Raw genomic sequence first — 55479 nt, 5'->3', positions numbered from 1 at the left:
CCATTCGGCGCGGGCGGCGGGGTTGGCGGCGAGGTGCTGCTGCAGCTTCGCCTCGGCGTTGGGCACCATGGTGCGGATTTTCCAGCAGCGGAAGACCTTGCCGTTCTTGCCGATGCGGCGGTGGCCGAAGAAGCCCGGTCCGCCATCCATGCGGACCAGAGCCCAGAGCAGCGCGATGACCGGGGCGAGCAGCGGCAGCATGGCGAGGGCGAGGAGGAGGTCGCAGACCGGTTTCACGACGCTGCGATAGGGGCCCTGGGCCTTCTCGCGGTAGGCGCGGCGCTGGCTGCTGAAAATGCCAGAGTCGTCGCTGTAATATCCTGCATCAAACATCGATCAATCCCTCGAAACTCTTTACCCCTTGGCAGTCAAAGCGGATCCGATGCGCTGCAAACATATTTCGCGCAATTCGGATCGATATGTAACTTTGAGCCACATCCCCGGTCACGAATTAGTCATATTTTTGCTTGTTGATCGAGCGTTAACTAGGAGTCAACTGAAACATTAATGTTATATCCGAATGCACATCAATTCCGAGAATTCGGATAGGCGATTTCTCGCTATAGGCGTCCTGTCTGCTGGAATTGGGTGCGCAGAGGTTGACCTAGGGTTGGGTGCCGGGCGGGGAAGGAAGGCTCTGCGGCGATAGCCGCAGAGCGCTGTGCCGATGTCTCGCAGAGGGGCGCGCTCAGGGCGCGACTACGGGAATGTCGGCATCCGAAAGCGCGCCATGCAGCCGGGCGAAGGTCTCGGCGGCTTCCATGGCCTCGCGCTTGCCCTGGCTGAGGAGCTGATCGAGCGGCTCGGCGAGGTCGATGGCGGAGTCCACTTCGGGATCGCTGCCGCGGCGGTAGGCGCCGATGCGGATCAGTTCCTCCATGTCGGCATAGCGCGCGGCGGCGCGGCGGGCGGCCTTGTAGATCGCGTATTCGTCCGGGTGGTGGCAGTCGGGCAGCATCCGCGAGATCGAGCGCAGCAGATTCACCGCCGGGAAGCGGCCCTGTTCGGCGATCTTGCGGTCGAGCACGATGTGCCCGTCCATGATGCCGCGCACCGCGTCGGCGATCGGGTCTTCCATGTCGCCGCCGTCGACCAGCACCGTGTAGAGCGCGGTGATGTCGCCGCCGGTGCCCGAGCCGGGGCCGGCGCGCTCCATCATGCGCGGCAGCTCGGCGAAGGTGGTGGGCGGGTAGCCCTTGGCGGTGGGCGGTTCGCCCCCGGCAAGGCCGATCTCGCGCTGCGCCATGGCGAAGCGGGTCACGCTGTCGAGCAGCAGCAGCACCTGCTTGCCCTGGTCGCGGAAGTGCTCGGCGACGGCGGTGGCGGTCCAGGCGGCCTGGCGGCGCATCAGCGGCGGCTCGTCGCCGGTGGAGACGACGACCACCGAGCGCGCCATGCCTTCCTCGCCGAGATCCTCCTGCAGGAAGTCCTGCACCTCGCGGCCCCGCTCGCCGACGAGGCCGACAACGATCACATCGGCCTGCGCGCCGCGCGCCAGCATGGCCATCATCGTCGACTTGCCGACGCCGGAGCCGGCGAAGACCCCCATGCGCTGGCCCCGGCAGAGCGGGGTGAAGACGTCCATCACCTTGACCTTGGTGTTGAGCCGCTCGCCGACGCGGCGGCGCTCGAAGGCCGGCGGGGGCGCGGCGCGGACCTTGCGCGGGATGTCCCCCTCGGGCAGGCGGCCCTTGCCGTCGAGCGGCTGGCCAAGGGCGTTCACCACCCGGCCGATCCAGGCGTCGTCGGGGCGGACCTCGTTGGCGTTCTGGGTGACCTGCACCGGATCGCCGGTGCGCACGCCGTCCCAGCTGCCGAAGGGCAGGAGGCGGGTGCCGCTTTCGTCGATCCCCACGACCTCGGCAAGGACCGGGCCCTCGCGGCCCTGAACGAGGCAATGCGCGCCGATGCCGACCGCGCGCTCGAGCCCCGAGACCGTCAGGACCAGCCCGAGCGCGGATTTCACCTCGCCGGTTATGCTTGACCTTTCAATGGTCCGTGTAAGACTTGAAAGCTCCGAAAACGCGGTGTGCATGGTCACTATCCATTGATGTGTCCGTTTTATTCATGCTATCCTTGTTTCAACCAAAAGGGAACTCTTCATGAAACTTGATGGTATGTCCTTTTTCCAGCTGGCTTCCGAGCGCATGACGTGGCTCGGGGCGCGGCAGAGTGTGATTTCCGAGAACATCGCCAACGCGGATACGCCCAATTACAAGGCCCGCGAGGTGAACGACTTCGCGCAGGCGCTGGAAGGTTCGCGCGAGATGAGCGGCCTTTCGGTGACCGATGCGCAGCACATCCAGAGCGGCCACACCACGCCGGACGGCGTGCGAATCGAGCGGGACGAGACCGCCTGGGAGGCCAGCCTCGACGGCAATACCGTGTCGGTCGAGCAGCAGACCATCAAGGCCGCGGACGTGGCGGGCAATTACCGGCTGGCCGCCGAGCTGTATCGCAAGGGTCACAGCCTGCTGACCGTCGCGGTCACCGGCATTCGCTGAGGGAGCGCACCATGGATCCGTTGAAATCCGTTCTGAACGTCGCCGCGAGCGGCATGCGCGCCCAGGGCGAGCGTCTGAAGGTGGTGTCGGAAAACGTCGCCAACGCCAGCTCCACCGGCAATACCGAGGGCGGCGATCCCTACCGCCGCAAGGTGATCTCCTTCGAGGAGATGGTCGACCGGGAGACCGGCGCCTCGATGGTGGGTGTGTCGGATGTGACCCGCGACGACGCCGATTTCGAACTGCGTTTCGACCCGGCGCACCCGGCCGCCGACCAGGACGGCTTCGTGAAGGTGTCGAACGTGAAGACCATCCTCGAGCTGGCCAACATGCGCGAGGCCTCGCGCAGCTACCAGGCCAACCTGAACATGTTCGAGACCGGGCGCACCATGCGCACGCAGCTTCTCGACCTGCTGAAATAGGACTTTGACGTATGGCGGGCCCCTCCTCCTCGCTCCTTTCCCTGAATTCCGCCAGCGGCGCCTACCGCGCGTCGCGCGACATGGCGGCCGAGAAGATTCCGACCATCGCGCCGGACCAGGCCGAGCGGCCGAGCTTTGCCGAGATGGTCACCCAGGCCGGCGCCGAGACGGTGCAGACCATCCGCGAGGCCGAGGCGGTGGCGCAGAACGGGCTGCGTGGCGATGTCGACACGCAGCAGGTGGTGCTGGCGACGCTCGAGCTGGAAACCACGGTGAACACCGCGGTGGCGGTGCGCGACAAGCTGGTCGAGGCCTACCAGGAAATCATGCGCATGCCGGTCTGATCCGGCGAATGGGGGCGCGGTGACCGAAGCCGATACGCATACGATCCTGTCGGAGGCCTTCTTGACCGTGCTCTACGCGTCCGGCCCGATCATGGGGATCGCGCTGCTGGTCGGGCTGGTCATCGCCTTCTTCCAGGCGCTGACCCAGATCCAGGAGATGACGCTGACCTTCGTGCCGAAGATCGTGGCGATCTTCCTCGGACTGCTGGTCTTCACGCCGTTCATGTACGCCATGGTCAAGCGGCTGTCGGACACCGCCTTTGATCTGATCATCAGCGGGGGCTACTGATGCGCCGCGTTGCGATGATCTGGGGGATGCTCGCCGCGCTGCTGCTCGCGGGGCAGGGGGCGCGGGCGGACTGGAGCGATTTCTACCGGCCCGCGGCGCGGGCTACGGAGCCCGCGCCGGCGCGGCCGGTGCAGGGCACGCCGTCGGGCATCTGCATCCGCGAGATCCTGCGCGCGCAGCTGCGCCACCAAATCCCCGGCAACCTGCTTCTGGGCATCGGCCTGCAGGAAGCGGGCATGATGCACGAGGGCGAGCTGACGATCTGGCCCTGGACCGCCAATGCCGAGGGCGACGGGCGCTATTTCACCAGCCCCGAGACCGCCGCGAGCTGGGTGCGGGCGCGGCAGGGCGCCGGGGTGGCCTCGGTCGACGTGGGCTGCATGCAGGTGAACCTGCGCTGGCATCCCGATGCCTTCGTCTCGCTCGAGCATGGCTTCGATCCGGCGCGCAACGTCGACTACGCGGCGCGGCTGCTGGTGTCTCTCTACGAGCAGACCGGCGATTGGGTCGAGGCGGCGGGGCGCTACCACTCGGCGACGCCGGAGTACCAGCAGGCCTACCTCGGGCGGCTCAAGCAGAACGTCTCGATCGCCAATGACCGGCTGGATATCTTCCGCACGCTGGCGGCGGGGGCCGGGGGCGGGATCTCCGCGCCGGTCGCCATGGCCGCCGCCGAGCCGCTGCCCGAGGGGCATTTCTGGACCTCCTGGCTGACCACGCGCAGCGGCGCCGCCGACGAGGGCGCGCGCAGTCTCTATGGGCGCGAGGTGATGCAACCCGTGCTGCCCGCCTTCCGAAAGATGTTCTGATGTCGCTGACCGATCCCTTCACCGCGTCGCGCAAGCGCCCCAGCCTGAAGGCGCGGGGGCTGGCGAACCGCGACGTGGCCTTCGCCATCGGCGTGACGCTGATGCTCGGCGTGCTCTTCGTGCCGCTGCCGCCGGTGATCCTCGACCTCGGGCTGGCGGTGTCGCTGTCGGTCTCGGTGCTGATCCTGATGGTGGCGCTGTGGATCCCGAAGCCGCTGGACTTCAACTCCTTCCCGACGCTGCTGCTGGTGGTGACCATGCTGCGGCTGTCGCTCAATGTCGCCTCGACCCGGCTGATCCTGTCGGAAGGCCACACCGGCCCCAGCGCCGCGGGCGGGGTGATCGAGGGCTTCTCGCGCTTCATCGTCGGCGGCAACTTCATCATCGGCATCGTGATCTTTGCCATTCTCGTGGTCATCAACTTCGTGGTGATCACCAAGGGGTCGACCCGGATCGCCGAGGTCTCGGCCCGCTTCTCGCTGGACTCCATGCCGGGCAAGCAGATGGCGATCGACGCCGATCTCGGCGCCGGGCTGATCGACGAGGAGCAGGCGCGCGCCCGGCGCAAGGAGCTGGAGGACGAGAGCGGCTTCTTCGGGGCGATGGACGGTGCGTCGAAATTCGTGCGCGGCGACGCGGTTGCGGGGATCATCATCACGCTGATCAACGTCATCGGCGGCATCCTGATCGGCGTCGCGCAGCACGGGCTGTCGCTGTCCGAGGCGGCCAACTTCTACACCGTGCTGACCATCGGCGACGGGCTGGTGTCGCAGATCCCGGCGCTGGTGGTCTCGCTGGCGGCGGGCCTGCTGGTCACCAAGGGCGGCACCGAGGGCGCGGCCAACGAGGCGGTGCTGGGCCAGCTTTCGAAATTCCCCAAGGCGCTGTTCATGGCCGGGGCGCTGCTGTTTGCCATCGGGCTGCTGCCGGGCTTCCCGTCGCTGGTCTTTGCCGCGCTGGCGGGGCTGATGGTGTTCCTCGGGATCACCGTGCAGCGCAGCGCAGAGGAGGCCACGCAGACCGCCGCCCGCGAGGAGGTGCAGCGGCAGAAGGCCGAGGCGGCGCCCGCCGAGGACAGCATCAAGGAGACGCTGAAGCTCGACACGCTGCGGCTCGACCTGGGGCAGGCGCTGGTGCCGCTGATCTCCAGCCCCGACGCGGCGCTGGCGGGCAAGATCAAGAGCCTGCGCGGGCTGTTCGCCCGCGAGTTCGGTTTCGTGCTGCCGACGGTGCGGATCAAGGACGAGCCGATGCTGCCCTCGCAGAGCTACGCGCTGATGGTGCAGGGGGTCGAGGTGGCCCGCGGCGAGGTGCGCCCGACCGGCATGATGGTGGTCAACCCCGGCGAGTGCGGGCTGCGCGGCGAGAAGGGCAAGGATCCGACCTTCGGCCTTGATGCGCTCTGGGTCGATCCCGAGACCGCCAAGATCGCCGAGGGCATGGGACTGACCGTGGTCGACCCCGAAAGCGTGATCATCACCCATCTGACCGAGGTGGTGAAGGAACACCTGCCCGAGCTGATGACCTATGGCGCCACCCAGGAGCTGATCGAGGGGCTCGACCGCGAGTACCAGAAGCTGGCCAAGGACATTCCCGGCAACGCGCCGATGGTGCTGATCCAGCAGGTGCTGCAGGGGCTGCTGGCCGAGCGCGTTTCTGTGCGCAACCTGCCGCTGATCATCGAGGCCATCGCCGAGGCCAAGCGCAGCACGTCGAACGTCACGCAGATCACCGAGCAGGTGCGCCGCCGCCTCGCCAACCAGATTTGCAAGTCGATGATAGACGGCTCGGGCTTCATCTCGGTGATCACCATGGGCTCGGCCTGGGAGAAGGAGTTCCTCGAGGCGCTGCGGGTCAGCGGCGACGAGCGCAACTTCGTCATGTCGCCGCAGCGGGTGCAGGACTTCGTGTTGCAGGCCCGGCGCGAGATCCAGCAGTTCGCCGAGCGCGACGAATGGCCGGCGCTGCTGGTCAGCCCCGAGGTGCGCAGCTTCGTGCGCTCGATGCTCGAGCGGGTCAGCCCGATGACCACGGTGCTGTCGCACAACGAGATCCACCGCAAGGCGGCGCTGCGCACCGTCGCGACCATCGGCAAGTAGATGAACGTCTCGGCGCTGATCACCGTCGAATTCCTTGGGGTGGCGCTGGTCTTTGCCCGGATCGGCGGCATCCTGATGTTCATGCCCGGCCTCGGCGAGAGCCTTTTCCCGGTGCGCCACCGGCTGGCCATGGCGCTGGTGCTGTCGCTGGCGCTCTACCCGCTGGCGCCGCTCGGGCCGGTGGATTTCGACAATACCGCCGCCTTCTTCGGGATCCTCGCCATCGAGCTGACGCTCGGCGTGTGGATCGGGGTGAGCGCGCGCATCCTGCTCACCGGGCTGCAGTTCGCCGGCTACCAGATCGGCACGATCTCGGGGCTGGCCAACGCCTTCTCGCCGAGCCTCGGCTCCTTCGAGGGGGCCGATCTGATCTCGACCGCTCTTATGATGGCGGCGGTGGCGGTGATCTTCGCCACCGACCTGCACCACCTGATCATCGGCGCCATGGTGATGAGCTACGACGTCTTCCCGCCGGGGCGCATCATGACCGGCGATCTGGCGCAGCAGATCGTCCGGGCGGTGAGCGCGAGCTTCTACATGGGGCTGTCCATCGCCGCGCCCTTCTTCGTCATGGGGCTGCTGCTCAACCTTGCCATGGGCCTGACCGCGCGGATGATGCCGACGCTGCCGGTGTTCTTCGTTGCCGGGCCGGTGCTGATCTTCTCGGGGCTGCTGGTGCTGGTCATGGCCGCGCCGCTGATGCTGCGCGAGTTCGCCGCGCGTTTCGCCGAGTGGCTCGGCCTGCTGGTGTTCTGAGGAGCTGGGCATGGCCGACGACGAGGACAAGGACAGCAAGACCGAAGAGCCAACGGAGCGAAAGCTCCGAAAGGCGCGCGAGAAAGGCGATGTGCCGAGTTCCAAGGAGGTTGGCAATGTCACCGCCGTGCTCTCGCTCTTTGCGATCACCGCCTTTGTCATGCCGGGGGTCTCTGCGCCCTTTGCCGGCGTATTGCGCGGGGTCTTCGAGACCGCGGGGCAGGTCAGCATCGGCGAGGACGTGCAGGGCATCCGCGATCTCGGCGGGGTGACCTGGGGCATGCTGCGCGGGGTCGGCGCGCTGCTCGCGCCGCTGCTGGCGCTGATGCTGATCGGTGCGGTGGCCGGGGTGCTGCTGCAGGGCGACCTGGTGGTCGCCGCGGAGCGCATCAAGCCCAAGATGTCGAAGATCTCGCCGCTGTCTGGGTTCAAGAAGATCTACTCGCTGGCCGCGATGGTGGAGTTCGGCAAGAGCATGCTGAAGGTGCTGGTGGTCGGCGGGATTGGCCTGTGGATCACCTATCACGGGGTGCGCGAGCTGTGGCAGGTGCAGGGGGTGCTGCCCGAGATGGTGACCGAGTTCGCCCGCCGCACCGCCTCGCGCATGCTGCTGGTGGTGCTGGCGATCCTGCTGGTGATCGCCGTGGCGGACGTGCTGTGGAAGCGCTTCGACCACCGCCGCAAGCAGCGCATGTCGATGAAGGAAATCAAGGACGAGCACAAGGACACCGAGGGCGACCCGCAGATCCGCGGCAAGCGCATGCAGCTGCGCCGCGAGCGGGCGCGGCAGCGCATCGCCCAGGCGGTGCCGCGGGCGACGGTGGTGCTGACCAACCCGACCCACTACGCGGTGGCGTTGAAATACGAGAGCGGCGTCGACATGGCGCCGGTCTGCATCGCCAAGGGCGCCGACCTGATGGCCGCGCGGATCCGCCAGCTGGCGCGCGAGTCCGAGGTGCCGATCATCGAGAACCGGCCGCTGGCGCGGGCGCTGCACGACGTGGCCGAGGTCGACAAGCAGATCCCCATCGAGCACTGGGAGGCGGTGGCGGCGATCATCGGCTACGTCATGGACATGCAGCGCAACATCAAGCGGCCTTTGCCCGAGGGATCGAGCCTGCGCGAAGAGGACTAGGCTCGGCATCGCGCCGATCCGCCCGGCTTGGCGCTGGCCCGCGCACGCCGCCCGGGCGGCGTGGAATTTCCGGCAAATCCGCGCTAGGGCAGGGGCAGGCGGTGCGGCGATCCGATGCGGCACCGCGACTGTAGACCTTTGTATGCAGAACGGCTAAAGGGGGCCAGACCCCCAGGAAAGGCATCGCATCATGGCTGAGAACAACACTCCTGACATCGTTTACACCAAGGTCGACGAAGCGCCCGAGCTGGCCTCGGCCTCGCTGCTTCCGATCATCCGCAGCTTTGCCGCTGCCGCCGGTGTGTCGGTCGGCACCAAGGACATCTCGCTCGCGGGCCGCATCCTCGCGACCTTCCCCGAGGCGCTCACCGACGCGCAGCGCCAGTCGGACGACCTGGCCTGGCTCGGCGACTGGGTGAAGAAACCCGAGGCGAACGTCATCAAGCTGCCGAACATCTCGGCCTCGGTGCCGCAGCTTGTGGCCGCGATCAAGGAACTGCAGGGCCAGGGCTACGCGCTGCCCGACTACCCCTACGAGGCGACCACCGACGAAGAGAAGGCGGTTCAGGCCAAGTACGACGGCATCAAGGGTTCGGCCGTGAACCCGGTGCTGCGCGAGGGCAACTCGGACCGCCGCGCCGCCGCCGCGGTGAAGAAATTCGCCCAGTCGAACCCGCACCGCATGGGCGAGTGGAGCAAGGACAGCAAGACCCGCGTCGCCTCGATGGACGGCGGTGACTTCTTCTCGAACGAGGTGTCGGCGACCCTCGACAAGGCCGCGACCGCGAAGATCGTGCTGGAGACCGCCTCGGGCGAGACCGTGCTTAAAGAGGGTGTCTCCTATCCGGCGGGCACCGTGGTCGATGCCACCTACATGAGCGCGGCGAAGCTCGACGCCTTCCTGGAAGACGAGATCGCCAAGACCAAGGAAGAAGGCACGCTGTTCTCGCTGCACATGAAGGCGACGATGATGAAGGTCTCGGACCCGATCATCTTCGGCCACGCGGTGAAGGCCTGGCTGAAGCCGGTGTTCGACAAGTACGGCGACGCGCTGAAGGCGCTCGGCGTCAACCCGAACTCGGGCCTCGGCGACCTGCTGGAGCGGGTGAAGGACAACGCCGAGATCGTGGCCGCGATCGAAGAGGTGCGCGCCGCGCGCCCGCCGATGTACATGGTGAACTCGGACAAGGGCATCACCAACCTGCACGTGCCGTCGGACGTGATCATCGACGCCTCGATGCCCGCGCTGATCCGCGCCGGTGGCAAGGGCTGGGGTCCGGACGGCAAGGAAGCGGACACCAACTGCGTGATCCCCGACAACTCCTACGCGCCGGTCTATGACGCGTCGATCGAGTTCTTCAAGGCCAACGGCAAGCTGAACCCGGCCACCGCCGGCACCGTGCAGAACATCGGCCTGATGGCACAGAAGGCCGAGGAATACGGCTCGCACCCGACCACCTTCGAGATCGCCGAGGCGGGCACCGTCAAGATGATCCTCGACGATGGCACCGTGCTGCATTCGCATGCCGTCGAAGCGGGCGACATCTGGCGTTCGGCCTCGGCCCGCAAGGCGCCGATCGAGGACTGGGTGAACCTGGCCATCGACCGCCAGAAGGCGACCGGCTACCGCGCGATCTTCTGGCTCGACGCCAGCCGCGCCCACGATGCGCAGCTGATCGAGTTCGTGAAGCCGATCCTCGAGGCCAAGGGCGTCGCCGACAAGTTCGAGATCATGGCGCCGCGCGAAGCCACCATCGCCTCGCTCGAGACCATCACCAAGGGCGAGAACACCATCGCGATCACCGGCAACGTGCTGCGCGACTACCTGACCGACCTCTTCCCGATCCTCGAGCTGGCCACCTCGGCCAAGATGCTTTCGATCGTGAAGCTGATGAACGGCGGCGGTCTCTTCGAGACCGGTGCCGGCGGTTCGGCTCCGAAGCACGTGCAGCAGCTGGTGGAAGAGAACCACCTGCGCTGGGACTCGCTGGGCGAGTTCTGCGCGCTCGGCGAGAGCTTCAAGTTCCTTGCCGACCAGAAGGGCAACGAGAAGGCGCGGGTGCTGGGCGATGCGGTGGATGCCGCGACGCAAGGCATCCTCGACCACGACCGCTCGCCTTCGCGCAAGGTTGGCGAGCCCGACAACCGCGACAGCCACTACTGGTTCGCCCGCTACTGGGCCGAGGCCCTGGCGGCGCAGACCGGCGATGCCGAGCTGGCGGCGCATTTCGCGCCGATCGCCAAGGCGCTGGCCGAAGGCGAGGCGGCGATCGTCGGCGAGCTGGCGGCGGTGCAGGGCAAGCCGGCGGATCTGGGCGGCTACTACCATGGCGATGCGGAGAAGACCGCCGGCGTGATGCGCCCCTCGGCGACGCTGAACGGCATTCTCGGCTGAGACCACCTCGGCTGACGTGATCCGCGCCCCCGGCCCGCAAGGCCGGGGGCGTTTTGCGTTTTCGGGGCCGCCGTGTGTCAGATTGAAGCGGGCGGCTATACGAATGAACATTTGTCCACAAGGCGACACTTCGGCGGCGAGACTGTGTTTGCGCCGCCTTGGGCTCGCCACAGCCGAGTGTGGGTGTAAGAATTCCGCCCACTGCATGTAGTGGTGGATGAGCCTAGTTCATTTAAAAGTCTATAATTAACAGTATCTTAGCGATTTGGGTCGAGTCCGATTCCGGCTTGCGTAAGGTGATTCTCTCTTGCTTTCGCGGCAGCGTAAAATGCCTGATTGAGTCGTTCTCGCGGGGGTTGAAAATCATCCGTTCACAGATTGTGGAAAAGATGGGGCGGAACAACGGCTTGCGCGAAAAGCGCCCGGCATCGGCAAATTTCGACTCCCAACAGGCGAAATCACGCTAGTCTGAGTGTGCCTGATGTCGCTGCCATGACTGAGCAAATCGGAGTTTTCTCTCCTGATGGCAGCGCTACGCTCTCATTTCTAGGGCGGCGGTCTTCGTTCGGGTGACGGGGGGAAGGCTATTGTGCCGATGTTCCTTTGTTTTTTGTTTATCATGCTCGGCACCCGGGGAGAAATCTTCGGGTGTCTATTCTTTTGGGGCTCCGCGGCTCTTAGCGGAGGCCTGCGAGGGCATGGCCCTGGCTTGATCGGGGCAGGTGATAGATATACATTGTCAGCTGTATATCCGACCGTCAGGAGTCACCGATGCAGATCTCCAAATGGGGCAATTCCTTGGCCGTGCGCTTGCCCGCCGATCTCGTGCGCGAGCTCGGCCTGAAGGAGGGCGACCGCATCGAGCTGCACCCCGACGACCGCGGGCTGGCGGTGCGTCGCGCCGCGCGGCCCGAGGAGATCCTCGCCGGGCTGCGCCGCTTCCGCGGGCGGCTGCCCGAAGGGCCGCTGTCGCGCGACGAGGCCAACGCGCGCTGATCGCCGGTTCGCACCATGTCCCGTGCATTTCTCGACACCAACGTGATCCTCTACCTGCTGGGCGAGGGGCCGAAGGCCGACCGCGCCGAGGCGCTGCTGCTGCAGCGCGGGGTGATCAGCGTGCAGGTGCTGAACGAGGCGCTGGTGAACTGCCTGCGCAAGGCGAAGCTGAGCGCCGAGGAGGCCGGGGAGTTCCTTGCCGGGGTCCGGGCGCTCTGCGAGGTGGTGCCGTTGACCGAGCGGACCCATGACATCGGCCGCGCGCTCGGGCAGCGCTACGGCTTCTCGGTCTACGACTCGATGATCGTCGGCGCGGCGCTGGAGGCGGGCTGCGACACGCTGTGGTCCGAGGACATGCATCACGGGCTTCTGGTCGAGGGGCGGCTGCGGATCCTCAATCCGTTCCGGGGCTGAGCGGCGCGCGGACCGAGCCGCGCTCGACCAGCCGCACCGGCACCTCGTAGAGCATGGGCGCGGCCTCGGGGGGCAGGGCGATAGCCTCCATCGTGGCGCGGGTGAGATCCGCGAGCGACTGGCTGACGGTGGTCAGCGCATGCGAGGACCAGCCGGAGATCGGCGCGTCGTCGAACCCGATCACCGACAGGTCCTCCGGCACGCGCAGGCCGAGTTCGAAACGCGCGGTGTTGAGCACGCCGAGCGCGATCTCGTCGGTGACGCCGAAGATGCCGTCGAGCCCCGGTTCGCGCAGCAGGGAGCGGGCGGCCTCCACCCCGGTCTCGTAGCTGTTCGGCCCGTCGGCCCAGCGGGTCACCGGCATGCCGCGCAGGGACATCTCCGAGCAGAAGGCCTCGGCGCGCTCCAGCTTGGCCGAGGTGCGCGAGCCCGAGATCACCACCGCCACGTTGCGGCAGCCGGCCTGCGCCAGCCGCTCCGCCGCGAGCCGTCCGCCGCGGGCGTTGCCCGCGAGGATGAGATCGGCCCGCGCGCCCTCGGGCGGGCGCGGGCGGTTGATCAGCACCATGCGCGCGCCGTTCTGCGCGCAGAGCCGGATCAGCGTGTCGGGCACGGCGCCCGAAAGCAGCACCACCGTGCGCACCCGGTAGTCGAGCAGGCGCTTCAGGTCCTCGGCCACGCCGCAGGCGCTGTTCATCAGCAGGCATTGCAGGCGGCGGGCGTGCAGCGCCTTCGACAGCGCGTCGAGCTGGGCGGAGATATAGGGGTTGGAGAAATTGCCGCCGACCACGCCGACGAGGTCCGAGCGCTCCTGGTGCAGCGTGCGGGCGAGGCGGTTGACCCGGTAGCCGAGCTCCTCGGCGGCGGCGAGGATGCGGGCGCGGGCCTGCTCGGAGACCTGCGCGCCGGGGGTGAAGGCGCGCGACACCGCCGAACGCGAGACCCCTGCCAGCCGCGCCACGTCGGAGGCGGAGACGAAGCGGGCTTTCGGCGGGCCGAGCGGCGGGCGCGGCGGTTTCATCGGGCGCAGAGGCCCCGGTCCAGCACCTCGCGGCCGAGGGTGAGCATCGGTGGCAGCGGGTAGCTTTGCTCGAGACCGCGCAGGGCGCGGAGATGGGCGAGGGCTTCGTCAAAGGTCGGGAAGGCGCCGGGCCGCCGCAGGTGCAGCCAGAGCGCCAGCACGGTGACCGAGCGCGAGCGCCCGCCGCGGCAATGTACCAGCAGCCCGCCCTTGATATGCGCGGGGTAGTGCGGCTTGCCCTCGGTGTAGATCGCCGCGAGCCCGTCGATCAGCGTGACCGCCGCGGCCAGCGTCTCGGGGGCATTGCCCGCCCCGTCGAGCAGGCCGATCTGGTAGCGCCGGAGGTGGGTGCCGTCCGGGCGCAGGAGCGGGCCGGGAAAGATGTTCATCGCGAGGTTGAGGCTGGCGCCGATCCCCGCCCGTTGCAGGGTGGTCCCGTCCTCGGCAGCGGGCAGGTTGCCGAGCCAGAGCGCGTCGAGGCCGGGGCCGATCTCGGCGGTGACCCTCCAGAGCAGCGGCTGGTGGTCCTCGGCGGCCTCGGCTGCGGGGACGGCGTCGGGAAGATGGTGGCGGCTCATGGCTCAGACCTCGAGGCTGGTGCACTGCCGCAGGCGCGGGCCGAGCGCGGCGGTCAGGCGGGGGGCGGTGGTCAGGTCGACGAAGGCGGGCAGCACGCGCTCGGCGCGGGTGCTGGCGGCCACGGCGAGGATGTCAGTCAGCCGCGGGTGCACGTTCCAGCCCATCCAGCGGGCGTGGCCCCCGGCAATCATCGCATGCGCCGGGCTGCTGCGCGGCACGTGGCCGGAGAAGATGAAGCGGAAGCCCGGGCGCTCGCGCAGCGCGGCGGGCAGCCCGTGCTCGGCATTGGGTCCGTCGGCGACGATGACCTGCGCGGCGGTGGCGGTCTCTGGGGTGGCCCCGGGCGGGCGGCTGCCGGTGTGCCGTTCGGTCTCATCGGCGATATGAGGGCAGGCGTGGACGGTCAGCCCGGCGGCGCCGAGCGCCGCCACCATGTCCGGACCGCGCCCGTCCGCCGGGCAGGGCAGCACCGCGCCGCCGCGCGCTGCCTCGGTCAGGGCGGCGATCTGATAGGCGAGCGAGTCCTCGCGATCGCCGTAGGAGGCATCGGCCAGCACAGTGGCGCTGCGCGGAAAGGGATCGCAGCGCAGCAGCGGTGCCTCGGTGCTGAAGTCGCCGGTGTAGAGAAAGCCGCCGCGCAGCGTGGGAAAGCGCATCCAGATGCCGCCGGGCGCGTGGCCGGAACGGCCGGTTTCGAGCCGCACGCCCAGCACTTCGGCGGAGCCGCGGTCCGGCAGGCTTGCGAGGCGCGCAGGCCGCAGGGCAGGGGGGAGCTGGCGTTGCGTTTCCCGTGTCGCGTAGACCGGCGGGCCACCGATCTCGGCCAGCCGGTCGAGCGCGCCGACGTGGTCCACATGGGCGTGGCTCAGCAGCACGGCGTCGATGCGCCCCGCCTGCGAGAGGTCCGGGCGCTCGTCCACTTCCAGCCCGCCGCCCATGTCGAGCAGCAGCCTGCGGCCCTCGATCTCGAGCAGGAAGAGCGCGGCGCTCTTGCGGCCGAGGCCGCTGAGGGCGGTCAATCGCGCCATGGCAGCACCCCCTCGGGCAGGCGGCGGCCGACGAGCAGCGAGAGCCCCATGAGCGCCAGCACAAGCAGCACCATCAGGCAGCCGACCGCGGCTGCGAGGGTGGAGGAGCCGGCCTCTTCGAGGAAGATGATCATCGGGCCGATGGTGGTGGCGCGCGAGCTGACCAGCAGCACCGAGACCTGGATCTCGTTCACCGCCGTCATGAACACGAGGATCGCCGCGGCCATGGCCGAGGGGGCGAGGGCGGGCAGCACGATGTCGCGCAGCCGTGCGAAGACCCCGGCGCCGGCGAGCTGCGCGGCCTCGTCGAGGGCGCGGTCGATCTGCGCGTAGCCGCCGAGGATGGGCCGCAGTGCGAGGGCGAGGAAGTTCGACAGGTAGGCGGCGAGGATCACCCAGACCGTGCCGTAGAGCCCGGTGCCGAGGACGGGCAGGGGGCGCAGGAAGAACAGGATCATCGCGACGCCGATGATGATCCCGGGCAGCGCGTAGGCCAGCTCCGATGCGAGGCGCAGCAGCCGGGCGACCCAGCCGCGGCGCCAGCTCAGCACATAGCCGAGGGCGACCGCAGCCGGGATCAGCACCGCCACCGTCAGCAGCGTCAGCCAGAGCGAGGTGAGAAAGGCGCCGCGGAGGCCCTCGTGGTGGAAGAGCGCATTGGCGAAGTTCTCGAAGGTGAGCGTGTCCAGGGTCAGCGGCTGGCCGTAGCCCCGCACCAGCGCCGTGCCGAAGAGCGCCGAGAGCGGCAGCGCGAGGCAGAGCGCGAGGTAGAGCCAGGCGAGGGCCGTGACCGGCAGGCGCCAGCCGCCGAGCGCCATGCGCGGTGGGCGCTGCGCCGCATCGACGCGCTGGTCGCCGCGGCGTCCGAGCCAGGCGGTGAGGGTCATGCCGAGCACGGTCAGCAGGGCGAGCAGCAGCGCCAGCAGGGCCATGTCGTTCAGTGCCGAGGGGCCGTAGGCGTTGAGCCGCTGGTAGATCAGGGTGATCAGCGTCGGCACGCGGGCGGGGATGCCGAGCATCGCCTGGATGCCGAAGTTGCCGATCGAGGAGACGAAGGCCAGCGCGGCCCCGGCGAAGATGCCGCCGCGGATCAGCGGCAGGATGATGTCGCGGGTCACGGCGCCTGCATTGGCGCCATTGGCATGGGCGGCCTCGACCAGCGAGGCCGGGAGGCGCTGCAGCGAGGCGCGGACCGACAGGAAGACGAGCGGGGCATTGTAGAGCCCGAGCAGGAAGATGATCCCGCCCATGGAGTAGAGCGGATGGCGGGTTCCGGGCGGCAGCGACAGGCCGAGCGGGCCGAGGATCGGGCTGGCGGGCGAGAAGGCCTGCACCCAGGCCAGCGCGGTGACCTGCGGCGGGATCATCAGCGGCAGCACGAAGCCGAACACCCAGAGCGTGCGGCGGCGCATGTCGGTGAGCGCGGTCAGCAGCGCGGCCATCGTGCCGACCGCGGTGGCCAGAAGCGTCGCGGCGCAGGCGATCCAGAGGGTGTTGAGCGTTGCCTCCAGCACCCGGCGGCCGCCGAGGATCTCCGCGATGCGGGCGGCGTCGAAGCTGCCCTGCGGGAAGAGCGCGGCGTGCAGCAGCCGGGCGAGCGGCGCGATGGAAAGCAGCCCGACGAAGAGGATCAGCGCGAGCGTCAGCAGTCGCTCGCTGCCCAGGGCCCGGAGCAGTCGGCGCGCCCGGGGAGGGCGCGCCGCTTGGTCTTGCACGAGGGGCACGCGATCAGAGCCCGAAGAGCTCGCCGAAACGGGCGCGCACGGCCTCGTTTGTCTCGAGTGCGGCGTCGACGTTGTAGCCGAGCAGTGTCATGTCCTCGAGCTTGGGGAAGCCCTCGGGGCCCTCGACGCCGGGCAGGATCGGCAGCGAGCCCTGCTCGGCTACCAGTTTCTGGCCCTCTTCGCTGAGCAGGAAGTCGATGAAGAGCTTGGCTTCCTCGGGGTGCTCGGTGCCGGCCATGATCGCGGCGGGCTCGGTGATGAAGCTCACGCCGTCCTCGGGGACGATGTAGTCGACCGGCGAGCCATCGGCCTTGGCGCGCAGCGCATTGGCATCGACGATGATCGCGTATTTCGCCATGCCGGAGGCGACCGCCTTGGTGGCCGGGCCGTTGCCGCCCTCGGGTACGATGTCCAGCTCGTTGAGGCCCTCGTAGAAGGCCCAGCCGATGTCGTCGGCGTTCAGCAGCGCGTGCAGGTGGTTCAGCGCGGCGCCGGAGTAGAGCGGCGAGGGCACGCCGATCATGCCGCGGTTCTCTTCGGTGATGAGGTCCATCCAATGGGTGACCGGCTCGGCGATCTCGGTGTTGTAGGCGATGCCGGTGGTCATCGCCTTGGTGCCGAAATAGGTCATGTCGGCGTCGTAGGTGGCGGGGTCATAGGCGGCCACCGGGGCGTCCTCGTAGGCCAGCAGGTGACCGCCGGCCTTCAGCTCGCCGAGGTTGATGACGTCGGCGACCAGCAGGATGTCGGGCTGCACGTTGTCCGCCTCGATCTCGGCGCGGACGACGTTCATCAGCGCCGAGGTGCCGTTGCGGGTCCATTCGATCTTGATGTCGGGATGGGCGGCCTCGAAGGCATCCACGGTCTGCTGCGCCTGCTCGGGCGGCTGGCTGGTGTAGAGCGTCAGCGTGGTTTCGGCAAAGGCGGCGCTGGAGAGCAGCGACGCGGCGAGGGTGAGGCTGAGAAAACGCATGTTCGGTGTCCTTGCGGTTGCGTGTTCAGGAGGGGTGAGAAGGGGCGGCATCGGGAATGACCCAGCCGTCGCGCAGGGCGAGAGAGATCCGCTGGCCGCGGCACAGCGCGGCCGGGGCGGCGATGTTCACGGACAGCGGGATGTCCCCGGCGGGGCCGGCCATGACCTCGGCGCGCAGGTAGGCGCCGCGGTAGGTGGCGCGGGTGACATTGCCGGCGATCGCGTCGCGGCTGTCGGTCAGCGCGAGGTCGCCGGGATGGAAGGAAATCTTGGCGCGGCGGCGGGCGGTCTCGCCGGGGGTGCAGCGCAGCTCGATGCGCTGTCCGAGCAGCGACGCGGCGGCGCGGCCCTGCCCGAGCGGGCGGATGTCTTCGGCCTCGAGCACGCGGCCCTCGCCGATGAAGCCCGCGACGGTCTCGCTCTGCGGCTGGCTGAACAGCGCCTCGGGGCGGTCGAACTGCAGGATGCGGCCCTTGTCCATGACCGCAACGCGGTCGGCGAGGGCCAGCGCCTCGGACTGGTCATGGGTGATGTAGAACATGGTCGCACCGGAACGGGCGTGGAAGGCGGCGAATTCCTCCTCCAGCGCGCCGCGCAGGTGCACGTCGAGGTTGGCCAGCGGCTCGTCGAGCAGCACGACGCGGCTTTCCATCGCAAGGCAGCGGGCGAGGGCGACGCGCTGGCGCTGGCCGCCCGAGAGGTCGGCGGGGCGGCGGTGCGCCAGCGGCCCCAGCTCGACCAGATCGAGCACTTTCGCCACCCGGGAATTTCTCTCGGTTCTGGGAATGCCCGCGATCTTCAGCCCGTAGGCGACGTTCTGGGCCACGGACATATGCGGCCAGAGCGCGTAGTTCTGGAACACCACGCCGACGCCGCGATGCTCGGGGGCGAGGTGCCGGCCTGGGGCGGAGACGGTCTCGCCGCCGATCTCGATGTGACCGCCCTGGATGCGCTCGAAGCCCGCGAGGCAGCGCAGCAGGGTGGTCTTGCCGCAGCCCGAGGGGCCGAGCACGGCGACGAATTCCCCGGCCTCGATGCTCAGCGAGACCTGCCGCAGCACCTGCGTCTGGCCGTAGCTCTTGTCGATGTCCGAGATTCGGATGTCGCTCATGGTCTGCCCCGTCTGCCGGGCTGCACAGCTGTGCAGCGTTGCCGCGATCTCTGGCGGCGGGCTGCGACAGCGGGGCGACATGGGCGTGACAGATTGGTGAAATCTGTCCTCGGATCAGAGAGTTCCCGAACGAGAACGGCGCCCGCGAGGGGCGCCGTTCGGATCAGCTCGGGATCGGGCGGTCAGCTGCCGCGGTAGGTGGAATAGCCGAAGGGCGAAAGCAGCAGCGGTACGTGGTAATGCGCGGGTTCGGACATGCCGAAGCGGATCGGCACCACGTCGAGGAAGCGCGGCGCCTCGGGGGGCGTGCCGCAGGCGTCGAGATAGGCGCCCGCGTGGAACACCAGCTCATAGGTGCCGAGCGCGAACTCGGCGGCGGGCAGGATCTGCTCGTCGGTGCGCCCGTCGTCATTGGTGACCAGCGTCTTGAGGTGGGTGCGGCTCTCGCCCTCGATCCGGAAGAGCTCGATCTTCAGCCCTTCGGCGGGGCAGCCGCGGGCGGTGTCGAGCACGTGGGTCGTCAGGTATCCGGTCATCGGCGGGTCTCCATGAGGTCTCTCGGCGGTGGTGCAGGCATAGTGGCAGAAGCGGGGGGCGGGTAAAGGCCCCAGTAGCGGCCCCGTGCCCGAGACTGTTTCAAACGCCGCTTGAAGATCAGCGCGCCGCCATGCGCCGGGTCATGTCGAGCATCCGCGCCGAGAAGCCCCATTCGTTGTCGTACCAGCCGAAGAGCCGTAGCTGTCCGCCCTCGACGACGCGGGTCTCGCGGGTCGACAGGACCAGCGACTCCGGACGGGCGCGCAGGTCGGTCGAGACGCAGGGGTCGCAAGTCAGCCCGACGAGTGGTGAGCCGTTGAAAAGGTCCGAGAGCGCGGCATTGGCGTCCTCGGGCATCGAGTCGAACTGCAGCACCGCGTCCACCGCCGAGACCGAGATGCAGGGCACGCGCACCGCCGTCACGCTGAGCCGATGATCGAGGCCGGGCAGCACCTTGATCACCTGTTTCGCGGCGCTGGTGCTGGTCGGGACCATCGACACGGCGGCGGCGCGGCTGCGCTCGTAGCTGGCGCCGGGGGCGTCCACCGTCGGCTGGCTGCCGGTGTAGCAATGGATCGTCGTCACATGTGCGCGGGCGATGCCGAAGCGGGCGTCGAGCGCCTTCAGCATCGGCGCGATGGCATTGGTGGTGCAGGAGGCGTTGGACACGATCCTTGCGTCACCGATCTCATCCTCGTTGGCGCCGAGCACGCAGGTGACGTCGGCGGCCTCCGAGGGGCCCGAGAGCAGCACGGATTTCGCCCCGGCCAGCAGCCCGGCCTCCGCATGCGGGCGGTTCGAGGCGGCGCCGGTGCATTCGAGCACCACGTCGACATGGCTCAGGTCCAGTTCGCGCAGGTCGCGGGTGGTGTGGAAGGGGATGCGCTTGCCGTCGATGACCAGCGCGCCCGGTTCCTCGGTGACGGTGCCCGGGTAGGGGCCGAACACGCTGTCGTAGCGGAAGAGATAGGCGCACATCTCGGGCGAGGCGATGTCGTTGATCGCCACCAGCTCGAGATCGGCATGCGCCGGGTCGGTGAGCAGCTGGCGCAGCAGGGTGCGACCGATGCGGCCGAAGCCGTTGATCATGATGCGGGTCATGGGGTGCCTCCGCGGAACTTGGACCGCGCCAGCGATACGCCTCTGCGCGGCGGGGTCAAGCGGGGGAGGCGTGTTTGGGGTGGAACGCCGTGACGCCCGGAATCAAGGTGGAACTGCCGGGCGCGCGACGGCCCCTCCCCGCGGGCTGGCGCTTTGCCCCCCTCCCGCTTCGGCTCGATGTCGTCCGGATTTGGCTGGGATAAAAACGGAGGCCGGGGCGCGGCGCCATCCCACGGGCCGTCGCTCGCCCCGCGCCCTTGGTGCCTCAGCCGACGAAGCGGCCGCGGTAGTCGCTCGGGCTCTGGCCGCGCAGGGCGCGGAAGCGGCGGGAGAAATAGGCCGGGTCGGAAAAGCCCAGCCGGTAGCCGACCTCGGCCACGGGCACCTGGGTGAAGGCGAGCATCCGGCTGGCCTCGGTCATCACCTTGCCCTCGATGTAGCGCGAGGCACTGAGGCCGGTGGCGGCATGGCAGAGCCGGGTGAGATGGCCGGGGGTGATCGACAGCGCGGCGGCATAGTCGCCGGCGCGCCAGCCCTCGGCGAGACGTTCGGAGATCAGCCGGTCCAGCGCCATCATCTTTGCCCCGCCCGGGGCGGCGGCCTCTTCCGCCGGCGCCAGCGCGCAGATCTCGGCAAGCAACGCCTGCGCCAGCGCGACCAGCAGGTTGCCGCGGTAGGGGCCGGGGCGTCCGAAGGCGCCGACGAGCTCTTCTGAAAGGGTGACCAGCGTGCCCGAGGCCGTGCCGATCACGGGCCGCGAGAGCCGGGCGGAGAGCCCCGGCGAGGCGGGCCGCATCCCCGCGAGCACCGGCGCGGGGAAGGAGAGCACCAGCCCCTCGCTCAGTTTCTGGAATTCGAAGCCATGCACGATCTGTACCGGGATCAGCAGGAACTGCCCGTCATCGAGCGTTGCGTCCCGCCCGTCGATCCGCACCTGGGCATGGCCCTGGCGCATGAAGAAGACCTGGGTGATCTCGGCGTGCCGATGCGGGGAAATCACCCAGTCGTGAAGTCTGGCCCGGTCCCAGATGCGTTCGCAATGCACCGTGTCAGGGAAGCCTCCGGTCTCTCCGAAGAGGTCGAACAGCGGGATGTCTGCACGTGAGGTCATGCCGGAATAGTACCAGCCTATGCGCTCCCCGTCTATTCGCGCGGGCCCTCCCGAAGCGTAGGGTGCGATCAAAGATCGGAGGAGAATACATGAAAACCGAAGTCGTGATCATCGGCGGCGGCCCCTCGGGCCTGCTGCTCTCGCAGCTGCTGAACAAGGCCGGGGTCTCTACCGTGGTGCTCGAGCGCTCGAGCCGCGAGCACGTGCTGTCGCGGATCCGCGCGGGCATCCTCGAGTGGGGCAGCGTGGAATTGCTGCGCGAGGCCGGCGTCGGCGCGCGCATGGACGCCGAGGGCTACCCGCATGACGGCACCTATCTGACCGACGCCGAGCTGATGGTGCACATCGACTTCAAGGGGCTCACCGGCAAGCAGGTCATGGTCTACGGCCAGACCGAGGTGACGCAGGATCTCTACGGCGCGCAGGACGCCATGGGCACGCAGGTGATCCACGGCGTCGAGGAGGTGACCATCCACGACCTCGATGCGTCCGAGGCGGCCGTGGAATACACGCTGAACGGTGAGCGCCACCGCATCGCCTGTGCCTATGTGGCGGGATGCGACGGGTTCCACGGCGTCAGCCGCAAGACCATCCCCGAGGAGAAGCGCCGCGAGTTCGAGCGGGTCTACCCCTTCGGCTGGCTGGGCATCCTCTCGCGCACGCCGCCGGTCCATGACGAGCTGATCTATTCCAACTCGCCGCATGGTTTTGCGCTGGCCTCGATGCGCCACGAGAACCTCGTGCGCTACTACGTGCAGGTGCCGCTGGCGGACAAGGTCGAGGACTGGTCGGACGAGCGCTTCTGGACCGAGTTCAAGCGGCGCATTCCCTCGGAGGCCGCGGCCAAGCTGGTCACCGGCCCGTCGATCGAGAAATCCATCGCGCCGCTGCGCAGCTTCGTCTCGGAGCCGCTGCGCTGGGGCCGGCTGTTCCTCGTCGGCGATGCCGCGCATATCGTGCCGCCGACCGGGGCGAAGGGTCTGAACCTCGCCGTGTCGGACGTCTATTACCTGCACGAGGCGCTGATCTCGGCGTTGAAGACGGGAAAGACCGCGGGCATCGACGGCTATTCCGAGCGCGCGCTGGCGCGGATCTGGAAGGCCATGCGCTTCAGCTGGCAGATGACCACCATGCTGCACCGCTTCGAGGGCGAGGACAGCTTCGCCGAGGAGATGCGCCGGGCCACGCTGCGCCATCTCGCGGACTCGGAAACCGCGCGCAAGGATCTCGCCGAGAATTACGTCGGCCTGCCATTCTGAGGCTTGATCCCGAACGTTCCGGAAATTTTGCAGCTCCGCTCCTGCCAAGGTCCGCTCTCCCGAGCGGGCCTTATTTCATTCAGACTATTGACGCCTCTTGCGCCATGGGCGAGAGGGTGCATAGTCAAAATGAGGCAAAATTTCCGCAGGGAGAGTAAATTTTGCAGAATATCGGGGAGGCTTTCCACCTGGCGTTGTCGCTGGTGCTGTCCGGCGAGGCCGATCTCTACGAGATCGTCGGCCTTTCGCTGCAGGTCAGCCTGAGCGCCACGGTGCTCGCCTGCGCCATCGGCCTGCCCATCGGGGCGCTGATCGCGGTGAGCCGGTTCCGTGGACGGGGCCTCGTGCTGATTGTGATGAACGCGCTGATGGGGCTGCCGCCGGTGGTCGTCGGCCTGCTGGTCTATCTCTACCTCTCCCGCTCCGGGCCGCTTGGCTTCCTCGGGCTGCTCTACACCCCGGGCGCGATGATCTTCGCGCAGACAATCCTCATCGTGCCGATCGTCGCCGCGCTGTCGCGGCAGGTGCTGGAAGATCTGCACGCCGAATACGCCGAGCAGTTCCGCTCGCTCTGCCTCACGCGCTGGCAGAGCATCACCACGCTGCTCTGGGACGGGCGCTACGCGCTGCTGACCGTCGGGCTGGCGGGCTTCGGCCGGGCCGTTGCCGAGGTCGGCGCGGTGATCATGGTCGGTGGCAACATCGACCACCTGACCCGGGTGATGACCACCGCCATCGCGCTCGAGACCTCCAAGGGCGACCTGCCGCTGGCGCTGGCGCTGGGGATCATCCTGCTGGTGCTGGCGCTTGGCGTAAACGCCGGGGTGCAGACCCTGCGCATGACCGCGGCGCGGCAGGCCCATGTCTGAGGTGACCATGTCCGGAACAGCCCATGTCTGACCTGCCGATCACCGCCGTGCCGCCCGTGGCGCGCCCCCGCGACGAGGCCGCCATGTCCCGCCCGCTCCTGCCCCTGCGCGTTTCCGGTCTGCGGCTTGCCGCAGACGGCGCGGCGCTGCTCGACGGGGTGGAGCTGAGCCTCGCGCCCGGCGGCTGCACGGTGATCATGGGGCCGAACGGGGCGGGCAAGAGCCTGCTGCTGAAGATGCTGCACGGGCTGCTGGTGCCCGGGGGCGGCGAGGTGAGCTGGAACGGCACCCCCGCCGCGCAGGCCACCGCGCGGCAGGCGCTGGTGTTCCAGAAACCGGTGCTGCTGCGCCGCTCGGTCGCCGCCAATCTCGACTTCGTGCTGAAGGCCCGGGGCCGCGATCGCGCGCGCCGCGATACGCTGCTGCGCGAGGTCGGGCTGCTGCACAAGGCGCGCCAGCCCGCGCGGCTGCTCTCGGGCGGCGAGGCACAGCGGCTGGCATTGGCCCGGGCGCTGGCCACCGATCCCGAGGTGCTGTTCCTCGACGAGCCCACCGCCAGCCTCGATCCCGCCTCGGTGCTGGTGATCGAGCGCATCGTGGCCGCCGCCCGTGACCGCGGCACGCGGATCATCTTCGTCACGCACGACGTCGGGCAGGCCCGGCGCATGGCCGACGAGGTGGTCTTCCTGCACCGCGGCCGCGTGGCCGAGCACAGCCGCGCAGATGTCTTCTTTCCCGAGCCACGCAGCCAGCCGGCACGGGACTACCTCGCGGGCCGGATCGTGCTCTGATCGCTCGCCCGACATGCATCCCAAGTGATTGATTACCAGGACAGAAGGACGTTCCTCATGACCATCGCAAGACTGATCGCCTCGACCGCGCTGACCCTCGGCCTCGCCGGCGGCGCCCTCGCGCAGGAGCAGTCGATCATCGTGCAGTCGACCACCTCGACCGCCAACTCGGGGCTCTACGACTACCTGCTGCCGATCTACACCGGCGAGAGCGGCATCACTGTCAACGTGGTGGCCGTGGGCACCGGCCAGGCGATCAAGAACGCCGAGAACTGCGACGGCGACCTGCTGCTGGTGCACGCCAAGCCGTCTGAAGAGAAATTCGTCGCGGCGGGCTTTGGCACCGAGCGCACGGACCTGATGTACAACGACTTCGTCATCGTCGGCCCCGAGAGCGATCCGGCGGGCGTGACCGGCATGGACGACGTCGAGGCGGCGCTGACCAAGATCTCCGAGGCGGGCGCGCTCTTTGCCTCGCGCGGCGATGACAGCGGCACCCACAAGAAAGAGGTCGCGCTGTGGAAGGCCGCGGGTGTCGATCCCACCGCCGCCTCGGGCGACTGGTACCGCGAGACCGGCTCGGGCATGGGCGCGACGCTGAACGCCGGGATTGGCATGGGCGCCTACGTGATGACCGACCGCGCCACCTGGATCAGCTTCAAGAACAAGCAGGATTACGCGGTCGAGGTCGAGGGTGACGAGAATCTCTTCAACCAGTACGGCGTGATCCCGGTGAACCCGGAAAAATGCCCCTCGGTGAAGATCGACGCGGCGCAGGACTTCGCCGACTGGCTGCTCTCGGACGAAGGCCAGAAGGTGATCGCGGACTACACGGTTGACGGCCAGCAGCTGTTCTTCCCCAACGCGCCGAAGAACTGATAGGGTCCGGGGGCGGCACGGTGCCGCCCCCAACTTGCACGAGACGATGACAGACCTGCAGATCCCGCCACACGACTACCTCACCGTCCGAGAACTGGCCGATCTGCTGCGCCTGAAGGAGCGCAAGGTCTACGATCTTGCCGCCTCCGGCGAGGTGCCCTGCTCGCGCGCCACGGGCAAGCTCCTGTTTCCCGCCGCCGAGATCCGCGCCTGGATCGAAGGGGCGCAGAGCGGCGGGTTTGCCGCGGCGCCCGTGGTGCGGCCCGGCGTCTTCCTTGGCTCCCACGATCCGCTGCTTGACTGGGCGATCCGCCAGTCGCGCTGCGGGCTTGCCACTTATTTCGACGGCTCGCTCGACGGGCTGACACGCTTCGCGGCGCGCGAGGGCGTGGCGAGCGGCCTGCACGTGCGCGATGCCGAGGGGGGCTGGAACATCGACGCTGCGCGCGAGGCTGTCCCGGATCAGAACGCGGTGCTGGTCGGCTTCGCGGCGCGGCGCCGAGGGCTGGTGCTGCGCGAGGACGGGCCGTCGCCGCGGGGGCTTGCCGATCTTGCGGGGCTGCGGCTGGCGCCGCGGCAGGACAGCTCCGGCACCGCCGGGCTGCTGCGCGATCTCGCCGCAGAGGCCGGGCTCGATTTGGGAAAGGTCACGCTGACCCCGCTCGAACGGACCGAGGACGAGGCGGTGCAGAGCGTGCGGCGCGGCGAGGCGGATGTGACCTTTGGGCTGGAATCCGTCGCGCGCGCCTATGGGCTGCGTTTCATGCCGGTGATCGAGGAGCGCTTCGACCTGCTGATCGACCGCAAGGCCTGGTTCGACCCGCCGATGCAGGCGTTGATGGCCTTCTGCCGCTCCGAGACTTTCCGTGCCCGCGCCGAGAGCCTGGGTGGCTACGACCTGTCGCGGCTCGGCGAAGTGGTCTGGAACGCCTAGCGCAGAGCGCTCTTCATTGAAGCCTCGGGGAAGCATGTCGCGGCGCGCCCCTTCGCCTCCTGCCAGCGTCCGATCGAGCGGCGGGTCTTGAAGCCGGGCAGCCCGTCGGCGCCGCCGACGTCATGGCCCATGCGCTCCAGCGCGCGCTGCATGGCGGCCACGTCCGAGCGGTAGAGCCCGCCGACCCTGCCCCAGCCCGCGCTGAAATCGCCCACGCCGTATTGGATGCGATCGCCCACGTGGCCGACGAAGAGCGCGTAGAGATCGCTCATGTTGTAGTCCTTCAGCACGTAGAAGTTGGGCGTGACGATGAACGCCGGCCCGTGCCGCCCGGCGGGCATCAGCAGGAAGCCCTCGCCGCGGCGCTCATGCTCGGGGAAGGGTCGGCCCGAGACGCGGGTGATGCCGAGCCTTTCCCAGTCGGAGATGCGCTTGCCCTGGTCGGGGCCTTCGAGCGTGCAGGAGACCGAGGCCGGCACGCGCACTTCGAAGCCCCAGTCGCGCCCGCTCTGCCAGCCATGTTTCGCGAGGTAAGTGCCGATCGATGCGATGGTGTCCGCTTCCGAGCGCCAGATGTCCGCGTGGCCGTCACCATTGCCGTCGGCGGCGTATTTCAGGAAGTTCGAGGGCATGAACTGCGGCTGCCCCAGCGCCCCGGCCCAGGAGCTCTTCATTGCCCCGGCGGGGGCGTGCCCGGCCTGCGCGATCTGCAGCGCGGCGATCAGCTCTTCGGTGAAATAGGCGGCGCGGGTCGACATGAAGCCCTTGGTGCCCAGCACTTCGAAGGCGCTGTGCGGGATCGCCACGCGGCCATAGCCGCTCTCGCGGCCCCAGATGCCGAGGATGATCCGCCCGGGCACGCCGGTGGCCTTCTCGGTCGCGGCGAGGGCCGAGGCGTGCTGCCGCGCCATCTGCCGCCCGATGGAGGTGGCGCCGTCGATGGAGCCGCGGTTGAAGTATTTCGCGGGCTGGCCGAACTCGGCCTGGCGCTGCTTTTTCGGGGTCTGCGGCGTGGTTCCCGGGGGCACGAGGTCGGGCAACTCCCAGTTGAGCCGCACGCCCGAGAAGGCTGCCTCGAAGGTGCCGCGCGAGACCCCTTTGCGCGCGGCCTGCGGCCAGACGGTCTGTTCCAGCCAGCCGCGGAACTGGCGCTCGACGGCGGAGCGGTCGAGGGCGAGGGCAGGGGAGGCGAGGCAGCTGCAGGCCACCAGCGCGGCCGCCACGGCGCGGCGCCATCCTTCGATTTTGCGATGTCTGGTCATGGGGGCTCCGGGGGCTGCTCTGCTCGGGGTTTGCCCCAGCCTAGCGCAGCGCCTGCGGCGGGGTCACGCTCTCTTCGCCCCATTGCGCGATCTTGCGGTCGATGGTCTTGCGCGAGACACCGAGCCGCCGCGCCGCCTCGGCGCGGTTGCCGTCGCAGAGGTCGAGCATGTGCAGGATGTGGCGCTGCACCACAAGGTCGAGATCCTCGATCGCCCGCGCCCCGGTCATCGTGCCCGAGCCGGAGAATTCCTCGGGGAAGCCGCCAAGGATCACCGAGCGTTCGATCAGGTTGCGCAGCTCGCGGACGTTGCCGGGCCAGGCGTAGCGGCGCAGCTTCAGCAGGGTCTGCTCGTCGAGCTCCAGCCCCGGCATGCCGAGCGCCTGGCTGAACTGCTTGGCGAAAAGCGCGGCGAGCTCGAGAATGTCGTCGGAGCGCTCCGACAGGGGCGGCATCTCGACCTTCAGCACGTTGATGCGGTGGTAGAGATCGGCGCGGAACTTGCCCTGTGCCACCAGCGCCTCGAGATCGGCATTGGTGGCAAAGAGAAAGCGCAGGTTGAGCGGCAGCTCGCGCTCGGCCCCGGCGGGGCGGATGCGCTGGTCTTCCAGCACGCGCAGCAGCGCCGCCTGCAGCGCTTCGGGCATCTGCGCGACCTCATCCAGAAACAGCGTGCCGCCGTCGGCCAGAAGCAGAAGGCCGGGCTTCAGCCGCTCGCCGTTTTCGAGGCTGCCGAAGAGCTCCTGCACCATGCGGTCGGGCGCGATGGCGGCGCAGTTGACCGGCACGAAGGGGCTGTCGGCCCGGTCCGAGAGCTGGTGCAGGTGCCGCGCGGCCATCTCCTTGCCGGTGCCGCTGGCGCCGGTGAAGAGCAGCGGGGTCGGCAGCGGCGCCAGCTTGGCCAGCATGGCGCGGACGGCGACCATGACCTCGGACTTGCCGAGCAGCTTGCCCTGGAACTGGCCGGTGCGCAGCTCGCGGCGCAGCAGGGTATTGTCGCGCCGCAGGTACTTGCGGTCGAGTGTGCGCGCCACCGCGCCGAGGATCTGGTTGGCGCGGAAGGGTTTCAGGACGAAGTCGCTGACCCCGGCGCGCAATGCGGTGATCGCGGTTTCGAGATCCGCATAGGCGGTGATCAGGATGATGTCGCCGAAGAACCCCTTGCGCTGCTGCTCGGCCAGCCAGTCGAGCCCGGTGCGCTTCGGCATGACGTTGTCGAGGATCACCAGGTCGAAATGCGCCGCATCGAGCTTCTGCGTCGCCTCGAGCGCCGAGCCCGCTTCCTCGACCCGCTGCACCTTGGGGGCGAGCATCTTGACGAGGAAGTTGCGCATGCCGGGCTCGTCATCGACCACGAGGATCGAAGCGCCGGCCAGCGTCGGGCCGTAGTCGTCGGTTGAGGCGTCCTTCGGCGTCATGCGTGGGTCAGTGGTCGTCGAGCCGGACGTTGGAAGTCGAATAGACATCCGCCGACGAGAAGCCGATCTCGTGCAGCCCGAAATAGGCGGCGATGCCGATGGCGATGATGGCGACGAAGCCTGTGAACATGGCTTTCATATGCGGTCACTCTCCTTTGGTGGCCTGTTTGAGGTAGTCTATCAGATCGGCCCGGTCGCTGCCGCCCGCGATCACCTGCATGGGCATTTTCGAGCCGGGAATGTAGTGGTCCGGACCCTGATCGAAAAGCGCGTCGATCGTGGTCTCATTCCAGATTATGTCCGAATCGTCGAGGGTTGGCGAATAGCTGTAGCCCGGCACGCTGCCCGCCGGGCGGCCGAAGACACCGTGCAGCGTCGGGCCCGCCTTGCGTGAGGGGCCGGGGGTGAGCGCGTGGCAGATCGAGCATTTGCGCATGAACTGCCGCTCGCCGTTGGGCATGGTCTCGGCGGCGCGCAGGAAGCTTCGCTCGCCCGAGATGCCCGGCTCGAAGACGTCGAGCAGTTCCACCGGCCAGGAATAGGCCACGTCATCGAGGCCCCCGGCGTGGATCACGCTGCCGTCGGGCGAGAAGGCCAGCGCCCAGACCGGCCCCTGCCGGGTGGCGCGGAAGTCGCGGGTGATCTGCCAGCGCTCGGTGTCGACGATCATGATGTAGCCCTCGCCGTCGCCCACGGCGAGTTGCTGCGAGGGCGGGTTGTAGCTCATGGCAAGGATCGGTCGGCGGTCGAGCGTCAGGTCGGCGATCTGCGCGCCGGTTGTCAGGTCGATCACCCGGGTACCGCCATCGACCGCGCCATAGGCGATCCAGCCCGGCCCGCGCGCGAGCCGGTTGATGCCGAAGCCGTGCTGCACGATGGCGACGGGCGCTTCGCCGGTGGTGAGGTCGTAGCGCAGCAACGCACCGGCCATGGTCGCGGCATAGAGCGTTCCGGGGCCGTCGAAGGCCAGGGCGTTCACCCCCGCGCCGGGGGCGGGCAGGGCGGTGCCCGCGCCCTCGTCCAGCGGCCAGAGCATCACGGATCCGTCCCAGCTTCCGCTGGCCACGGTGCGCCCGTCCGGCGAGACCGCCAGGGACGCAACCTTGCCCTGGTGCTGTCCGAGCACGCGTGGGGACTCGCCCCAGACCCGCACGGCGAAATCGTCGCCGCCCGAGACCAGCGTGCCCTCCGGTCCCCAGGCCAGCGCGGTCACCGCCGCGGCATGGCCCTCGAGCCAGCGCGGCGTGTCCCCTGTCCAGAGACCCACGGAATTGTCGAAACTGCCCGTCGCCACCTGCCCCGAGGGCGAGACGGCGATGCCCATGATCGGCCCGCCGTGGCCCTTCAGCGTGGCGAAGTCCTGCGCCGCCACGGAGGCAGCGCAGAGCATCAGGCTCAGGGTCAAGGCCAGGCGGCCCATGGCGTCACTCCGCTGGGGTCGCCGATTTGCCGGCCTCGGCCGCCTCGCGCTCTTTCACCTTGTCGTACCAGATCGAGTGGTGCTGGTGCGCCCAGTTCTCGTCGACCTGGCCGGAGCCCATGGCGTCATAGGCGCCCTCCATGCCGAGCGTGCCGATGTAGATGTGGCCGATGATGACCGCCATCAGCAGGAAGGCGACGATGGCGTGCCAGAGCTGGGCGAACTGCATTTCCTCCTGCGGCGCGAGCGCGACGGGGAAGGTGTCCATGCCGAACCAGCCCGGCACACCCCAGTCGTTGAGCACCGTGAAGGTCTTGGCAAAGAGCGGCAGGTCGAAGGGGAAGAGCAGCGACAGGCCCGAGACCGAGACCGACGCGCCCAGCACGATCACCCCCCAGAAGATGATCTTCTGGCCGGCGTTGAACTTCTTCGCGGGCGGGTGCTTGTTGCCGATGATGCCGCCGGCCTGGGCGAACCAGGTGATGTCGGTGCGGTCGGGGATATTGTGCCAGACCCACATGACGAAAACCATGATCAGCCCGAGCATGAAGGCCCAGCTGACGTTGTTGTGGATGAACTTCGAGCCGGTCAGCAGCACAGAGTTGAACTCGTGTCCGAGCAGCGGGATCAGGAACATGCGGCCAAACAGGGTGAAGAGCCCGGTGAAGGCCAGCAGGATGAACGAGCCGGCCAGCGTCCAATGCGCGAAACGCTCGATCCACTTGAAGCGCTGCACGGTGGTGCCGGTCTTGCCGCCGTCGATCTTGATGCGGCCGCGCAGCAGGAAGAACACCGCCAGGATGCCGATGGTGCCGAGCAGGAGCCAGCCGCCGTAGGTGGCCAGCGGGCCCTCGCGGAACTCCAGCCACCACATGCCGCCGTCCTGGATCAGCACCTTGCCATTGGGGTTGATGGTCGAGGCGCGCACGTCGGCCTCGTTGTAGCGCAGGGCGCGCCAGAGGTCCGGATCCGAGGCGCCGCCGAGCGTGCCCAGCTCGGGTGCCTCGGGTGCCTCGCCGCCGATGTTGTCGCGCCGGAAGCTGTCATCGATCTTGATGCCTGCCTGCCTGCGCATGATGTCCTCGAGCGTCTGCGCGCCGCCGGTGGCGGAGCGGTCGGGCTCGGGCGGAAGAAGGGTGCCCTGCGCCGCGACGCCCAGCGGGGCGGCGGTCATCAGGACCAGTGCGAAAAGTGCCAGCAGGTGGCGCAGCATGGTCGTCTCCATGAAGTAGGGTCACGCGAGAATCGCGCGGAACGGCGGACTTTGCCGCCCCGCGCGGGACTTCGTTGCGTCAGCGGCGGGCCCGAAAGCCCGCCGTCTTAGCCTCAGTTGGCCTTTTCGTCGTAGGCGGTGCCCCAGCCCCAGGCGCCCGAGCCGAAGCCCCGGGCGACCACGCGCTCGCGGTAGATCGCCGACACTTCGTCGCCGTCACCGGCCAGCAGGGCCTTGGTCGAGCACATCTCGGCGCAGATGGGCAGCTTGCCCTCGGCGATCCGGTTGCGCCCGTACTTCTGGAACTCGGCGGCGGAATTGTTCTCTTCCGGGCCACCGTTGCAGAAGGTGCACTTGTCCATCTTGCCGCGCGACCCGAAGTTGCCCGCCTGCGGGTACTGCGGCGCGCCGAAGGGGCACGCGTAGAAGCAGTAGCCGCAGCCAATGCACAGGTCCTTTGAGTGCAGCACAACACCGTCTTCGGTCTGGTAGAAGCAGTCCACCGGGCAGACGGCCATGCAGGGCGCGTCCGAGCAGTGCATGCAGGCGACCGAGATCGAGCGTTCGCCCGGCTGGCCGTCCTGAATGGTCACCACCCGGCGGCGGTTGATGCCCCACGGAACCTCGTGCTCGTTCTTGCACGCGGTGACGCAGGCGTTGCACTCGATGCAGCGTTCGGCATCGCAGAGGAATTTAGCTCGTGCCATGTCTCGCTCTCCTTACGCCGGCATGATCTTGCAGAGTGTGGCCTTGGTCTCCTGCATCTGCGTGACGGAGTCGTAGCCATAGGTCTGCGCGGTGTTGGTGGATTCGCCCAGCACGATCGGGTCCGCCCCGTCGGGATACTTCGAGCGCAGATCCTCGCCCTCGAAATAGCCGCCGAAGTGGAAGGGCATGAAGGCAACGCCCTCGCCCACCCGCGGTGTGACCATGGCCATCACCTTGACCTTGCCGCCTTCCGGGCCTTCGACCCAGACGTCGGCCCCGTCACGCACACCGAGGTTGTTGGCGTCGCGCGGGTTGATCTCGACGAACATGTTCTGCTGGAGCTCGGCGAGCCACGGGTTGGACCGCGTCTCGTCGCCGCCACCCTCGTATTCGACCAGGCGGCCGGAGGTGAGGATGATCGGGTAGTCCTTCGAGAAGTCGTTCTTCTGGATCGAGGCGTACATGGTCGGCACGCGCCAGAAGGTCTTGTCCTCGTAGGTCGGGTAGTCTTCCACCAGATCGCGCCGGTTGGTGTAGAGCGGCTCGCGGTGCAGCGGGACCGGATCGGGGAAGGTCCAGACCACGCAGCGCGCCTTGGCGTTGCCGTAGGGGGCACAGCCATGCTTGATCGCCACGCGCTGGATGCCGCCCGAGAGGTCGGTCTTCCAGTTCACGCCGCCGATCGCCTCGGCGAAGTCCGACGGGTAGGGCCCGGTCTGCGATTGCTCGCCGAGGTCCGTGTCCGTCTCGGGACGGGCTTCGGCATAGCCGGCAACCCATTCGATCATCCGCCGCTCGTAGGGCGTCAGGTCGCTGTCCCAGCCGAGATCGATCAGCATCTGCATGGTGAACTCGGGGTAGCCGTCCTCGATCTCCGAGCCGACGGTGTAGGAGCCTTCGGCAAGAAGGTTCTCGCCGTTGCGCTCCACGCCGTAGCGGGCGCGGAAGGGCAGACCGCCCTCGGCCACCGGCAGAGAGATGTCATAGAGGTTGGCCGAGCCCGGGTGGTTCATCTCGGCGGTGCCCCAGCAGGGCCACGGCATGCCGTAGAAGTCGCCATCGGCCGGGCCACCCAGTGCCCGCAGCGTGGTGCGGTCGAAGGTGTGCTGGTTCGCCATGTGCATCTTGAGACGCTCCGGCGACTGGCCGGTGTAGCCCACGGTCCACATGCCCTTGTTGAACTCGCGGGTGAGATCCTCGAGCAGGGGCTCTTCGCCGTTCACCTCGATATTGCGGAACAGGCGATCCGCAAAGCCGAACTTGGTGGCGAACTTGTGCATGATGATGTGGTCGGGCAGGGACTCGAAGAGCGGGTCCACGACCTTGTCACGCCACTGGATCGAGCGGTTCGACGCGGTCACCGAGCCGTAGGTCTCGAACTGCGTCGCGGCCGGCAGCAGGTAGGTGTTGTCGGTCCGGTCGTGCAGGATCGCCGAGACGGTGGGATAGGGGTCCACCACGACCAGCAGGTCGAGCTTCTCCATCGCCGTCTTCATTTCCTTGAGGCGGGTCTGCGAGTTCGGGGCGTGGCCCCAGAACACCATCGCGCGGGTGTTGTCGGGCTGTTCGAGGTTTTCCTTCGCCTCGAGGACGCCGTCGATCCAGCGCGAGACCGGGATCCCGGTCAGGCCCATCATCTCCTTGTCCTTGCCGTCCTTGCCTTTCATCGTGGCAAAGCGGCCCTTGAGCCAGTCGAGGTCCTCTTCCCAGACGCGCGCCCAGTGTGCCCATGCGCCCGCGGTCAGGCCGTAGTAGCCCGGCAGCGTGTCGGCGAGCACGCCGAGGTCGGTCGCGCCCTGCACGTTGTCATGGCCGCGGAAGATGTTGGTGCCGCCGCCGGCGGTGCCCATGTTCCCGAGCGCGAGCTGCAGGATGCAGTAGGCGCGGGTGTTGTTGTTGCCGTTGGTGTGCTGGGTGCCGCCCATGCACCAGATCACGGTGCCGGGACGGTTGTTGGCCAGCGTCCGCGCCACGCGCTCGAGCTGGCTGCCCGGCACGCCGGTGACGCGCTCGACCTCGTCGGGCGTCCATGCCGCGACCTCGGTGCGGATCTCGTCCATGCCCCAGACGCGGCTGCGGATGAAGTCACGGTCTTCCCAGCCGTTCTCGAAGATGTGCCACAGCAGGCCCCAGACCAGCGCCACGTCCGATCCCGGACGGAACCGCACGTATTCGTCCGCGTGGGCGGCGGTGCGGGTGAAGCGCGGATCGCAGACGATCAGCGGCGCGTTGTTCTGCTCCTTCGCCTTCAGCACGTGCTGCAGCGAGACAGGGTGCGCCTCGGCGGGGTTGCCGCCGATGATGAAGATCGCCCGGGAGTTGTGGATGTCGTTGTAGGAGTTGGTCATGGCGCCGTAGCCCCATGTGTTCGCAACGCCGGCAACGGTGGTCGAGTGGCAGATCCGGGCCTGGTGATCCACGTTGTTCGTGCCCCAGTAGGCGGCGAACTTGCGGAACAGGTAGGCCTGTTCGTTGCTGTGCTTGGCCGAGCCGAGCCAGTAGACCGAGTCAGGACCCGAGCTGCCGCGGATGTCCATCATCTGGTCGCCGATCTCGTTGATCGCCTGCTCCCAGGAGATGCGCTGCCATTCGCCGCCCACCTTCTTCATCGGGTACTTCAGGCGTCGCTCGCCGTGCGCGTGCTCGCGCACCGAGGCGCCCTTGGCGCAGTGGCTCCCGAGGTTGAACGGGCTGTCCCAGCCGGGCTCCTGCCCGATCCAGACGCCGCCCTGCACCTCTGCCATGACAGTACAGCCGACCGAGCAGTGGGTGCAGACGGATTTCACCGTCTTGATCTCGCCGCCGGTGGCGGTGGCCGCGGTGGCCTGGGTTACCGTACCGCCGGTGGCGGCCACGGCCGCGAGGCCGCCGATCGCCAGACCGGAGCCGCGCAGGAAGGCGCGACGGTCAACCGAAGTGTTCGCCACCTCGGAAAGGATACTTGTCCGCTGGGGGCGTCGCGCAACCCCGTTGGTCTTTTTCCTCAACATGTTTCTCTCTCCCCTTGCGCGCTAGGCCCCCGCATGGTGCCTTGCTTGCTTGGTGTTGCTCAGGGCCTTGGACAGTCGGGCGTCACGCAACCAGTCGTCCTTGGCGGGAAGTGCCTCGTCCGATCAGAACCGGGCGGCGGCGTAGTAGGCGCGCGTGTGCGCGGTGTCCTGCATCTTGTTCGACGACAGGTCGGGCTCGGCGGCCTCGGCCTCGGTCCCGGTGGTGGTCGCGACGGCGACCGCCGCGAGCGGCGCTGCCGTCGAGGCCAGTTTCAGGAAGTCGCGGCGGCTTTGCGCCTCCTCGTCTTTCCGCTTCATTGAGAGACCTCCTCTCTCGGGGTTGCGGCGGTTGCCCGCCATTGTGCGGATCACTCCGCGCTCATCCGGAAGGCTTCGGTCTCGATCTCCATGAAGGCCCGGCCGAGACGTCCGACCGGGGCATAGAAGACCGAGTTCTTGGCGCCCTCGAGATCCGAATAGAAATGGCTCGCCCAGGGGGCGATGTGCTTGTTGAAGAAGCTCTTCTGCTGGCCGACCGTGGCCGGGGTGCCGAAGCGGCCGACAATCATCGCGCCCATCATCTCCATCAGCGAGGCGATGTTGTCCTCGGGCTCGAAGACGTTCTCGGCGCGGGCGAGGCCGCGGGCTGTCATGTCCTGGCGCAGCAGCGCCAGCGGCTTCTCGTTCAGGAAGCCCGTCAGGTAGTAGGAGGCGTAGGGCAGCAGCTCGCCGCGACCGAGGCCGATGAACAGCCGGTTGTACTCGCTCTCCACCGCCTTGGGCTTGGCGACCTTGGCGACCTTGGACAGGGTCGTGACCGCCTCGCCGATCGGGCTGGCGTCACCGGTCAGCCCGGCGCATTGGTCGATCAGCCCCTGGTCGGCTGGCCGGGACAGGATCAGCCCGAGGAAGTTGTAGAGATCGGCGCGGAGGCGGTCCTCCTCGGCGATCTTCGGAGCTGCGGTCTCGCTGGCGGTGGCCTGGGCGGCTGCGGTCATGTTGGTCTCGTCCGTCATCATCAGGCCTCGAAGGAAAAGCGCATGCGGCGCGAGCTGGCGGGCAGGGCGCTTTCCTCGGGCTCAGGGTCAAGTTGGGCGGTCTCTGCCGCCTGCGGCTCGGTCGGATGCAGCGGCGGGATCTCCGGCGGCTGCTCGATGGTCGGGCCAAGGGTCTCGGGCGCCCGGATCGACGTGGTGCCGGCGTCGGCGATCTGCGTGACGGCTTCGGCGGTCTCGGCCTCTGCGGGCAGGGCTTCGGTTTTCGGCTGGCCGACGTAGTCGAGATGCGCCAGCAGCCCCTTGCCGACCTGATAGGTCGTCTTGAAATCGGCGGCGGGGGTTACGGCGGTGAAGTCCCCGTCGTAATCGTTCAGCCCGTCGAGGCAGGCCAGCACCGGGTTCGAGCGCCAGAGCGTGCGCAGGGCACGGTTCTTCAGCCGCTTCGGCAGTTGCGACTCCAGGAACTTGCGCACCATCTCGCCGTCGGTGATCTCTTCCGGCGCGGGCAGCCCGGCCTCGGCCAGCAGCTCCTCGTCGCTGCGCTCGGCGAGCTGCGCCTCGGTCTCGGCGCGTCGGGCGGTGTCCTGCGCCTGCGTCTCGGCGCGGGTTTCGGCCTCGACGGCGGCCTTCCTGCGGGACCAGAAATCCTTCATTGCAGCCTCCCTCTCTTCAGGGCGGGCGAGGCGTAGACATCCGCCGTGGTCGAGATGCGCGGGTCGCCGATGCCGTCCTGCTTGCCGTCCACCCTTGCACGATCGCGGCGACGTTTCACGAATTCTTCTTCTTCATGATGACGTTCCACGAAATCGCCGACCCAGGCGAGCAGCCCGGCGGGCATCGGGACCTTCTCGACGATGTCCTCGCCGCTGTCGCAATAGTCCTGCGCCTCGTAGGGCGAGGCGGTGACCAGCACGATCTCGAAGGGATGCTCGCCGAGGGTCTTGCGCATGACCACATAGACGCTGGGTTCGCGGGCGGTGATGCCGTGCAGGTAGGCCTCGGTCTCGGCGCGGTAGAGTTCCAGCGAGACGGTGGCGGCGTGATATTCGATCGTTTCGCCCTCGCGGCGCAGCTCGCGCCAGTCGGCGGGGCCGGCGCCGGGCAGCACGGCAACGGCCCGCCAGGCCCACTTGGCCCAACGGGTGACGCCGGGGGTGCGCCGCAGCACGACGCCCACGGGCATGAATTGATCGTTGCTCGGATGACCTGTCACGTTGATGTATCCTTCCTCCCACCGTGATTGAAACAAGTAGAGCGCTTCGGGGAAGGGCCAATTTGTGCACCGCGGTATTCAGGGGCCGATGCGGGACATTTTGGGTAGTCGCCGAGGGGGCAAAAATGCGGCAGGGTCAAACTGTCCAATCCGAGTTTTTTGCTCTGGAAAGGTGCCGCAGTGCGGCATGCGAATCACCCCCGGCGCGGCAGGCATCGCGGCCCGGTGTTCGGCGGGTTTCCGCCCGAGGAATTGAGTTGTCGGTGAGGGCGAATCGGGGCTAGCTACGCCCCTAACCGAGCGCAAAACGGACCGGTCCGGGGCCGTTGGCCAGGAAGGAAACTATGACCAAGACCTTGATAACATGCGATTGTATGGGCACGCAGTCCATCGATGCCGAGGCCCTGTCCGAGGCCACCGGATTCGAGGTCACGCCGCCCTGCAAAGCGCTCTGCACCAGCCAGATCGAGCGCGCGGCGAAGGGATTGACGCAGGGGAATGTTGTCCTTTGCTGTACCCAGGAGAGCCGCACCTTCGAGGCGCTGGCCGAGGAGCTCGAGGTCGAGCCCGCACCGCTGCTCGACCTGCGCGACCGGGCCGGCTGGAGCGCCGACCCCGCGCCCAAACTACCCAAAATGTCCGCCCTCGCCGCCGAGGCGATGCTGCCTGCTGCGCCGGAGAAGACCCTCGATGTCATTTCCGAGGGGCTGTGCCTGATCCTTGGCGCGCCAGAGGTTGCACTTGAGGCGGCCGAGCAACTGGCGCCGCACCTTGGCGTGACGGTGCTGCTCGAGGGCACGCAAGACCTGCCCGACACCCGCGCCTATGACGTAATCACCGGGCGGCTGCGCAAGGCGCAGGGCGCGCTCGGGCAGTTCAAGGTGACCATCGACGCGCTGCGCCAGGTCGAGCCCGGCGGGCGCGGCGCCTTCACCCTGACCGAGCCGCGCGACGGCGGCGTGTCGCAGTGCGATGTCATCCTCGACCTGCGCCGCGAGCCGCCGCTGTTCCCGGCGCACGAGAAGCGCGAGGGCTACCTGCGCGCCGATCCCGGCCGCCTGCAGGCAGTGGCCGCGGCGGTCATGGCCGCGTCGCATCTGGTCGGCACCTTCGAGAAGCCGCTCTACGTGCGGCTGGAGTCGCTGCTCTGCGCCCATTCGCGCGCTGGCCAGACCGGCTGCACCAACTGCCTCGACCTCTGCCCGACCGGAGCGATCTCGCCCGACGGTGAACATGTGACGGTCGACCCGATGATCTGCGCCGGCTGCGGCGCCTGTTCCTCGGCCTGCCCCTCGGGGGCGATCAGCTACGATGCGCCGCCGGTGGACCTGACCATGCGCCGGGTGCAGACGCTGGCGAAGGCGTTCCTCGATGCCGGGGGCCATGCGCCGCGCCTGCTGGTGCATGACGCTCACGGAGCCGAGATGATCCGGCTTTCGGCACGCCACGGCGACGGTCTGCCCGCCGACGTGGTGCCGCTGGAAATCCGCGCCATCGGCGCCTTTGGCCATGCCGAGACCGTCGCGGCGCTTGCCGCCGGATTTGCCTCGGTCACGGTGCTGCCTGGTCCGGGCGCCGATCTGCCGGCGCTGCAGGCGCAGGTGGCGCTGTCGGATGCGATCAGTGGCGGCGGAAAAGTCACGCTGCTCGAGACCCCGGATCCCGATGCCATGTCCGCCGCGCTCTACGCCGAGGAGGCCCCGGCCCCGGTCGCCACCCCGGTGCGCCCGATGGGCACCCGCCGCCAGATCACCCGCCAGGCGGCGAAGGCGCTGCACCCCGGCGCCGAGAGCCTGCCGCTGCCTGAGGGCGCGCCCTATGGCGCCGTGCTGGTCGACACCGACGCCTGCACGCTGTGCCTGTCGTGTGTCTCGCTCTGCCCATCGGGCGCGCTCGGCGACAACCCCGACCTGCCGCAGCTGCGCTTCCAGGAGGACGCCTGCCTGCAGTGCGGGCTCTGCGCCAACGTCTGCCCCGAGGACGCGATTACCTACGAGCCGCGCCTGCTGCTGACAGAAGAGGCGCTCGAGCAGCGCGTGGTCAACGAGGAGGAGCCCTTTGCCTGCGTCGAGTGCGGCTCGCTCTTCGGGGTGAAGTCGACCATTGACCGGATCACCGAAAAGCTTCAGTCCCATCCCATGTTCGACGGCGACAAGCTGCGGATGATCCAGATGTGTGACGACTGCCGGGTGAATGCGCAGTACCATGCCAAGGACAACCCGTTTGCTGCAGGCGAGCGCCCGCGGCCCCGGACCACGGACGACTACCTCAGCAAGCGGCGGGATCACTGACCGCAGAGTCACAGGGAGGCCAATATGAGCGACGATTTCAACATGTCCATGCGCAAGTTCCTCAAGCAGGTGGGCGTCACCTCGCAGCAGGCCATCGAGGAGGCCATGCGCGGCAATGACACCGCCGGGAAGACCTTTGCCGTGAAGGCCGTGGTCACCATCGAGGAACTTGGCCTGACCCATGAGGTCACGGGCGAGATCAAGGGACAGGAGTAAACCTTGCCAGCCAGCAGAGAGGCGGTTCAGGCCGTCCTGAAGAGCGTCGCCGATCCGGTTGCGGGTGGCGATATCATGTCGAGCGGCGTCGTGCGCGCGCTGAACGTGGACGAGGCGGGCGCGGTGCGTTTCGTCATGGAGATCCCGCCCAGCCAGAGCACCGCCTACACCAAGATCAAGGAACAGGCCGAAAGCGCGCTGCGGGCGACGGAGGGCGTCTCGGCGGTCTCCATCGTGCTGACCGGCCACACCGAGAAAGCGCCGCCGGAGCTGAAGATGCGCAAGGCCGAGCCGCAGGGCCCGCAGCGCATCCCCGGGGTGAACCACATCATCGCGATCGCCTCCGGCAAGGGCGGCGTGGGCAAGTCCACCGTCTCGTCCAACATCGCCTGCGCACTGGCGCAGCAGGGGCGCCGCGTCGGCCTGCTCGATGCCGACGTCTACGGGCCGAGCCAGCCGCGGATGCTCGGCGTCTCGGGCCGCCCGGCCTCGCCCGACGGCAAGACCATCCTGCCGCTGCGCAACCATGGCGTCACCATGATGTCGATCGGCCTGATGACCAACGAGGACCAGGCGGTGGTCTGGCGCGGGCCGATGCTGATGGGCGCGCTGCAGCAGATGATGATGCAGGTGCAATGGGGCGCGCTCGACGTGCTGATCGTCGACCTGCCGCCGGGCACCGGCGACGTGCAGATGACGCTGAGCCAGAAGGCGCATGTGGACGGGGCCATCGTGGTCAGCACGCCGCAGGACGTGGCGCTTCTGGACGCGCGCAAGGGCATCGACATGTTCAAGCAGTTGAACGTGCCGATCCTCGGCATGGTCGAGAACATGTCCACGCATGTCTGCTCGAACTGCGGCCATGAAGAGCACGTCTTCGGCCATGGCGGTGTCGCGGCCGAGGCGGAGAAGCTCGGCGTGCCGCTGCTCGCCGAGGTGCCGCTCGACCTGCAGATCCGGCTTGCCTCGGATGGCGGTGCGCCGATCGTCGTCAGCCAGCCCGACAGCGCGCAGGCGCAGGCGTTCCACACCATCGCCTCGGCCCTGGTGACGCAGGGGGTGGCATGAGCACCACCGAAGAGCTGGCCTTCCCGCCCCTTCTCTGGGGCGAGGAGGTGACCACCGATGCCTTCGACTACGCTTGTCAGCGCGCCCTTCTGGGCTGCGATGCCGGGCTGGTGGCCTATCGCGTCACCGCAGATGTGCTTCAGGGGGCGCTGGTCTTCGCCCCCGAGGTGCCGTTGGCGCAGGCGATGGCGATGCTGCCGCTCTGCGGCGTCGGCTTCCAGAACGCGCTTGGTGTCATGGCTCCGCCGGAGGTTGCCGTGCATCTCGACTGGGATGGCGGCATCCGGGTCAACGGTGCCTCCTGCGGGCGCTTCCGCTGCATGGCCGCGACCACCGATCCGGCGCAGGTGCCGGACTGGCTGGTCATCGGCTTCACCCTGCCGCTGATCCCGAGCAGCGACCGCCCCGGCGACACGCCCGACCAGACCTCGCTCTTCGCCGAGGGCTGCGCCGAGGTGCAGCCGCCCGCGCTGCTGGAAGCCTGGGCGCGGCACACGCTGAACTGGGTCAACCGCTGGGAGAGCGAGGGCAGCCGCGCGCTGCACACCGAGTGGCGCGCCCTGGCGCAGGATATGGGCGAGGAGGTCACGCAAAACGGGCTTTCCGGCACCTTCCTCGGCGTCGACGAGGACTTCGGCATGCTGCTGCGCGACGGCGAGACCACCCACCTCATTCCGCTCACCACCCTGCTGGAGCCCGCACCATGAAGCTCGCCCGCGCCATCCATTTCGACGAGAGCGACACCCGCGTCTTCGCCTCGCCCGCGCGCACCGGCGAGTGGTGCATCTCGGGCGGCTTCGAGTTCTCCAACTGGACCGAGGGCGACCTCACCGGCAAGCCGCGGCAGGCCTTTGCCAACGGCTGGCTCGGACTCGAGACCTTCGGGCGGGTGACCTTCGTCGCGGTGACCAACGTAGAACCGGCGGAGCTGCAGGCGCTGACCGACCTCCTGGCCGAGCATTTCGTGACCTATTATGGCGCGCCCTCGGTCGAGGCCGCGCGTCCGGTGGCGGCCGAGGAGCTGGCGCAGATGGTCGAGCTTTGCGACGACCACCCGGCCAACACGCTGCTCACCGTGGCCCGCGAGCTGACCGACGCCGGGGTGCGCGAGAGCTACCGGGTGATCGAGGCCAGCGACGCGGGACTCGAGCAATTCGCCATCCACGGCTCGCTCGACGAGCCGCATGATCACCACCACTGAGGCTGGCGCTGATCCGGCCCGCCGCTGGTAACTGACGATCCGGACTGACCGCGGGCAGGGGGCCGTGCTAGGCTCCCCCCGACATGAAAGCCAAGACCCGCCCGATGATCTCTGTCCGCCTGCGCCTGCTGATCCTTGCGCTTGCGCCGCTGGTCGTGCTGATGCCGCTGCTCTTGCTGCTCGGCATGACCCGCTGGACCGAGGACTACGACAAGGTTCTCGCCGCCAACGTGCAGAGCGATCTGCGCATCGCCGAGCAATACCTGTCGCAGCTGATGACCCGCACCGGCGAGGAGCTGTCGGGGGTGGCCGGCTCGCTGGACTTTGCCGAGGCGTTTGCCGAGGGCGTGCCGGACCGGCAGTTCCTGCTCAACAAGCGCTCCGAGCTGCTGCTGGATTTCCTCTACTACCTGCCCGCCTCCGAGCTGCCGGAGGCCGCCGCCGACTGGCCGGTGATCGCCGCCGCCGCAGAGGGAAAGACACGCACGGCAATCGACATCTTCCCGGCCGAGACGCTGAAGGCGTTGCCGCGCAACCTTGCCGCCCGTGCACGGATCGACCTGATCGAGACACAGGCCGCCGTGCCCACCGACCGCCGGGTGGAGGACCGCGGCATGGTCGTGCATGCCGCCAGCCCGGTGCGCCTTCCGGGGCACGAGGGGGTGCTGGTCGGGGGCGTGCTGCTTAACAGCAACCTCGGATTCATCGACGCGATCAATGCGCTGGTCTACCTCAACCCGGTGACCGGCGGCACGCGGCAGGGCACGGCGACGCTCTTCCTCGACGACGTGCGCATCTCGACCAATGTGCGGCTGTTCGAGGATGTGCGGGCGCTCGGCACGCGGGTCTCGGCCTCGGTGCGGCAGGCGGTGCTGGGCGAGGGGCAAACCTGGCTCGACCGCGCTTTCGTGGTCAACGACTGGTACATCTCGGGCTACCTGCCGCTGGCCGACAGTTTCGGCAAGCGGGTCGGGATGCTCTACGTCGGCTTCCTAGAGGCGCCCTTCGCCGAGGCCAAGCGCGCCGCCTACCTGTGGATGATGGCGGCCTTCGCGGCGGTCCTGGTGCTCTCGGTGCCGGTTTTCCTGTGGATGGCCAAGGGCATCTTCGCGCCGCTCGAGCGGATGACCCAGACCATGCGGCGGGTCGGGCGCGGCAACCTCGCGGCGCGCATCGGCCCGGTGGGGCCAGACGAGATCGGCCAGGTGGCGGCGCATCTCGACGGGCTGCTCGATCAGGTGCAGGACCGCGACCTGAAGCTGCGGGCCTGGGCCGAGGAGCTCGAGGACCGGGTCGACGTGCGCACCGCCGAGCTGCGCGAGGCCAACGCCAAGCTGGAGGAGACTTACCGCCAGCTGGTGATGAGCGAGAAGCTCGCCTCGATCGGCGAGATCACCGCCGGGGTGGCGCATGAGATCAACAACCCGATGGCGGTGATCCAGGGCAACGTCGAGGTGATCCGCATGGAGCTGGGCGAGGAGGCAGGCCGGGTGGAGACCGAGCTGTCGCTGATCGACCGGCAGATCATGCGCATGGAGGCCATCGTCGGCAAGCTGCTGAAATTCGCCCGGCCCGCCGAGTTCTCGGATTGCGGCGAGACGGTGGACCTTGCGCCGCTGGTCGAGGACTCGCTGCTGCTGGTCGAACACGCGCTGAGCAAGGGCGCAATCGAGGTCGAGACCGCCTTGCCCGCGCTGCCGCAGGTGGCCATCGACGCGGGCGAGATGCAGCAGGTGGTGATCAACCTCATCCTCAACGCGGCGCAGGCGATGGGAGAGGCGGGGCACTTGTCGCTGGCGCTGACCGAAGAGGCGCGGGAGGGCGTGCCGGGCGTGGCGCTGGAGGTCCGCGATACCGGGCCCGGGATCGCGCCCGAGAACCTGCCCGCGCTCTTCGACCCCTTCTTTACCACCCGCCGCGGCGAGGGCACCGGGCTGGGCCTGTCGATCTCGCAGAGCATCGTGCAGCGGGCGGGCGGGCTGATCACCGCCGCCAATGCGCCGGAAGGTGGGGCGGTGTTCACCGTCTGGCTGCCGGAGGCGGGCTGAGGGTGCGCATCCGTGCGGCGAAAGCCGAGTGAGCACCAGCCAACGAGGATGGCGCCGTTCATCGGGCTCGCCCGATGAACGACCGCCCGCCCGGCGACTTCGCCTTCAGTCCGGACGGTCTCTCGCGCTCTACGCCGCCGTCACCCGCACCGCCGAGAACTTGAACTCGGGGATCTTGCCGTAGGGGTCGATGGCCGGGTTGGTCAGGATGTTCGCCGCCGCCTCGACATAGGCGAAGGGCAGGAACACCATGTCCGGCGCCACCGCGCGGTCGGCCCGCGCCATGACCTCGATCTCGCCGCGCCGGGTCTGAAGCTTCACCATGCCGCCGGGCTCCACGCCGAGCTTGCGCAGGGTCGATGGGTGCAGCGAGCAGTTCGCGCCGGGCTCGACCGCGTCGAGCACCTTCGAGCGCCGGGTCATCGAGCCGGTGTGCCAATGCTCGAGCTGCCGCCCGGTGGTCAGGATCATCGGGTAGTCGGCGTCGGGCGTCTCGTCCGGCGGGATCACCGAGGCGGGGGTGAAGCGTGCCCGGCCGCCGCCCCGCGGGAAGCCGTCGGCGAAGACGATGGGTTGGCCGGGGTCTTCGGGGGACAGAGACGGGTAGGTCACCGCGTCTTCGCGCTCCAGCCGCTCCCAGGTGATATTGTCGAGCGAGGGCATGCCGCGGGCCATCTCGGCGAAGACCTCGCGGGGGTGGCTGTAGTCCCAGCCCAGCCCCAGCCGCTGCGCCAGCTCCACGGTGATCGCCCAATCCTCGCGCGCCTCGCCCGGCGGCGTGGCCCCGGCGCGGCCCATCTGCACCTGCCGGTTGGTGTTGGTGACCGTGCCGGTCTTCTCGTAGAAGGCAGCGGCGGGCAGGATCACGTCGGCGTAGTTGGCGGTCTCGGTGAGGAAAATGTCCTGCACAACAAGATGCTCGAGCTTGGCCAGCGCATCGCGGGCGTGGGTCACGTCGGGGTCCGACATCGCCGGGTTCTCGCCGAGGATATACATGCCGCGAATGCTGCCCTCGTGCACCGCATCCATGATCTCGGTGACCGTGAGGCCCTTCTTGCCGCTGAAGTCGCCGCTGCCCCAGATCTCGGTGAAGGCCGAGCGCACGCCGTCGTCGGTCACATCCTGGTAGTCGGGCAGGAACATCGGGATGAGCCCCGCGTCCGAGGCCCCCTGCACATTGTTCTGGCCGCGCAGCGGATGCAGGCCTGCGCCGGGCTTGCCGACATTGCCGGTCATCAGCGCGAGGCTGATCAGGCAGCGCGAGTTGTCGGTGCCGTGGATGTGCTGGCTGACCCCCATGCCCCAGAAGATCAGCCCCGCCTTGCCCTTCGCAAAGGTCCGCGCCACGTCGCGCACCATGGCGGCGTCGATGCCGGTCAGGTCTTCAAGCGTCTCGGGCGCGAAACCGGCGAGGTGCTGCTTCTCGGCCTCCCAGTTCTCGGTGAACTTGTCGATATAGGCCTGATCGTAGAGCCCTTCTTCGACGATCACCGACATGATCGAGTTGAGCAGCGGCACGTCGGCGCCGGGGCGGAACTGCACCATGTGGCTGGCAAAACGCTTCAGCGCATGGCCGCGCGGGTCCATGACGATGAGTTTGCCGCCGCGCTTGGCGAACTGCTTGAAGAAGGTGGCGGCGACCGGGTGGTTCTCGATCGGGTTGGCGCCGATGACGATGGCCACGTCGGCGTTCTCGATCTCGTTGAACGTGGCCGAGACCGCGCCCGAACCGACGTTCTCCATCAGCGCCGAGACCGACGACGCATGACACAGCCGCGTGCAGTGGTCGACGTTGTTGTGGCCGAAGCCCTGACGGATCAGCTTCTGGAAGAGGTAAGCCTCTTCGTTTGTGCATTTGGCCGAGCCGAAGCCCGCCACCGTCTCGCCGCCCGCATCCCGCAGCTTGGCCAGCCCGCTGGCGGCAACCTCCATCGCCTCGTCCCAAGAGGCTTCGCGGAAATGGGTGAACGGGTTGGCCGGATCGACGTTCAGCCCCTTCGGAGCACCCTCAAGACGGATCAGAGGTTTGGTCAGCCGGTGCGGGTGGTGGATGTAGTCGAAGCCGAAGCGGCCCTTGACGCAGAGCCGCCCCTCGTTGGCGGGGCCGTTGATCCCCTCGAGGTATTTGACCTTGCCGTCCTTCAGCTTCAGCGAGACCTGGCAGCCGACACCGCAGAACGGGCAGACCGATTGCGCTGCCTCGTCGAAGTCGCGGCTGTCGCCGTGCTGCTGCTCATCCACCACGGTTGCGGGCATCAGCGCGCCGGTGGGGCAGGCCTGCACGCATTCGCCGCAGGCCACGCAGGAGCTGTCGCCCATCGGATCGTCCATGTCGAAGACCGGGAAGGCGTCATGCCCGCGATCCGCCATGCCGATCACGTCGTTGACCTGCACCTCGCGGCAAGCGCGGACGCAGAGGTTGCACTGGATGCAGGCGTCGAGATTGACCTTCATCGCCACATGGCTGTCGTCGAGCAGCGGGATGCGCGCCTCTTCCAGCTTCGGAAAGCGGCTCTCGGTGACGCCGGTGGCCTCGGCCATGTCCCAGAAGTGCGAGCTGCGGTCATGCGCGTCGTCGTGCGCGGGCTGGTCGGCGAGCAGGAGCTCCATCACCATCTCGCGGGATTTCTTGGCGCGGGCGCTGTCGGTGGTCACCTTCATGCCCTCGGAGGGGGCGCGGCAGCAGGAGGCGGCCAGCGTGCGCTCGCCGTCGATCTCCACCGTGCAGGCGCGGCAGTTGCCGTCGGGCCGGTAGCCCGGCGCGTCCTTGTGGCAAAGATGCGGGATGGTGGTGCCGAGCCGTTTGGCGACCTGCCAGATGGTCTCGCCGGGGAGTGCGGTGACCTCCTGACCGTCGAGGATGAAGGCGGTCTGGGGAATGTTCGATCCGTCAGCCATGGCGGGCAGCTCCCAGGGTCTGGGTGGTGAACGAGACAGCAAAGGCGGCCGGGTGATATCGGTCCCGGGCCGCGTCCGACTGAGCGGAGGACGGGTGCGGCCCGGGACGATACCCGCGGGCGGGAGAGGGGGAGGCGCTCGCGGGCATCATTTCACCTCCTCGGGGAAGTGCTTCATCACCAGCCGGATCGGGTTCGGCGCGGCCTGTCCGAGGCCGCAGATCGAGGCGTCGGTCATCACCTGGCAGAGATCCTCGAGCAGATCGCCGTCCCATGTCTCGGCCTGCATCAGCTTCACCGCCTTCTCGCAGCCGACGCGGCAGGGGGTGCATTGGCCGCAGCTCTCCTTCTCGAAGAACTTCAGCATGTTGAGCGCGGCGCCGCGGGCGCTGTCCTGGTCCGAGAGCACCACCACGGCGGCCGAGCCGATGAAGGTGCCATGCGGCTGCAGCGTGTCGAAATCCAGCGCCACGTCGCCCAGCGAGGCGGGCAGCAGCCCCGAGGAGGGTCCGCCCGGCTGGTAGGCCTTGAACACGTGCCCCTCGGCCATGCCGCCCGCGGCCTTGATGAGGTCGTTGATCGTGCTGCCGGCGGGCAGCACGTAGACGCCCGGAATGGCCACGCGCCCCGAGAGCGAGTAGCTGCGCATGCCCGTGCGGTCGTTGTGCGAGACGTCGGACTTGATGGCGTGACCCTCGCGCGCGATGCGGCCGATCCAGTGCAGGGTCTCGACGTTGTGCACCAGCGTCGGGCGGTCGAAGATCCCAACCTGCGCCACGAAGGGCGGGCGCAGACGGGGCATGCCGCGCTTGCCCTCGATCGACTCGATCATCGCCGACTCTTCGCCGCAGATATAGGCCCCGGCGCCGCGGCGCAGGTCGATGTAGCCGGGCTCGACGATCCCCGCGGCTTCGAGCGCGGCGATCTCCTTGTGCAGGATGTGGTGGATCGCCGGGTACTCGTCACGCATGTAGATGAAGCAGGTCTCGGCCTCGACCGCCCAGGCGGCGATCAGCATGCCCTCGAGCATCATGTGCGGGGTGCGCTCTAGGTAGAAGCGGTCCTTGAAGGTGCCGGGCTCGCCCTCGTCGCCGTTGACCGCGAGGTAGCGCGGGCCGGGATTGGCGCGCACGAAGCCCCACTTCTTGCCCGAGGGGAACCCGGCGCCGCCCATGCCGCGCAGCCCGGCGGCGAAGATCTCCTCCTGCACCTTCTCCCAGTCGCCGCCCTCGCGCAGTGCCAGCAGCTTTGCGTAGCCGCCGGCCGCGCGGTAGGCCTCAAAGTCTTCGTAGTCCGGGATCACCGGCTCGAAGTCGCCCGTGTCGAGCGCCGCCTGGATTTTCGCAGGGGTGGCATGGTCGACGTGCAGATGGCCGATCTCGACTGTCGGGCCGGTGTCGCAGCGTCCCATGCAGGGCGCGCGCAGCACGCGGATCTTTGCCGGGTCATGCCCGGCGGTGAGCGCCTCGAACAGCGCCTCCGAGCCCGCCATCTCGCAGGACAGCGAGTCGCAGACACGGATGGTCAGATCGGGCGGCGGGGTCTCGCCCTCCTTCACCGGGTCGAAATGGGCGTAGAAGGTGGCGACCTCCCAGACCTCGGCCATCGACAGCCGCATCTCCTCGGCCAGTGCGCGCAGGTGGGCGGCGGAAAGGTGATGATAGCGGTCCTGGATCAGGTGCAGGAATTCGATCAGCAGGTCGCGGCGGCGCGGGCGGTCGCCGAGCAGGGCCCTGACCTCCTCCCAGGCGCGGTCGTCGAGCTGGCGTCCCTTGGGCGTCGCGCGGCCCTTGCCGCCCTTGCGGCCGGATTTCCAGATCCCTTGCTGCTGATCCAGCGCCATCGAATGCCTCCCTTCATATCGGTGGGTATCCGTTGATGGGGGCTGAAGCGATTGCAGGTCAATATCGCTGTGCCGTCAGTCGATAGGCAGTTCCAATCAAAGATGGCAGCACATGGATGGACAGCGGCCCGCCGTCTGCTATGGAGATCGCATGACTTGGGATCAGGAACTCGATGCGCGCGGGCTGCTCTGCCCGCTTCCGGTGCTCAAGGCGCGCAAGCGCCTGCAGGGCATGGGCTCTGGAGAGGTATTGCGCGTGGTCGCCACCGACCCCGCGGCGGTGATCGACGTGCCGCATTTCTGCAACGAGGCCGGGCATGCGCTGATCGGCTCGGCCGACGAGGGCGAGGCGCAGGTCTACCTGATCCGCAAGGGCTGAGGTCCGGCTCTTCTCAGGCCAGCCCGAAGGAGGCGTAGGGGATGTAGCGCACCGGCGTGCCCGGGGTGACCTCCAGCGCCCCGTCCGGCAGCTCCACCAGCCCGTCCGCCCAGGACAGCCCGCTGATCCGCCCCGAGCCTTCGGAGCCGAAGACCTCCGCCGCCCCTGCCGCGTTCAGGCGGGCCCGCAGGTACTCGCGCCGCCCCGGCTTCTTGCGCTTCGCGAAGGCGGCGGGAACGGTGAACCCCTGCGGCTCGCTCCAGCCCGCGCCCGAGAGCAGCGACAGCGCGGGCCGCGCGAAGACCAGCGCGCAAACCAGTGCCGCCACTGGGTTGCCCGGCAGGCCGAAGACCGGCACGCCCTCCCACATGGCCAGGGCCAGAGGGCGGCCCGGCTTCAGCGCGATGCGCCAGCTCGAGAGGCTACCGCGGGCGCGCAACAGGGCCGAGACATGGTCCTCGTCCCCCGCCGAGGCGCCGCCCGAGGTGAGGATGACATCGGCCTCGCGCGCCCCTTCGTGCAGGCGCTGCGCGATCTCATCGGCGTCGTCCCGCACGTGGCCGAGGTCGACCGGCTCGTAGTGCCAGCCCTGCGCCAGCGACAGCAGCATGGGGCGGTTGGCGTCCCAGATCTGATGCGGCGCGGCGGGCAGGTCGGGCGAGGCGATGATCTCGTCGCCGGTTGAGAGCACCCCGACGCGCAGCGGGCGGTGCACCGGCAGCTCGGCGATGCCGAGCGCCGAGGCTAGCGCCAGATCGGGCGCGCGCAGGCGGTGGCCCCTGGAGAGGGCGGGCGCACCGGCGGCCACGTCCTCGCCGTCCTTGCGGGTGTTGGCGCGCGGCTTGATCGGCCCGTCGAAGACCATGGTGGTGCCGTCGGTGTTGGTGTCCTCCTCCAGCACCACCGTATCGACGCCCTCGGGCAGGATCGCCCCGGTGAGGATGCGGATGGCATGGCCGGCGGGCACGGCGTGGGGATAGGGCTGGCCCGCGGCGGCGCGGCCGGCGACCAGCGGCAGGCGTTGCACGCCGCTGCCGGTGGCGGCATGGGCAAAGCCGTAGCCATCGACGGCGGAGTTCGGCATCGGCGGGTTGGAGCGTTTGGCGGCCACATCGGCGGCCAGCACGCGGCCCGCGGCGCGGGCGGTGGCGATGGTGGTGGTTCCGGTCACCGGGCTGAGCGCCTCGCGCAGCTTGGACAGAGCCTCGTCGACGGGCACCCAGGCAACCCCCTGCGGCATGGCGAAACAGTCGTCGCGCAGGCGCGGGGGCAGCATGTCGGTCGCAGGGGGCGTGGTGTCAGACGGCATGGTGGGCTCGCTGGGCTGTGTAAAGGCGCGACGGGCGGCTGCGATCAGCGCGTCCTCGTGGCCGAGGCCGAGAATCCAGCCTTCCTTGGCATCGCCTTCGCGGCTCATGGCGTCAAGCTGTTGCGGGTCGAGTTCGCGCAGTGCCCCGGCCAGAATACGCACCTGCGCGCGGTCCTTGATCTCATCCTGTTCTGCGAGTTCGGCCACGGTCTTGGCGATCAACGATGGAAAGAGTTCCACCAGCGTGATCGGTGCCTCGCGGCGCTCGAAGGGGCGCACCGCGATGTCATCGCCGAACCTGTCGCGCAACGCCTGCAGCCGGGGGATGCCGAGCAGCGCCTGCGAGCCGACCGAGCCGGTGGTGTAGAGCTTCCACACCGGCTGTGCGCCGGGGGTGGCATCGCAGCGGCGCCGCTCGGGCATGCCGTGGCCGTGCCGCCGCGTGCCCTTGGTCGGCAGGCGGGCATCGCCGAAGGTCTCGGGGCAGCCCCAGAAGGGCCCGATCCCGGGGAAGAGGTCGTTCAGATCAACAGCGACGTGGAAGCGGTTGTTGGCATTGTCCGGCGCGTCCTCGATGCGCTGCGCCAGCGCCTGCCAGAGCCGCAGCGGGTCGGAGGTGCCGGTGAGCGCCTCGGCGAAGCCCGCCGGGTAGGCAAAGGGGAAGTCGAACCCCGCCAGCACCCGCCGTCCGGCATCGCGCTCGGCGTCGAAGAGCGCGGCGAGCGTGTCGGTCGCCGCCTCGCGGGTGCGGTGGTAGCTGGTCTCGACGGTCCCTTCGCGGGCGAGGCCGATCCAGATCGCATCCTTCGACGGTTTCACCGGTGAGGGTTTCGAGGCCCCCGACCAGTCCACGACGACAAAGGTGTCGAAGCTCAAAGCCCCACCTCGCGCAGGATGAAATCGGCGATGGCCTTGGTGTCGTCGAGGTCAAAGCGGGGCAGGGCGGTCTCCACCGCGCTGTCGGCGGCCACCGCGCGGATGCTGGAATTCGCGGGGGAGAGCAGCGGTTTGCCGGTCTCGGCCCGATGCGCCTCGATCTTCGGATGCGGGGCGGCCTTGTAGCCCTCGATCAGCACCAGATCGACCGGGGAGAGCTTCGTCAGCAACTCGGAGAGCGGCGGCTCGGGGGCGTCCCGCAATTCGTGCATCAGCGCCCAGCGGTGCGGCGAGGCGAGCAGCACTTCCTGCGCGCCGGCCTGCCGATGGCGGTAGCTGTCGCGGCCGGGCTGGTCGACGTCGGTGCTGTGATGGGCGTGCTTGAGCGTGGAGACGGACAGGCCGCGGGCGCACACCTCCGCCACCAGCCGCTCCATCAGCCCGGTCTTGCCGCAGTTCTTGCTGCCGGTGACGCCGTAGATCTTCATGACGCGAGCGCCTGCGCCCGCGCCAGGTCCTCGGGCGTGTTGACGTTGAAGAAGGGATCGAAGGGCTCGGCGGGGAAGAGCGCCTCGCCCGCGCCGTGCTGGTCGGTCCAGAGCACCACCTTGCGCAGCCCGCCCTCGAGCGCCGCGCGCAGGTCGTCTCGCAGCGAAACCGGCCAGAGGCCGAAGGTCGGGTGCCGGTTGATCTTCTTGCCGCCGCCGGATTTCAGCGCCTCGTCACCGGAGCGCGGCGTGCAGGCCAGCGCCAGCAGGTGTGGCGCGTCTTCGGCGGCAAGCAGCAGACGCGGCACCAGATCGCAGGGGAAGAAGGGCGTGTCGGCGGCCACCGTGACGATGCTGTCGGCCCCCTGTTCGGCGGCCCAGTCGAGCCCGGCCAGAACGCCGGCCAGCGGGCCGGGGAACCCGGGGATCGTGTCGGGCAGCACCGGCAGGCGGTAGCGGACGAAGCGGACCGCATCGCCGTTGGCATTGAGCGCCAGCCCGCCCACCTGTGGCTCGATCCGGTCAATCACGCGCTGGAGAAGGGGCTCGCCGCCGATCTCCAGAAGCCCCTTGTCGCCGCCACCCATACGCGTGGCGAGGCCGCCCGCGAGGATCACCCCCAGCGGCTGTTGCAGCGGGCGGCTCATTTGGCGGCCTCGTCTGCAGACTTCCGGCGGGACTTGCGGTCTTCTTCGGGGACGGACGACGGATCGACGTCGCGCACCAGCCGCTCCTCGCCCGACAGGCAGACGAAGCGCTGCCCGCGCATCCGGCCGATCAGCGTCAGACCGACTTGCCGGGCGATCTCGACCCCCCATGCGGTGAAGCCCGAGCGCGAGGCCAGCACCGGTATGCCCATCAGCGCGGTCTTGATGACCATCTCCGAGGTCAGCCGTCCGGTGGTGTAGAGGATCTTGTCCTCGGCGCTCAGCCCGTGGCGGAACATGAAGCCCGAGATCTTGTCGACCGCGTTGTGCCGTCCGACATCCTCCATGTAGACCAAGGGCTTGTCCTGCTGGCACAGCACCGTGCCATGGATCGCCCCGGCCTCGAGATAGAGCGAGGGGGTGGTGTTGATCTCTTTCGCCAAGGCATAGAGCCACGACGTGCGGACCTCCGCCTGCGGCAGGGTCAGCCCCTCCAGCCCTTCCATCATATCGCCGAAGACGGTGCCGACGGCGCAGCCGGAGGTGCGGGTCTTCTTCTGCACCTTTTCCTCGTAGGAGGTCTCGCGCTCCGTGCGCACCACGACGGTCTCGATCTCGTCGTCGTAGTCGACGCCGGTCACCACATCATCGGCGCGCAGCATCCCCTGATTGCGCAGGAATCCCAGCGCAAGATATTCGGGATAGTCGCCGATGGTCATCGCGGTGACGATTTCCTGACGGTTGAGATAGATGGTGAGCGGGCGCTCCTCGACCACCGAGATCTCGGTCTCGGCACCGGTCTGGTCGGTGCCCGAGATGCGCCGGGTCAGGCGCGGGTCGGTGGGGTTGGGGAGCAGGGGAAATTCGGGCATGCGGATGATCTTGCGCCTCCTCTGGCCTGCGCGTTGGGCATCTTGTAACCTGTGCCGCGGAGTTTCAAGGGGACGAGCATGCTTGGCTATGTAACGGGTCTGGGTCGCGGTGAAGTGGATCGCCTGATGCGCGAGGTCGCCGACCGGCTGCGCGCCGAGGGCCTGCCGCTGGCCGGTGCCGTGCAGCACAACATCGAGACCGGCCCGGCCAGCAAGTGCCACATGGACCTGCAGGTGCTGAGCGGCACCGAGGTGGTGCGCATCAGCCAGGATCTCGGCGCGCTGTCGCGCGGCTGCCGGCTCGACCCGCAGGGGCTCGAGAGGGTCGTGGGGCTGGTGAGTGCCGGGCTCGCGAAAGGCGCGGCGCTGCTGCTGGTCAACAAGTTCGGCAAGCAGGAGGTCGATGGCCGCGGCTTCCGCCCGGTGATCGGCGAGGCGCTCTCCTCGGGCGTGCCGGTGCTGGTGGCGGTCAATGCGGGCAATATGGACGCCTTCCTCGCCTTCGCCGAGGACCTGGCCGAGCCGCTGCCCACCGATGCCGAAGCCGTCACCGAGTGGTGCCGTGCCCGGATCCGCGAGGCGCAGGCGGCCTAGAAACTCAGAGCCAGATCGTCGCGCAGCGGTTGCCGCTTTCGGCGATGATCCGGGCGCCGGCGCCGAGCGCGATCTGCAGCATGGCGCGGTTGTCGTGGGAGAAGGTGGCCTCGACGGTGTCGATTCCCATGTCGCGAGCATGCCCCAGCGCGGCGGAGAAGAGCTGCCGGCCGTAACCGCGCCCCTGGTAGGCATCCTCGACCGACAGCGCGATCTCGGCATGGGTCCGGCCGACGCGGTAGACCTCGAGCACCGCGCGGGTGTCGCCTTCGGACTCCAGCCCCAGCACGAGGTCCGGGCGGCACGACTCGGCGCGGCGTTTCAGCCATTCGTCGCCGACGCGGCTGTGGAACCGGCTGCGGACCGCCGCGGCGCTCAGGCGTTTCCAATGGCCATAGAGCAGCGCCGCCGCCCGATGGACGGAGCCTTCGGTCGATACGGTTGTCAGCACTGCCTCTGCGGTCGCCATGGGTCATCCTTTCTGTACCGGCGGTGAGATAGAGATGCGCGGCCTGTCAGACCACCGACAAATCGGAGATCCCGGCATGCACGGGCGTCATGACAATGCCGTGATCACAGCGCGATCGGCACCTGAAAGCGCCGCTTGATTATTCCGACTAATTTTGTCATGAAAGACATGCGGCCAGCGACGTGCCAGCCAGAGCGATCCATTTCCATAGACGAAGGCGGGACAGGTTTTCGGGCAAAGGAGACCACATGGCACGGATTTACACGGGCGACGACGCAGGGGGCCGGGCATGAGCGGCGCAGAACACGACCGCTGCGGCAGGGGGCCGGTGGGGCAGTCGGATCTCACCGGGCTCGGGCAGAGCGACCTGGTGGTGCTGATGATCGCGCGCTATTTCTTCCAGTCCTTCGCGCACCCGGGGGGCGAGGGATGGGTGCGCGCCATCTCCGGCGCCGAGCAGGTGATGGGTCGCGAGACGGGGCCCAGGGTGGTCTGCGCGGTGCAGGCAATGCGCCAGTCGCGACACAACCCGTTCCATTTCTCCAACCCGGACTGCCCCGGCTGCGCGTCTCGGCTCTGCGGGCACGAGCGGCTCTTTCTCAACAGCTTCCGTGCGGTGCGCCGGGGCCGCATGGCGGACGCCGAGGCCCATGCCATGCTGCTCTGCGAAGGCAATCCGACGGAAGGGCTGCTTGCGGCGATGGGAGATCTTTGCGCGGCGCTGCCCTCTGCACCGCTACGACCTTCGGTGGAGCGACAGGCGCTGCACTGAAGCGGGGCAGGCCCTGGCTTCTCCCTCAGGTCAGGGCCGGCTTCCGCTCCCCCCCATGTCCTCAGCCCTTTGTCGCGGCGCGGTACCATTGCACGATCTCGCGGCGTGCCGCGTCGTCCATCTGGATGGCGTTGGGCGGCGGCATGGCATGGCTCGCGCCGGCCTGCAGGAAGATCAATTTCGCATGGCGTGCGACGTCGGATTCGGT

General features: G+C 68.5%; 54 protein-coding genes and 1 pseudogene (1 of these 55 only partly in view). 25 read left to right on the top strand and 30 right to left on the bottom strand.

All coding sequences use genetic code 11. From position 1 onward, the window contains the following. Both LC039_RS19030 and fliI read right to left on the bottom strand, forming a co-directional pair. Positions 1-333, bottom strand: the beginning of a protein-coding gene (locus LC039_RS19030; RefSeq protein ID WP_226627384.1) for a sugar transferase. It extends 357 nt beyond the left edge of the window; only the first 333 of its 690 coding nucleotides appear in the window; its start codon is at positions 331-333; its stop codon lies beyond the left edge, outside the window. A 355-nt stretch (positions 334-688) separates the two neighbouring features. Continuing rightward, complete coding sequence (fliI, locus tag LC039_RS19025; protein WP_226627382.1) at positions 689-2035, bottom strand: flagellar protein export ATPase FliI; 1347 nt, start codon at positions 2033-2035, stop codon at positions 689-691. A 67-nt stretch (positions 2036-2102) separates the two neighbouring features. Between fliI and flgB the strand changes: the two genes are divergently transcribed. The 11 genes from flgB to LC039_RS18970 all read left to right on the top strand — a co-directional run bounded on the left by flgB (position 2103) and on the right by LC039_RS18970 (position 12163). Beyond that, the gene (gene flgB, locus LC039_RS19020) at positions 2103-2504 is read left to right on the top strand and encodes a flagellar basal body rod protein FlgB (RefSeq protein WP_226627381.1); all 402 of its coding nucleotides are present in this window, start codon (positions 2103-2105) and stop codon (positions 2502-2504) included. 11 nt (positions 2505-2515) lie between these two features. Beyond that, positions 2516-2926, top strand: coding sequence for a flagellar basal body rod protein FlgC (gene flgC / locus LC039_RS19015; protein WP_226627379.1), 411 nt, complete (start codon positions 2516-2518; stop codon positions 2924-2926). 11 nt (positions 2927-2937) lie between these two features. After that, positions 2938-3270 (top strand): flagellar hook-basal body complex protein FliE, encoded by a 333-nt coding sequence (locus LC039_RS19010; protein ID WP_226627377.1) that lies wholly within the window; start codon positions 2938-2940, stop codon positions 3268-3270. Between the two features lie 19 nt (positions 3271-3289). Beyond that, complete coding sequence (locus tag LC039_RS19005) at positions 3290-3559, top strand: flagellar biosynthetic protein FliQ (RefSeq protein WP_226627376.1); 270 nt, start codon at positions 3290-3292, stop codon at positions 3557-3559. Beyond that, positions 3559-4368, top strand: coding sequence for a lytic transglycosylase domain-containing protein (locus LC039_RS19000; RefSeq protein ID WP_226627375.1), 810 nt, complete (start codon positions 3559-3561; stop codon positions 4366-4368). The genes LC039_RS19005 and LC039_RS19000 overlap by 1 nt, the downstream gene beginning before the upstream one ends. After that, a complete protein-coding gene (flhA, locus tag LC039_RS18995; protein WP_226627374.1) occupies positions 4368-6467 on the top strand; it encodes a flagellar biosynthesis protein FlhA in 2100 nt (699 codons plus the stop codon). Before LC039_RS19000 ends, flhA begins: the two co-directional genes overlap by 1 nt. Then, the gene (locus LC039_RS18990; protein WP_226627373.1) at positions 6468-7223 is read left to right on the top strand and encodes a flagellar biosynthetic protein FliR; all 756 of its coding nucleotides are present in this window, start codon (positions 6468-6470) and stop codon (positions 7221-7223) included. A gap of 10 nt (positions 7224-7233) precedes the next feature. Beyond that, a complete protein-coding gene (gene flhB, locus LC039_RS18985) occupies positions 7234-8358 on the top strand; it encodes a flagellar biosynthesis protein FlhB (RefSeq protein WP_226627372.1) in 1125 nt (374 codons plus the stop codon). Positions 8359-8548: 190 nt separating this feature from the next. Next, positions 8549-10753, top strand: coding sequence for an NADP-dependent isocitrate dehydrogenase (locus LC039_RS18980; RefSeq protein ID WP_226627371.1), 2205 nt, complete (start codon positions 8549-8551; stop codon positions 10751-10753). A gap of 771 nt (positions 10754-11524) precedes the next feature. Continuing rightward, the gene (locus LC039_RS18975; protein WP_226627370.1) at positions 11525-11749 is read left to right on the top strand and encodes an AbrB/MazE/SpoVT family DNA-binding domain-containing protein; all 225 of its coding nucleotides are present in this window, start codon (positions 11525-11527) and stop codon (positions 11747-11749) included. A gap of 15 nt (positions 11750-11764) precedes the next feature. Continuing rightward, the gene (locus LC039_RS18970) at positions 11765-12163 is read left to right on the top strand and encodes a PIN domain-containing protein (protein WP_226627369.1); all 399 of its coding nucleotides are present in this window, start codon (positions 11765-11767) and stop codon (positions 12161-12163) included. Here the strand turns inward: LC039_RS18970 and LC039_RS18965 are convergent. The 9 genes from LC039_RS18965 to LC039_RS18925 form a co-directional block, all read right to left on the bottom strand. Continuing rightward, positions 12144-13184, bottom strand: a complete 1041-nt coding sequence (locus tag LC039_RS18965; protein ID WP_226627368.1) for a LacI family DNA-binding transcriptional regulator — start codon at positions 13182-13184, stop codon at positions 12144-12146. The genes LC039_RS18970 and LC039_RS18965 overlap by 20 nt on opposite strands. Continuing rightward, positions 13181-13762 carry a dual specificity protein phosphatase family protein gene (locus LC039_RS18960; RefSeq protein WP_226627367.1) on the bottom strand — a complete coding sequence of 194 codons (582 nt, stop codon included), beginning with the start codon at positions 13760-13762 and terminating at the stop codon, positions 13181-13183. Before LC039_RS18960 ends, LC039_RS18965 begins: the two co-directional genes overlap by 4 nt. Positions 13763-13765: 3 nt before the next feature. Beyond that, entirely contained in the window at positions 13766-14791 is a 1026-nt protein-coding gene (locus LC039_RS18955) for an MBL fold metallo-hydrolase (protein ID WP_226627366.1), read from the bottom strand. Beyond that, the gene (locus tag LC039_RS18950; RefSeq protein ID WP_226627364.1) at positions 14779-16506 is read right to left on the bottom strand and encodes an ABC transporter permease; all 1728 of its coding nucleotides are present in this window, start codon (positions 16504-16506) and stop codon (positions 14779-14781) included. Before LC039_RS18950 ends, LC039_RS18955 begins: the two co-directional genes overlap by 13 nt. Before the next feature lie 13 nt (positions 16507-16519). Continuing rightward, a complete protein-coding gene (locus LC039_RS18945; RefSeq protein WP_226627363.1) occupies positions 16520-17488 on the bottom strand; it encodes an ABC transporter substrate-binding protein in 969 nt (322 codons plus the stop codon). Between the two features lie 25 nt (positions 17489-17513). Next, positions 17514-18599 (bottom strand): ABC transporter ATP-binding protein, encoded by a 1086-nt coding sequence (locus LC039_RS18940; protein WP_226627361.1) that lies wholly within the window; start codon positions 18597-18599, stop codon positions 17514-17516. Between the two features lie 182 nt (positions 18600-18781). Continuing rightward, positions 18782-19135 carry a hydroxyisourate hydrolase gene (gene uraH / locus LC039_RS18935; protein ID WP_226627360.1) on the bottom strand — a complete coding sequence of 118 codons (354 nt, stop codon included), beginning with the start codon at positions 19133-19135 and terminating at the stop codon, positions 18782-18784. 118 nt (positions 19136-19253) lie between these two features. Next, the gene (locus LC039_RS18930; protein ID WP_226627358.1) at positions 19254-20237 is read right to left on the bottom strand and encodes a type I glyceraldehyde-3-phosphate dehydrogenase; all 984 of its coding nucleotides are present in this window, start codon (positions 20235-20237) and stop codon (positions 19254-19256) included. A 265-nt stretch (positions 20238-20502) separates the two neighbouring features. Continuing rightward, on the bottom strand, positions 20503-21348 hold the full coding sequence (locus tag LC039_RS18925) for a helix-turn-helix domain-containing protein (RefSeq protein ID WP_226627357.1): 846 nt from the start codon (positions 21346-21348) through the stop codon (positions 20503-20505). 89 nt (positions 21349-21437) lie between these two features. On the opposite strand from LC039_RS18925, the gene pobA reads away from it, so the two are divergent. The 5 genes from pobA (at position 21438) to LC039_RS18900 (ending at position 26080) form a co-directional block, all read left to right on the top strand. Further along, on the top strand, positions 21438-22607 hold the full coding sequence (pobA, locus tag LC039_RS18920; RefSeq protein WP_226627355.1) for a 4-hydroxybenzoate 3-monooxygenase: 1170 nt from the start codon (positions 21438-21440) through the stop codon (positions 22605-22607). A gap of 161 nt (positions 22608-22768) precedes the next feature. Further along, complete coding sequence (locus LC039_RS18915; RefSeq protein ID WP_226627354.1) at positions 22769-23476, top strand: ABC transporter permease; 708 nt, start codon at positions 22769-22771, stop codon at positions 23474-23476. A gap of 23 nt (positions 23477-23499) precedes the next feature. Further along, positions 23500-24267 carry an ATP-binding cassette domain-containing protein gene (locus LC039_RS18910; protein WP_226627352.1) on the top strand — a complete coding sequence of 256 codons (768 nt, stop codon included), beginning with the start codon at positions 23500-23502 and terminating at the stop codon, positions 24265-24267. 57 nt (positions 24268-24324) lie between these two features. Continuing rightward, positions 24325-25146: a substrate-binding domain-containing protein gene (locus LC039_RS18905; RefSeq protein WP_226627351.1), complete on the top strand. Its 822-nt coding sequence runs from the start codon at positions 24325-24327 to the stop codon at positions 25144-25146. A gap of 46 nt (positions 25147-25192) precedes the next feature. Then, on the top strand, positions 25193-26080 hold the full coding sequence (locus LC039_RS18900; protein WP_226627349.1) for a helix-turn-helix transcriptional regulator: 888 nt from the start codon (positions 25193-25195) through the stop codon (positions 26078-26080). Here the strand turns inward: LC039_RS18900 and LC039_RS18895 are convergent. The 11 genes from LC039_RS18895 to LC039_RS18850 all read right to left on the bottom strand — a co-directional run bounded on the left by LC039_RS18895 (position 26077) and on the right by LC039_RS18850 (position 37271). Next, on the bottom strand, positions 26077-27342 hold the full coding sequence (locus LC039_RS18895; RefSeq protein WP_226627347.1) for a lytic murein transglycosylase: 1266 nt from the start codon (positions 27340-27342) through the stop codon (positions 26077-26079). The two genes, LC039_RS18900 and LC039_RS18895, sit on opposite strands and share 4 nt — an antisense overlap. 40 nt (positions 27343-27382) lie before the next feature. Further along, on the bottom strand, positions 27383-28759 hold the full coding sequence (locus LC039_RS18890; protein WP_226627345.1) for a sigma-54-dependent transcriptional regulator: 1377 nt from the start codon (positions 28757-28759) through the stop codon (positions 27383-27385). 7 nt (positions 28760-28766) lie between these two features. After that, a complete protein-coding gene (locus LC039_RS26885; RefSeq protein ID WP_264179610.1) occupies positions 28767-28898 on the bottom strand; it encodes a hypothetical protein in 132 nt (43 codons plus the stop codon). Between the two features lie 6 nt (positions 28899-28904). Then, positions 28905-30179: a c-type cytochrome gene (locus LC039_RS18885; protein WP_226627344.1), complete on the bottom strand. Its 1275-nt coding sequence runs from the start codon at positions 30177-30179 to the stop codon at positions 28905-28907. 4 nt (positions 30180-30183) lie between these two features. Continuing rightward, positions 30184-31404: a formate dehydrogenase subunit gamma gene (locus LC039_RS18880; protein ID WP_413463850.1), complete on the bottom strand. Its 1221-nt coding sequence runs from the start codon at positions 31402-31404 to the stop codon at positions 30184-30186. A 101-nt stretch (positions 31405-31505) separates the two neighbouring features. After that, complete coding sequence (fdh3B, locus tag LC039_RS18875) at positions 31506-32099, bottom strand: formate dehydrogenase FDH3 subunit beta (protein WP_092424671.1); 594 nt, start codon at positions 32097-32099, stop codon at positions 31506-31508. A 12-nt stretch (positions 32100-32111) separates the two neighbouring features. Next, positions 32112-35090: a formate dehydrogenase subunit alpha gene (locus tag LC039_RS18870; RefSeq protein ID WP_226627342.1), complete on the bottom strand. Its 2979-nt coding sequence runs from the start codon at positions 35088-35090 to the stop codon at positions 32112-32114. 123 nt (positions 35091-35213) lie between these two features. Next, on the bottom strand, positions 35214-35408 hold the full coding sequence (locus LC039_RS18865) for a twin-arginine translocation signal domain-containing protein (RefSeq protein ID WP_226627340.1): 195 nt from the start codon (positions 35406-35408) through the stop codon (positions 35214-35216). Between the two features lie 50 nt (positions 35409-35458). Beyond that, a complete protein-coding gene (locus tag LC039_RS18860) occupies positions 35459-36088 on the bottom strand; it encodes a molecular chaperone (protein ID WP_226627631.1) in 630 nt (209 codons plus the stop codon). 20 nt (positions 36089-36108) lie between these two features. Further along, the gene (locus LC039_RS18855) at positions 36109-36741 is read right to left on the bottom strand and encodes a DUF3306 domain-containing protein (protein ID WP_226627338.1); all 633 of its coding nucleotides are present in this window, start codon (positions 36739-36741) and stop codon (positions 36109-36111) included. Beyond that, positions 36738-37271 carry a DUF3305 domain-containing protein gene (locus LC039_RS18850; protein WP_226627630.1) on the bottom strand — a complete coding sequence of 178 codons (534 nt, stop codon included), beginning with the start codon at positions 37269-37271 and terminating at the stop codon, positions 36738-36740. Before LC039_RS18850 ends, LC039_RS18855 begins: the two co-directional genes overlap by 4 nt. A gap of 374 nt (positions 37272-37645) precedes the next feature. On the opposite strand from LC039_RS18850, the gene LC039_RS18845 reads away from it, so the two are divergent. The 6 genes from LC039_RS18845 (at position 37646) to LC039_RS18820 (ending at position 44125) form a co-directional block, all read left to right on the top strand. Continuing rightward, on the top strand, positions 37646-39592 hold the full coding sequence (locus LC039_RS18845) for a 4Fe-4S binding protein (protein WP_226627336.1): 1947 nt from the start codon (positions 37646-37648) through the stop codon (positions 39590-39592). A 24-nt stretch (positions 39593-39616) separates the two neighbouring features. Continuing rightward, positions 39617-39808, top strand: coding sequence for a DUF6494 family protein (locus LC039_RS18840; RefSeq protein WP_092424683.1), 192 nt, complete (start codon positions 39617-39619; stop codon positions 39806-39808). A 3-nt stretch (positions 39809-39811) separates the two neighbouring features. Then, positions 39812-40876, top strand: a complete 1065-nt coding sequence (apbC, locus tag LC039_RS18835) for an iron-sulfur cluster carrier protein ApbC (protein WP_226627334.1) — start codon at positions 39812-39814, stop codon at positions 40874-40876. Then, complete coding sequence (locus LC039_RS18830; protein WP_226627332.1) at positions 40873-41583, top strand: DUF4444 domain-containing protein; 711 nt, start codon at positions 40873-40875, stop codon at positions 41581-41583. Before apbC ends, LC039_RS18830 begins: the two co-directional genes overlap by 4 nt. Beyond that, a complete protein-coding gene (locus LC039_RS18825) occupies positions 41580-42077 on the top strand; it encodes a DUF6505 family protein (protein ID WP_226627330.1) in 498 nt (165 codons plus the stop codon). Before LC039_RS18830 ends, LC039_RS18825 begins: the two co-directional genes overlap by 4 nt. A gap of 104 nt (positions 42078-42181) precedes the next feature. After that, entirely contained in the window at positions 42182-44125 is a 1944-nt protein-coding gene (locus tag LC039_RS18820; RefSeq protein WP_226627628.1) for a cache domain-containing protein, read from the top strand. A gap of 129 nt (positions 44126-44254) precedes the next feature. Here the strand turns inward: LC039_RS18820 and fdhF are convergent, their stop codons facing one another. After that, a complete protein-coding gene (gene fdhF, locus LC039_RS18815; RefSeq protein WP_226627328.1) occupies positions 44255-47023 on the bottom strand; it encodes a formate dehydrogenase subunit alpha in 2769 nt (922 codons plus the stop codon). Between the two features lie 147 nt (positions 47024-47170). Continuing rightward, positions 47171-48865 (bottom strand): NAD(P)H-dependent oxidoreductase subunit E, encoded by a 1695-nt coding sequence (locus LC039_RS18810; RefSeq protein ID WP_226627326.1) that lies wholly within the window; start codon positions 48863-48865, stop codon positions 47171-47173. A gap of 151 nt (positions 48866-49016) precedes the next feature. On the opposite strand from LC039_RS18810, the gene LC039_RS18805 reads away from it, so the two are divergent. After that, positions 49017-49244, top strand: coding sequence for a sulfurtransferase TusA family protein (locus LC039_RS18805; protein ID WP_226627325.1), 228 nt, complete (start codon positions 49017-49019; stop codon positions 49242-49244). A gap of 13 nt (positions 49245-49257) precedes the next feature. On the opposite strand, the gene LC039_RS18800 is transcribed toward LC039_RS18805, so the two are convergent. From LC039_RS18800 to LC039_RS18785, 4 genes are read right to left on the bottom strand one after another with little or no spacing between them, the layout of a single operon-like run. Next, complete coding sequence (locus LC039_RS18800; protein ID WP_226627323.1) at positions 49258-51429, bottom strand: molybdopterin-binding protein; 2172 nt, start codon at positions 51427-51429, stop codon at positions 49258-49260. Continuing rightward, positions 51426-51917, bottom strand: a complete 492-nt coding sequence (gene mobB / locus LC039_RS18795; protein ID WP_226627321.1) for a molybdopterin-guanine dinucleotide biosynthesis protein B — start codon at positions 51915-51917, stop codon at positions 51426-51428. The genes LC039_RS18800 and mobB overlap by 4 nt, the downstream gene beginning before the upstream one ends. Further along, positions 51914-52564, bottom strand: coding sequence for a molybdenum cofactor guanylyltransferase MobA (mobA, locus tag LC039_RS18790; RefSeq protein WP_226627319.1), 651 nt, complete (start codon positions 52562-52564; stop codon positions 51914-51916). The genes mobB and mobA overlap by 4 nt, the downstream gene beginning before the upstream one ends. Next, on the bottom strand, positions 52561-53436 hold the full coding sequence (locus tag LC039_RS18785; protein WP_226627317.1) for a formate dehydrogenase accessory sulfurtransferase FdhD: 876 nt from the start codon (positions 53434-53436) through the stop codon (positions 52561-52563). The genes mobA and LC039_RS18785 overlap by 4 nt, the downstream gene beginning before the upstream one ends. A 78-nt stretch (positions 53437-53514) precedes the next feature. Here LC039_RS18785 and LC039_RS18780 point away from each other — a divergent pair, with 78 nt between their 5' ends. Continuing rightward, positions 53515-54030 (top strand): DUF2478 domain-containing protein, encoded by a 516-nt coding sequence (locus tag LC039_RS18780; protein WP_226627315.1) that lies wholly within the window; start codon positions 53515-53517, stop codon positions 54028-54030. A 4-nt stretch (positions 54031-54034) separates the two neighbouring features. On the opposite strand, the gene LC039_RS18775 is transcribed toward LC039_RS18780, so the two are convergent. Then, a complete protein-coding gene (locus LC039_RS18775) occupies positions 54035-54499 on the bottom strand; it encodes a GNAT family N-acetyltransferase (protein WP_226627313.1) in 465 nt (154 codons plus the stop codon). A 289-nt stretch (positions 54500-54788) separates the two neighbouring features. Between LC039_RS18775 and LC039_RS18770 the strand changes: the two genes are divergently transcribed. After that, complete coding sequence (locus LC039_RS18770; protein WP_226627311.1) at positions 54789-55271, top strand: hypothetical protein; 483 nt, start codon at positions 54789-54791, stop codon at positions 55269-55271. Between the two features lie 61 nt (positions 55272-55332). On the opposite strand, the pseudogene LC039_RS18765 reads toward LC039_RS18770, so the two are convergent. Beyond that, positions 55333-55479 (bottom strand): annotated as a pseudogene (locus LC039_RS18765) (cysteine desulfurase); the annotation flags it as partial.

Origin of the sequence: Alloyangia pacifica, assembly GCF_020524285.1 — a bacterium.
Classification (GTDB): Bacteria; Pseudomonadota; Alphaproteobacteria; order Rhodobacterales; family Rhodobacteraceae; genus Salipiger; species Salipiger pacificus_B.
The sequence above is the reverse complement of the archived record's forward strand: the minus strand, read 5'-3'. Positions and strand labels throughout refer to the sequence as shown.

What these genes read in the sequence shown, in the direction of transcription:
- LC039_RS26885 (WP_264179610.1), bottom strand. Translation starts at nt 28,898, where the DNA reads ATGAAAGCCATGTTCACAGGCTTCGTCGCCATCATCGCCATCGGCATC.
- LC039_RS18910 (WP_226627352.1), top strand. Translation starts at nt 23,500, where the DNA reads ATGTCTGACCTGCCGATCACCGCCGTGCCGCCCGTGGCGCGCCCCCGC.
- mobA (WP_226627319.1), bottom strand. Translation starts at nt 52,564, where the DNA reads ATGAGCCGCCCGCTGCAACAGCCGCTGGGGGTGATCCTCGCGGGCGGC.
- LC039_RS18845 (WP_226627336.1), top strand. Translation starts at nt 37,646, where the DNA reads ATGACCAAGACCTTGATAACATGCGATTGTATGGGCACGCAGTCCATC.
- LC039_RS19000 (WP_226627375.1), top strand. Translation starts at nt 3,559, where the DNA reads ATGCGCCGCGTTGCGATGATCTGGGGGATGCTCGCCGCGCTGCTGCTC.
- flhB (WP_226627372.1), top strand. Translation starts at nt 7,234, where the DNA reads ATGGCCGACGACGAGGACAAGGACAGCAAGACCGAAGAGCCAACGGAG.
- LC039_RS18905 (WP_226627351.1), top strand. Translation starts at nt 24,325, where the DNA reads ATGACCATCGCAAGACTGATCGCCTCGACCGCGCTGACCCTCGGCCTC.
- flgB (WP_226627381.1), top strand. Translation starts at nt 2,103, where the DNA reads ATGAAACTTGATGGTATGTCCTTTTTCCAGCTGGCTTCCGAGCGCATG.
- LC039_RS18810 (WP_226627326.1), bottom strand. Translation starts at nt 48,865, where the DNA reads ATGGCGCTGGATCAGCAGCAAGGGATCTGGAAATCCGGCCGCAAGGGC.
- LC039_RS18870 (WP_226627342.1), bottom strand. Translation starts at nt 35,090, where the DNA reads ATGTTGAGGAAAAAGACCAACGGGGTTGCGCGACGCCCCCAGCGGACA.
- LC039_RS18960 (WP_226627367.1), bottom strand. Translation starts at nt 13,762, where the DNA reads ATGAGCCGCCACCATCTTCCCGACGCCGTCCCCGCAGCCGAGGCCGCC.
- mobB (WP_226627321.1), bottom strand. Translation starts at nt 51,917, where the DNA reads ATGAAGATCTACGGCGTCACCGGCAGCAAGAACTGCGGCAAGACCGGG.
- flhA (WP_226627374.1), top strand. Translation starts at nt 4,368, where the DNA reads ATGTCGCTGACCGATCCCTTCACCGCGTCGCGCAAGCGCCCCAGCCTG.
- LC039_RS18895 (WP_226627347.1), bottom strand. Translation starts at nt 27,342, where the DNA reads ATGACCAGACATCGCAAAATCGAAGGATGGCGCCGCGCCGTGGCGGCC.
- LC039_RS18825 (WP_226627330.1), top strand. Translation starts at nt 41,580, where the DNA reads ATGAAGCTCGCCCGCGCCATCCATTTCGACGAGAGCGACACCCGCGTC.
- LC039_RS18865 (WP_226627340.1), bottom strand. Translation starts at nt 35,408, where the DNA reads ATGAAGCGGAAAGACGAGGAGGCGCAAAGCCGCCGCGACTTCCTGAAA.
- fdh3B (WP_092424671.1), bottom strand. Translation starts at nt 32,099, where the DNA reads ATGGCACGAGCTAAATTCCTCTGCGATGCCGAACGCTGCATCGAGTGC.
- LC039_RS18940 (WP_226627361.1), bottom strand. Translation starts at nt 18,599, where the DNA reads ATGAGCGACATCCGAATCTCGGACATCGACAAGAGCTACGGCCAGACG.
- LC039_RS19010 (WP_226627377.1), top strand. Translation starts at nt 2,938, where the DNA reads ATGGCGGGCCCCTCCTCCTCGCTCCTTTCCCTGAATTCCGCCAGCGGC.
- fdhF (WP_226627328.1), bottom strand. Translation starts at nt 47,023, where the DNA reads ATGGCTGACGGATCGAACATTCCCCAGACCGCCTTCATCCTCGACGGT.
- flgC (WP_226627379.1), top strand. Translation starts at nt 2,516, where the DNA reads ATGGATCCGTTGAAATCCGTTCTGAACGTCGCCGCGAGCGGCATGCGC.
- LC039_RS18980 (WP_226627371.1), top strand. Translation starts at nt 8,549, where the DNA reads ATGGCTGAGAACAACACTCCTGACATCGTTTACACCAAGGTCGACGAA.
- LC039_RS18860 (WP_226627631.1), bottom strand. Translation starts at nt 36,088, where the DNA reads ATGACCGCAGCCGCCCAGGCCACCGCCAGCGAGACCGCAGCTCCGAAG.
- uraH (WP_226627360.1), bottom strand. Translation starts at nt 19,135, where the DNA reads ATGACCGGATACCTGACGACCCACGTGCTCGACACCGCCCGCGGCTGC.
- LC039_RS18855 (WP_226627338.1), bottom strand. Translation starts at nt 36,741, where the DNA reads ATGAAGGATTTCTGGTCCCGCAGGAAGGCCGCCGTCGAGGCCGAAACC.
- fliI (WP_226627382.1), bottom strand. Translation starts at nt 2,035, where the DNA reads ATGCACACCGCGTTTTCGGAGCTTTCAAGTCTTACACGGACCATTGAA.
- LC039_RS18945 (WP_226627363.1), bottom strand. Translation starts at nt 17,488, where the DNA reads ATGCGTTTTCTCAGCCTCACCCTCGCCGCGTCGCTGCTCTCCAGCGCC.
- LC039_RS18770 (WP_226627311.1), top strand. Translation starts at nt 54,789, where the DNA reads ATGAGCGGCGCAGAACACGACCGCTGCGGCAGGGGGCCGGTGGGGCAG.
- LC039_RS18785 (WP_226627317.1), bottom strand. Translation starts at nt 53,436, where the DNA reads ATGCCCGAATTTCCCCTGCTCCCCAACCCCACCGACCCGCGCCTGACC.
- LC039_RS18965 (WP_226627368.1), bottom strand. Translation starts at nt 13,184, where the DNA reads ATGAAACCGCCGCGCCCGCCGCTCGGCCCGCCGAAAGCCCGCTTCGTC.
- pobA (WP_226627355.1), top strand. Translation starts at nt 21,438, where the DNA reads ATGAAAACCGAAGTCGTGATCATCGGCGGCGGCCCCTCGGGCCTGCTG.
- LC039_RS18830 (WP_226627332.1), top strand. Translation starts at nt 40,873, where the DNA reads ATGAGCACCACCGAAGAGCTGGCCTTCCCGCCCCTTCTCTGGGGCGAG.
- LC039_RS18850 (WP_226627630.1), bottom strand. Translation starts at nt 37,271, where the DNA reads ATGCCCGTGGGCGTCGTGCTGCGGCGCACCCCCGGCGTCACCCGTTGG.
- LC039_RS18975 (WP_226627370.1), top strand. Translation starts at nt 11,525, where the DNA reads ATGCAGATCTCCAAATGGGGCAATTCCTTGGCCGTGCGCTTGCCCGCC.
- LC039_RS18970 (WP_226627369.1), top strand. Translation starts at nt 11,765, where the DNA reads ATGTCCCGTGCATTTCTCGACACCAACGTGATCCTCTACCTGCTGGGC.
- LC039_RS18930 (WP_226627358.1), bottom strand. Translation starts at nt 20,237, where the DNA reads ATGACCCGCATCATGATCAACGGCTTCGGCCGCATCGGTCGCACCCTG.
- LC039_RS18780 (WP_226627315.1), top strand. Translation starts at nt 53,515, where the DNA reads ATGCTTGGCTATGTAACGGGTCTGGGTCGCGGTGAAGTGGATCGCCTG.
- LC039_RS18820 (WP_226627628.1), top strand. Translation starts at nt 42,182, where the DNA reads ATGATCTCTGTCCGCCTGCGCCTGCTGATCCTTGCGCTTGCGCCGCTG.
- LC039_RS18900 (WP_226627349.1), top strand. Translation starts at nt 25,193, where the DNA reads ATGACAGACCTGCAGATCCCGCCACACGACTACCTCACCGTCCGAGAA.
- LC039_RS18805 (WP_226627325.1), top strand. Translation starts at nt 49,017, where the DNA reads ATGACTTGGGATCAGGAACTCGATGCGCGCGGGCTGCTCTGCCCGCTT.
- LC039_RS18840 (WP_092424683.1), top strand. Translation starts at nt 39,617, where the DNA reads ATGAGCGACGATTTCAACATGTCCATGCGCAAGTTCCTCAAGCAGGTG.
- LC039_RS18990 (WP_226627373.1), top strand. Translation starts at nt 6,468, where the DNA reads ATGAACGTCTCGGCGCTGATCACCGTCGAATTCCTTGGGGTGGCGCTG.
- LC039_RS18925 (WP_226627357.1), bottom strand. Translation starts at nt 21,348, where the DNA reads ATGACCTCACGTGCAGACATCCCGCTGTTCGACCTCTTCGGAGAGACC.
- LC039_RS18885 (WP_226627344.1), bottom strand. Translation starts at nt 30,179, where the DNA reads ATGGGCCGCCTGGCCTTGACCCTGAGCCTGATGCTCTGCGCTGCCTCC.
- LC039_RS18880 (WP_413463850.1), bottom strand. Translation starts at nt 31,404, where the DNA reads ATGGAGACGACCATGCTGCGCCACCTGCTGGCACTTTTCGCACTGGTC.
- LC039_RS18775 (WP_226627313.1), bottom strand. Translation starts at nt 54,499, where the DNA reads ATGGCGACCGCAGAGGCAGTGCTGACAACCGTATCGACCGAAGGCTCC.
- LC039_RS18955 (WP_226627366.1), bottom strand. Translation starts at nt 14,791, where the DNA reads ATGGCGCGATTGACCGCCCTCAGCGGCCTCGGCCGCAAGAGCGCCGCG.
- LC039_RS18890 (WP_226627345.1), bottom strand. Translation starts at nt 28,759, where the DNA reads ATGACGCCGAAGGACGCCTCAACCGACGACTACGGCCCGACGCTGGCC.